Source organism: Paenibacillus sp. Y930 (assembly GCF_056786375.1).
In genome coordinates this window covers 403,700-461,370 of record NZ_JBXCIX010000003.1, presented here as the reverse complement: position 1 = coordinate 461,370, position 57,671 = coordinate 403,700, and the positions used below count along the sequence as shown (strand labels likewise).

The 57,671-nt window shown below is 39.3% G+C and carries 43 protein-coding genes and 1 pseudogene (1 of these 44 cut by a window edge); 27 read left to right on the top strand and 17 right to left on the bottom strand.

The features are described 5' to 3' along the window. The 5 genes from AC1TO5_RS10970 to AC1TO5_RS10950 all read left to right on the top strand — a co-directional run. Window positions 1–1,213, top strand: the 3' portion of a protein-coding gene (locus AC1TO5_RS10970) for an S-layer homology domain-containing protein (protein ID WP_482062840.1). The gene continues 4,325 nt to the left of window position 1, outside the view; 1,213 of the gene's 5,538 nt are visible here — the last part of the coding sequence; its start codon lies beyond the left edge, outside the window; its stop codon occupies window positions 1,211–1,213. Window positions 1,214–1,422: 209 nt separating this feature from the next. Next, window positions 1,423–2,373 (top strand): carbohydrate ABC transporter permease, encoded by a 951-nt coding sequence (locus AC1TO5_RS10965; protein ID WP_482063114.1) that lies wholly within the window; start codon window positions 1,423–1,425, stop codon window positions 2,371–2,373. Next, a complete protein-coding gene (locus AC1TO5_RS10960) occupies window positions 2,370–3,200 on the top strand; it encodes a carbohydrate ABC transporter permease (RefSeq protein ID WP_482062839.1) in 831 nt (276 codons plus the stop codon). The genes AC1TO5_RS10965 and AC1TO5_RS10960 overlap by 4 nt, the downstream gene beginning before the upstream one ends. Before the next feature lie 78 nt (window positions 3,201–3,278). Beyond that, the gene (locus AC1TO5_RS10955) at window positions 3,279–4,685 is read left to right on the top strand and encodes an ABC transporter substrate-binding protein (protein ID WP_482062838.1); all 1,407 of its coding nucleotides are present in this window, start codon (window positions 3,279–3,281) and stop codon (window positions 4,683–4,685) included. 431 nt (window positions 4,686–5,116) lie between these two features. After that, the gene (locus AC1TO5_RS10950) at window positions 5,117–6,079 is read left to right on the top strand and encodes a family 43 glycosylhydrolase (RefSeq protein ID WP_482063113.1); all 963 of its coding nucleotides are present in this window, start codon (window positions 5,117–5,119) and stop codon (window positions 6,077–6,079) included. 105 nt (window positions 6,080–6,184) lie between these two features. Here AC1TO5_RS10950 and AC1TO5_RS10945 read toward each other — a convergent pair whose 3' ends face one another. After that, on the bottom strand, window positions 6,185–10,474 hold the full coding sequence (locus AC1TO5_RS10945; RefSeq protein ID WP_482062837.1) for a LamG-like jellyroll fold domain-containing protein: 4,290 nt from the start codon (window positions 10,472–10,474) through the stop codon (window positions 6,185–6,187). Between the two features lie 428 nt (window positions 10,475–10,902). On the opposite strand from AC1TO5_RS10945, the gene AC1TO5_RS10940 reads away from it, so the two are divergent. Both AC1TO5_RS10940 and AC1TO5_RS10935 read left to right on the top strand, forming a co-directional pair. Beyond that, entirely contained in the window at window positions 10,903–11,880 is a 978-nt protein-coding gene (locus tag AC1TO5_RS10940) for an alpha/beta fold hydrolase (protein WP_482062836.1), read from the top strand. 165 nt (window positions 11,881–12,045) lie between these two features. Next, complete coding sequence (locus tag AC1TO5_RS10935; RefSeq protein WP_482062835.1) at window positions 12,046–13,203, top strand: serine hydrolase domain-containing protein; 1,158 nt, start codon at window positions 12,046–12,048, stop codon at window positions 13,201–13,203. 151 nt (window positions 13,204–13,354) lie between these two features. Here the strand turns inward: AC1TO5_RS10935 and AC1TO5_RS10930 are convergent, their stop codons facing one another. From AC1TO5_RS10930 to AC1TO5_RS10910, 5 genes are all read right to left on the bottom strand, one after another. After that, a complete protein-coding gene (locus AC1TO5_RS10930) occupies window positions 13,355–14,344 on the bottom strand; it encodes an iron-hydroxamate ABC transporter substrate-binding protein (RefSeq protein WP_482062834.1) in 990 nt (329 codons plus the stop codon). A gap of 87 nt (window positions 14,345–14,431) precedes the next feature. Further along, entirely contained in the window at window positions 14,432–15,442 is a 1,011-nt protein-coding gene (locus AC1TO5_RS10925; protein ID WP_482062833.1) for a FecCD family ABC transporter permease, read from the bottom strand. Further along, on the bottom strand, window positions 15,442–16,449 hold the full coding sequence (locus AC1TO5_RS10920) for a FecCD family ABC transporter permease (RefSeq protein ID WP_482062832.1): 1,008 nt from the start codon (window positions 16,447–16,449) through the stop codon (window positions 15,442–15,444). The genes AC1TO5_RS10925 and AC1TO5_RS10920 overlap by 1 nt, the downstream gene beginning before the upstream one ends. A gap of 6 nt (window positions 16,450–16,455) precedes the next feature. Continuing rightward, entirely contained in the window at window positions 16,456–17,430 is a 975-nt protein-coding gene (locus AC1TO5_RS10915; RefSeq protein ID WP_482062831.1) for an iron-hydroxamate ABC transporter substrate-binding protein, read from the bottom strand. A 1-nt stretch (window position 17,431) separates the two neighbouring features. After that, window positions 17,432–18,226 carry an ABC transporter ATP-binding protein gene (locus AC1TO5_RS10910; protein WP_482062830.1) on the bottom strand — a complete coding sequence of 265 codons (795 nt, stop codon included), beginning with the start codon at window positions 18,224–18,226 and terminating at the stop codon, window positions 17,432–17,434. Between the two features lie 165 nt (window positions 18,227–18,391). Between AC1TO5_RS10910 and AC1TO5_RS10905 the strand changes: the two genes are divergently transcribed. Next, a complete protein-coding gene (locus AC1TO5_RS10905) occupies window positions 18,392–19,441 on the top strand; it encodes an NAD(P)/FAD-dependent oxidoreductase (RefSeq protein ID WP_482062829.1) in 1,050 nt (349 codons plus the stop codon). Between the two features lie 162 nt (window positions 19,442–19,603). Here the strand turns inward: AC1TO5_RS10905 and AC1TO5_RS10900 are convergent, their stop codons facing one another. Next, window positions 19,604–20,434, bottom strand: a complete 831-nt coding sequence (locus AC1TO5_RS10900) for an AraC family transcriptional regulator (protein ID WP_482062828.1) — start codon at window positions 20,432–20,434, stop codon at window positions 19,604–19,606. Further along, window positions 20,431–21,420, bottom strand: coding sequence for an L-glyceraldehyde 3-phosphate reductase (gene mgrA, locus AC1TO5_RS10895; RefSeq protein ID WP_482063112.1), 990 nt, complete (start codon window positions 21,418–21,420; stop codon window positions 20,431–20,433). The genes AC1TO5_RS10900 and mgrA overlap by 4 nt, the downstream gene beginning before the upstream one ends. A gap of 279 nt (window positions 21,421–21,699) precedes the next feature. Here mgrA and AC1TO5_RS10890 point away from each other — a divergent pair, with 279 nt between their 5' ends. Next, window positions 21,700–22,914, top strand: a complete 1,215-nt coding sequence (locus AC1TO5_RS10890; RefSeq protein ID WP_482062827.1) for an acyltransferase — start codon at window positions 21,700–21,702, stop codon at window positions 22,912–22,914. A gap of 587 nt (window positions 22,915–23,501) precedes the next feature. Here the strand turns inward: AC1TO5_RS10890 and AC1TO5_RS10885 are convergent. Beyond that, the gene (locus AC1TO5_RS10885; protein ID WP_482062826.1) at window positions 23,502–25,547 is read right to left on the bottom strand and encodes a catalase; all 2,046 of its coding nucleotides are present in this window, start codon (window positions 25,545–25,547) and stop codon (window positions 23,502–23,504) included. Window positions 25,548–25,933: 386 nt separating this feature from the next. On the opposite strand from AC1TO5_RS10885, the pseudogene AC1TO5_RS10880 reads away from it, so the two are divergent. From AC1TO5_RS10880 to AC1TO5_RS10870, 3 genes and pseudogenes are all read left to right on the top strand, one after another. Beyond that, window positions 25,934–26,050 (top strand): annotated as a pseudogene (locus AC1TO5_RS10880) (MerR family transcriptional regulator); the annotation flags it as partial. A 76-nt stretch (window positions 26,051–26,126) separates the two neighbouring features. Beyond that, window positions 26,127–27,293: an RNA-guided endonuclease InsQ/TnpB family protein gene (locus AC1TO5_RS10875; protein ID WP_482062825.1), complete on the top strand. Its 1,167-nt coding sequence runs from the start codon at window positions 26,127–26,129 to the stop codon at window positions 27,291–27,293. Between the two features lie 121 nt (window positions 27,294–27,414). Next, entirely contained in the window at window positions 27,415–29,331 is a 1,917-nt protein-coding gene (locus tag AC1TO5_RS10870) for a patatin-like phospholipase family protein (RefSeq protein ID WP_482062824.1), read from the top strand. Between the two features lie 230 nt (window positions 29,332–29,561). On the opposite strand, the gene AC1TO5_RS10865 is transcribed toward AC1TO5_RS10870, so the two are convergent. Further along, entirely contained in the window at window positions 29,562–30,284 is a 723-nt protein-coding gene (locus AC1TO5_RS10865) for an amino acid ABC transporter ATP-binding protein (protein WP_482062823.1), read from the bottom strand. Further along, on the bottom strand, window positions 30,277–31,746 hold the full coding sequence (locus tag AC1TO5_RS10860) for an ABC transporter substrate-binding protein/permease (protein WP_482062822.1): 1,470 nt from the start codon (window positions 31,744–31,746) through the stop codon (window positions 30,277–30,279). The genes AC1TO5_RS10865 and AC1TO5_RS10860 overlap by 8 nt, the downstream gene beginning before the upstream one ends. A gap of 499 nt (window positions 31,747–32,245) precedes the next feature. Here AC1TO5_RS10860 and AC1TO5_RS10855 point away from each other — a divergent pair, with 499 nt between their 5' ends. The 3 genes from AC1TO5_RS10855 to AC1TO5_RS10845 are packed head-to-tail and all read left to right on the top strand — an operon-like array spanning window position 32,246 to window position 36,277. Next, window positions 32,246–33,976, top strand: a complete 1,731-nt coding sequence (locus AC1TO5_RS10855; protein WP_482062821.1) for an ABC transporter ATP-binding protein — start codon at window positions 32,246–32,248, stop codon at window positions 33,974–33,976. Further along, on the top strand, window positions 33,973–35,877 hold the full coding sequence (locus AC1TO5_RS10850; RefSeq protein WP_482062820.1) for an ABC transporter ATP-binding protein: 1,905 nt from the start codon (window positions 33,973–33,975) through the stop codon (window positions 35,875–35,877). The genes AC1TO5_RS10855 and AC1TO5_RS10850 overlap by 4 nt, the downstream gene beginning before the upstream one ends. Before the next feature lie 52 nt (window positions 35,878–35,929). Continuing rightward, window positions 35,930–36,277 (top strand): hypothetical protein, encoded by a 348-nt coding sequence (locus tag AC1TO5_RS10845; protein WP_482062819.1) that lies wholly within the window; start codon window positions 35,930–35,932, stop codon window positions 36,275–36,277. A gap of 110 nt (window positions 36,278–36,387) precedes the next feature. On the opposite strand, the gene AC1TO5_RS10840 is transcribed toward AC1TO5_RS10845, so the two are convergent. The 4 genes from AC1TO5_RS10840 to AC1TO5_RS10825 all read right to left on the bottom strand — a co-directional run bounded on the left by AC1TO5_RS10840 (window position 36,388) and on the right by AC1TO5_RS10825 (window position 40,725). After that, the gene (locus AC1TO5_RS10840) at window positions 36,388–37,710 is read right to left on the bottom strand and encodes a BaiN/RdsA family NAD(P)/FAD-dependent oxidoreductase (protein WP_482062818.1); all 1,323 of its coding nucleotides are present in this window, start codon (window positions 37,708–37,710) and stop codon (window positions 36,388–36,390) included. A gap of 33 nt (window positions 37,711–37,743) precedes the next feature. After that, complete coding sequence (locus tag AC1TO5_RS10835; protein WP_482062817.1) at window positions 37,744–39,048, bottom strand: aminoacetone oxidase family FAD-binding enzyme; 1,305 nt, start codon at window positions 39,046–39,048, stop codon at window positions 37,744–37,746. 228 nt (window positions 39,049–39,276) lie between these two features. Beyond that, on the bottom strand, window positions 39,277–40,041 hold the full coding sequence (locus tag AC1TO5_RS10830) for an exodeoxyribonuclease III (protein ID WP_482062816.1): 765 nt from the start codon (window positions 40,039–40,041) through the stop codon (window positions 39,277–39,279). 21 nt (window positions 40,042–40,062) lie between these two features. Further along, a complete protein-coding gene (locus tag AC1TO5_RS10825; RefSeq protein ID WP_482062815.1) occupies window positions 40,063–40,725 on the bottom strand; it encodes a DUF4190 domain-containing protein in 663 nt (220 codons plus the stop codon). 210 nt (window positions 40,726–40,935) lie between these two features. Here AC1TO5_RS10825 and AC1TO5_RS10820 point away from each other — a divergent pair, with 210 nt between their 5' ends. The 6 genes from AC1TO5_RS10820 (at window position 40,936) to AC1TO5_RS10795 (ending at window position 51,066) form a co-directional block, all read left to right on the top strand. After that, a complete protein-coding gene (locus tag AC1TO5_RS10820; RefSeq protein ID WP_482062814.1) occupies window positions 40,936–42,819 on the top strand; it encodes an LTA synthase family protein in 1,884 nt (627 codons plus the stop codon). A 26-nt stretch (window positions 42,820–42,845) separates the two neighbouring features. Beyond that, on the top strand, window positions 42,846–44,249 hold the full coding sequence (locus AC1TO5_RS10815; RefSeq protein ID WP_482062813.1) for an aldehyde dehydrogenase: 1,404 nt from the start codon (window positions 42,846–42,848) through the stop codon (window positions 44,247–44,249). 96 nt (window positions 44,250–44,345) lie between these two features. Then, on the top strand, window positions 44,346–45,818 hold the full coding sequence (locus AC1TO5_RS10810) for an ABC transporter substrate-binding protein (RefSeq protein WP_482062812.1): 1,473 nt from the start codon (window positions 44,346–44,348) through the stop codon (window positions 45,816–45,818). Window positions 45,819–46,087: 269 nt separating this feature from the next. Then, on the top strand, window positions 46,088–47,563 hold the full coding sequence (locus AC1TO5_RS10805; RefSeq protein WP_482062811.1) for an extracellular solute-binding protein: 1,476 nt from the start codon (window positions 46,088–46,090) through the stop codon (window positions 47,561–47,563). A 195-nt stretch (window positions 47,564–47,758) separates the two neighbouring features. Next, on the top strand, window positions 47,759–49,306 hold the full coding sequence (locus tag AC1TO5_RS10800; protein ID WP_482062810.1) for an ABC transporter substrate-binding protein: 1,548 nt from the start codon (window positions 47,759–47,761) through the stop codon (window positions 49,304–49,306). 215 nt (window positions 49,307–49,521) lie between these two features. Further along, window positions 49,522–51,066, top strand: coding sequence for an ABC transporter substrate-binding protein (locus AC1TO5_RS10795; RefSeq protein WP_482062809.1), 1,545 nt, complete (start codon window positions 49,522–49,524; stop codon window positions 51,064–51,066). A 225-nt stretch (window positions 51,067–51,291) separates the two neighbouring features. Here AC1TO5_RS10795 and AC1TO5_RS10790 read toward each other — a convergent pair whose 3' ends face one another. Continuing rightward, window positions 51,292–52,260, bottom strand: a complete 969-nt coding sequence (locus tag AC1TO5_RS10790) for an acetylxylan esterase (RefSeq protein WP_482062808.1) — start codon at window positions 52,258–52,260, stop codon at window positions 51,292–51,294. 201 nt (window positions 52,261–52,461) lie between these two features. On the opposite strand from AC1TO5_RS10790, the gene AC1TO5_RS10785 reads away from it, so the two are divergent. The 5 genes from AC1TO5_RS10785 to trhA all read left to right on the top strand — a co-directional run bounded on the left by AC1TO5_RS10785 (window position 52,462) and on the right by trhA (window position 55,598). Then, a complete protein-coding gene (locus AC1TO5_RS10785; RefSeq protein ID WP_482062807.1) occupies window positions 52,462–53,046 on the top strand; it encodes a hypothetical protein in 585 nt (194 codons plus the stop codon). Between the two features lie 228 nt (window positions 53,047–53,274). Continuing rightward, entirely contained in the window at window positions 53,275–53,610 is a 336-nt protein-coding gene (locus tag AC1TO5_RS10780; RefSeq protein ID WP_482062806.1) for a LapA family protein, read from the top strand. 135 nt (window positions 53,611–53,745) lie between these two features. Continuing rightward, entirely contained in the window at window positions 53,746–53,943 is a 198-nt protein-coding gene (locus tag AC1TO5_RS10775) for a hypothetical protein (protein WP_482062805.1), read from the top strand. A 212-nt stretch (window positions 53,944–54,155) separates the two neighbouring features. Then, the gene (locus tag AC1TO5_RS10770) at window positions 54,156–54,851 is read left to right on the top strand and encodes a hypothetical protein (RefSeq protein ID WP_482062804.1); all 696 of its coding nucleotides are present in this window, start codon (window positions 54,156–54,158) and stop codon (window positions 54,849–54,851) included. Between the two features lie 102 nt (window positions 54,852–54,953). After that, a complete protein-coding gene (gene trhA, locus AC1TO5_RS10765) occupies window positions 54,954–55,598 on the top strand; it encodes a PAQR family membrane homeostasis protein TrhA (RefSeq protein WP_482062803.1) in 645 nt (214 codons plus the stop codon). Here the strand turns inward: trhA and AC1TO5_RS10760 are convergent. Then, window positions 55,595–56,413, bottom strand: coding sequence for a lipase family protein (locus AC1TO5_RS10760; RefSeq protein ID WP_482062802.1), 819 nt, complete (start codon window positions 56,411–56,413; stop codon window positions 55,595–55,597). The genes trhA and AC1TO5_RS10760 overlap by 4 nt on opposite strands. A 181-nt stretch (window positions 56,414–56,594) precedes the next feature. Here AC1TO5_RS10760 and AC1TO5_RS10755 point away from each other — a divergent pair, with 181 nt between their 5' ends. After that, a complete protein-coding gene (locus tag AC1TO5_RS10755) occupies window positions 56,595–57,566 on the top strand; it encodes a Gfo/Idh/MocA family protein (RefSeq protein WP_482062801.1) in 972 nt (323 codons plus the stop codon). Window positions 57,567–57,671 lie beyond the last annotated feature (105 nt).

Genomic DNA, 57,671 nt, shown 5'->3' with positions numbered 1-57,671 from the left:
GTATGTTGAAATAACGGACCAATTCTCAGGTAAATTAGTTTCACCAATTTGGAACTTTACAACAGTAGGCGGGTCAACGGGCACAAATCCTTCAACGCCAACTCCAGATGAAACTGAGAACAAACCAGAAGCTTCAAACCATACGATTACGGTCGACATTAAAGATGTTGGTTCTGAAGATTCCAACAACACTTCTATTACTGTTAGTAGTACGAATGGAACGCCAGTCGACATTGTGATAACGAAAGAAGCTATTGCACAATTAGCTCAGAATGAGCATGATCTAAAAATTGTAGTAGGCGGGCAAACGATTACTATTCCATCTTCAACTTGGACTGGATTAGATAGTGACGAGACGTTGAAGATTACTGTAGCGGCTAATGAACAACCAGGAGCAACGGGGAAATTAGCAAAAGAGTACCAACATGCAACTAATATTCTAAACGTTAAGATGGTAGCTACTAAGCAAGACAATCTGTTAGAGGCTAGAGAAATTGATGCTAAGATGACAGTGGCATTCGATATTGCTTCACTAGATGCTGATCTTGTTGGTGTCTATCAGTTGGTCGATGGGCAACCGGTCTATGTCGGCGGTAAAGTAGATGGTCTTACGATTTCAGTTGATGTTACGCAATCGGGACAATTCTTTGTAGCGGAATATGTGAAAGCATTCCAAGATACCGTTGATCATTGGGCAGAGCGCAGCATTTCCATTCTAGCAGCTAACCATATCGTGAATGGAACATCTGCTAGCAATTACAGTCCTCAAGCAAATGTCCAACGTGCTGATTTTGCTACGGCTCTAATAAGATCACTAGGTATTTATGATCCACAAGCTAGTGACCAATTTACAGATGTTAATAGCAATACTTATTATGCTGGATTTGTAACTGTAGCAAGTGGACTAGGTATCGTTCAAGGTAATAATAATGAATTCCGTCCATTGGATAAAGTAACTCGTGAAGAAGCGGTCGTTATGTTAATGAGAGCATATCGTACTCTTAATCCAGACAAAAAAGTAAATCTAGCCGAACAAGCAGAATTTACGGATATGAATCATGTTTCCAAGTGGGCATTGAACGATATTCGTGAAGCTCAAGCGTTGTCCTTAATCCAAGGTAAAAATGGTCATACTGTTGATCCGCAAGGACAATTAACAAGAGCTGAGCTAGCTCAGATGATCATTAACTTTCTTGCAATAACAAATAAGTAAAGTTTTGAAAGTAAAGTTGCTTATCAAGAAGAGGATGTCACTGTGTTTATGCAGTGATGTCTTCTTTTTTTGTTTTTCCTGCTCATGAAATTACATAAATTTAACAATTATGTACACAAAATCTTAATGCTGCAATAACAGTCAATTAACAAATCACCTTTATGATAGATAAAGTAGATAAATATGAAGGTGGTAATAAGGAGATGGAAATGAGAGACGGGGAATTGACGCTACAGAGATTGAAAAGTGGAAACCTTGTTAGAGTGCGCGTAAAGTCTAGTAAGCTAAGAAAAATTAAGGAAAGCTCGCTCGGATATTTGTTTCTAGCACCGTCATTACTGTTGTTTAGCCTATTTTTATTTTATCCATTAGTCAAATCAGTCTACTTAAGCTTTCACTTAACAGATCCAAGAGGCAGAGTTGCTGCATTTGTAGGTTTTGATAACTTTACAACATTGTTTGCTTCCGAGCTATTATGGAACAGTTTGAAAGTAACGGGCCTATTTACATTGTTGACTGTACCTGCAGGCATTGTGTTAGCGATTATAACTGCTGCACTTACTCATATTAAATTACCTGGCATGCGCATATTTCAATTTATGTTTTCTATGCCGCTTGCGATGTCGGTTAGTACGTCTGCGGTAATTTGGCTTATCTTATTCCATCCGACACTAGGGGTATTCAATTATTTATTATCGCTAGTTGGTATCTCACCGATACAATGGCTACCAGATCCGTCAATAGCACTACTATCGATATCAATCATGACAGTATGGATGAACTTTGGCTTCAATTACATCATTGTGCTTAGTGGCTTACAGGGGATTCCAGATGACTTGGTGGAAAGCGCCAAAATAGATGGAGCTGGTCCGCTTACAGCATTTGTACGTATTGTATTACCTCTACTATCACCAACATTATTTTTCCTCTCAGTTATTTCGATCATTGGTGCTTTCCAATCGTTTGGGCAAGTTCATTTGCTTACGAAGGGTGGTCCGGCAGGCTCAACGGAAGTGTTAGTTTACTCCATTTATAAGGAAGCTTTCGTTAATTATCAGTACGGCACAGGAAGTGCATTAGCACTAGTGTTGTTTGCGATAGTGCTGCTGCTTACTATCATTCAATTCGCATTTGTAGAGAAGAAGGTGCACTATCAATGAGAAAAACAACGAATATTATGAATCACTCGCTCGTTTATATTCTGTTAGTCATGTTTGCAGTGATTGTACTTTTTCCACTATTGTATACAGTGCTACAAGCATTTATGAATCCTGCGCAATCAACACTGTATCCACCAAAGCTTATTCCAGAATCATGGTACTTCGGTAATATTGAGAATGTATTTAGCTTAATACCGGTCGGGACGTTTATTAGCAATAGTTTCATTACTGCAACAGCTATTATGGTGGGACAAGTATGTATCGCTTCAATGGCGGCATATGCCTTCGTCTATATCGAATTTCCGTTCAAAAAATTTTGGTTTATTTTGTTTCTGTCTACGATGATGGTTCCGTGGGAGGTAACCATTATCCCTAATTATTTGACGATTAAATCTTGGGATTGGCTTGATTCTTATCAGGGTCTCACAATTCCTTTTCTAGCATCAGCGTTTGGTGTGTTTCTGCTTCGGCAGTTTTTTCTCCAGCTACCTAAGGAATTATTCGAAGCAGCTCGGATAGATGGAGCGGGACATCTACGTCACTATGCCACCATTGTATTACCATTATCTCGTCCAGCAATTGCATCCTTATCTGTCTATGTATTTCTTAATTCATGGAATATGTATCTATGGCCGCTTTTAACGACGAATAGTGAAAAAATGCGTACTGTACAAATTGGGGTTAGTATGTTGCAGTTCGAAGAAATGAGCTCTTGGAACAATTTGCTGGCAGGTGTTATGGTCGTTCTGCTCCCTTCGCTCTTACTGTTAGTGCTTGGCTTGAAGCAGTTGGTTCGAGGAATTACAGCAGGTGCAGTAAAAGGATGAAGTCGTACATAGCCTCAGTGGCAACGCCGTAAGGCGATCCATATAAATTAAAAACGAGATAAAGGGAGAGAAACAAGAATGAGAGCAAAATTGAAATTAAGTTTGACTGTAATTATGGCTGTAATGCTTATCTTTGTTACAGCTTGTGGTGCAAACGGAGGAAATAGCGGAAACAATACGTCTAACAAAACTAGCGACGTAACAGATGCATCCCAAACCAAAGCAACACCAACTCCAGCACCTACATCGAATGATCCAGTTAAAGTGGTATGGTGGCATTCTATGGGTGGTGAGCTTGGTAGTGCAGTCACACAATTAGTGACGGATTTCAATGCCTCTCAATCTAATATTATTGTTGAAGAAATTTATCAAGGCTCTTACGATGAAAGCTTGAATAAAATGAAGGCATCTATGGATTCTAAGACAGGTCCATCACTGATTCAAGTGTATGAAATTGGATCACGCTTTATGATTGATTCTAACTCTACAACGCCGATTCAAAAGTTTGTAGACGCAGAGGGCTTTGATATGTCTCAGCTTGAAGAAAATATTACGAACTATTACACATTTGATGGACAACTGCATTCCATGCCTTTCAATACGTCTAATGCAATTCTTTACTATAACAAAGATTTATTTGAAGCAGCTGGTCTCGATCCAGAGAAAGCACCGGCTACCTTTGAGGAAGTTAAAGAATACGCTGAAAAACTGACAGTGAACGGACAGGCTGGTGCATCCTTCGCAATCTATGGCTGGTTCATGGAACAGTTTTTTGCAAATCAAGGTAGCGACTATTTGAACAATGGTAATGGTCGTTCTGCGGCAGCAACGGAATCATTACTTAATAATGAAGTTGGTCTACAAACACTTACTTGGTGGAAAGAGCTTGTAGACAGCGGAAATGTTTTGAATCTAGGTCGTGCCTCAGCTGATACGAAAAAAGCATTCCTTGCAGGACAAATAGCGATGACGTTGGATTCAACTGCATCACTTCGGGGCATGGTAGATGCGGCAGAGGGCCAGTTTGAGATCGGCACAGGCTTTCTGCCTAAAGCTGAAGGGGCTGCTGACGGCGGGATTATTGTAGGTGGAGCAAGCCTATGGATCATGAACAATAAATCCGATGAGGAACAACAAGCGGCATGGGAATTTATTAAATATTTAGCGAAGCCAGAAACACAAGCTTATTGGAATGTGAATACTGGCTACTTCCCAATTACGAAGAAGGCTTATGATCAACAGCTTATTATTGATAATCTAGCAAAGTATCCGCAATTCCAAACTGCTATCGATCAGCTTCATGCCTCTAAGCCTAGTACAGCATCTAATGGGGCAGTAATGGGTGTATTCCCTGAAGCTCGTCAAATCGTTGAAAGTGCTATTGAAGAAGCATTAACAGGAATTAAAGAACCTCAAGCGGCATTAGATAGTGCAGCAAAAGCTATTACAGATAAAATCTCTACGTACAATCTAACCGTTCAATAATTCAATGGATGAAAAATGCTCGCTATCGTTACTTATAGTGAGAGTAGTTAACGTAATTAATAAGTAAGCCTACTATGTCTATACGTTGTCCAACGTAAATGACATAGTAGGCTTTTTTGAGTCATTATTCTTACTTAAATACCTTTTATCCAGATCAGACGCTAAATGTAGCAGAACAAGCTAACGTTATACAATATACACCTCTATTGGTTGGAGTACTGACTAGATGAGGTTTTATTTGGGTCTTTATGACTATTCTAAATACTTACATTAAATAATAATATTTTCATTAAGGAAAGTGAAATGTTGCTGTTCCTTTTATTTCTTCAAGATATGAAAGCGGTAACAAATGGGTGAACAAAGGGGGATGGTTTATTATTTGGATTGTCGCAATACAAAATCTTGAAGTATGAAGGAGAATTGATGGAATGATGAAGTCTAATTCAAAAAGATCAAAGATTACTATTTCATTATTATCGTTAATGCTACTATTTAGTGTTGTCTTTCCTGTTAACGCTGCAACTTGGAATTTGACAGGGGATACGAATGTACATGATCCTGCTTACATTGTGGAAAACGGTACAGGAACGCGTTGGGTATTCAGTACTGGTGAAGGGATACAAGTGTTGTATTCTACAGATGGTGTTAATTATAAACGCTCAGGGAAGATTTTTAATTCAAGACCTTCATGGTGGAGTAATTATGTGCCGAATCATACAGGTCTAGATGTATGGGCTCCGGATATTTACTACTATAATGGTACGTACTATTTGTATTATTCGATTTCTACGTTTGGCTCCAAAGTATCAGCGATTGGCTTGGTAACTACTACATCAATTTCTGGTGGGGTATGGACAGATAAAGGAATGGTTACCTACTCTAATAACTCAACGAATTACAATGCCATTGATGCGAATATTTCGCAAGCAGCTAATGGTGCACTATGGATGGTGTTTGGTTCCTGGAGTAGCGGTATCTATATCACATCGATTAGTTCTTCTACAATGAAGCCGACAGGAAACTCTTATCGTATTGCCACGAAATCAGGAGGTATTGAAGGTCCGAGCTTAGTGTATAACAGCAATACAGGATATTACTATTTGTTTGTATCGATCGGCGTATGCTGTGCTGGTACGAATAGCACTTACAAAGTTGCTGTCGGTCGTTCGCCTAGTGTATTAGGTCCTTTCTACGACAAGAATGGCGTCGATATGAAGAACGGTGGAGCATCTGTTATCGATAGTGGTAATGGCGCTTGGGTCGGCCCAGGTGGTCAGGATGTATATGGTACTAATGTTATTGCCCGTCATGCGTATAGTGTCGCTGAAAACGGGGCGCCAAAGCTGCTAATAAGTGATCTATATTGGGATTCCAACGGTTGGCCATATTATTGAGCCTCAATGAATATCGTTAATATTTCTCTCTTATAAATAAGAAAGCCTACTATGTCTGCACGTTGTTCAACGTCAATGACATAGTAGGCTTTTTGCTGTGTTAAACTAATTTAAAGCTTTAACGTCAGCATCTGATAGAGCATAATCAAAGATTTTTAGATCATTAACAATTCCTTTAACTGGAGCATCCCAGTAGTTCACACCAAGTCCAACTGCTGTTGTATCGCTAGTAAATATATCAGGGAATGTTACCTCAGGTAATTCTGTAGTTGGGTAAGTTACCACCTCTACACCATCGTAATAAATAGTAACTGTTCCATTGTTAACAGTGATAACTACATGAACGAATGCGGTAGTAGAGAAGAGTTTCCCAGTTAAACCATTAAACCATTTTCCATTATTATTTACCCACAAGTGAGCATTCCCATTGGTTTCTGGAAGTCCTCCAGGAACAAAGCTCAACCATTGATCTGGAGTATTAGCTACAAAAAATAGAGTTTGGAAATGTCCGAATTGCTCCATTTTTACGTTGAGACTAATACTATACGTCTGATCGTTGAAATAATAGTTAGGCAGAAGGAGTCCATGTGCACCATCTAATATAATGCCTTCAGTATATTCTGGTGTATCAAATGTACTTTTGTTGATTCTATCGCCCGTATACGTAGCAGATTGACTACCAAAAACCGCGATATTATCAAGATTATCATCGAAGTTAAAGTGTGCGATGGCCCCTTCAACAACATATAGTTCATAACTAGTGCTAATATTTCCGCCGTCAGTAGATGTTGCTGTAATCGTTGTCGTACCAACACTCACGCTAGTTACTGTTCCAGTTTCTGAATGAACAGTAGCGACAGATGGATTTGCACTTGACCATGATAGTTGCTTATTATTAGCAATGGTAGGTGCTATCGTAATAGTTTGCGGCGTGTAGTGTTGGTTAAGTGAAATGATTTGTTCGCTAATAGCTAATTGAATCTGTTCAACCTTACTATCGCTAGAAAGCATTGCAGTAATTTCCTGCTGTGAAAGTATACCTGTATAAACTTCTAGTTCATCGATATATCCTTTGTAAGGATTATTCCAATAATTAACGGCTAGCGAAAATGCATTATCCCCATCAATGAACAAATCAGGAAGACTTTGTCCGCTATAAAGCAGCACGCCATTAATATATAGTTTGAGATAACCGTTTTCTACAGTAAAGGCAACATGGCTCCAATCATGAATTGGAACTGTTTTATTCGTAAGTGCATCAACCCATATATCATTCGATGTATGGCGATGCCAGATCATCGTGTTTGCAAAAAAGTTTCCTTGCGGAAGTAAACTTATCCAATGATCTGGATCACTAGCAGCGAAGAATGCAGCTGTATACTGCGTTAATTGCTCTGGTTTAAGCCACATAGATACGGAATAAGTATCGCTATCGATAAGATCAGACGGAAGGACAACTCCACTTGTACCGTCGAAATAAGCAGAATTTCCAAACAATCCATTGGTATAGCTGATCGTACCTTTGTCAGTTTCTGTAATAGTAGAACCAACTATTGTTCCTTGCTTACTGTCATCTTGGCTATCGATCAGATTATTCTCAAAGGAATACTTAGCTGCTAGCGATGCTGATTCAATTGGCTTCGCTATCACGTCGATATCTTTAGTGTATGTCACCCCATCTACCATAATAGTAGCTGTTAATGTTACGGGTCCAGCATCTTTAGAATATGGTCGAGTAACAACGCCACTATTGCTAAGTACAGCAATATTAGAAGAAGACCAACTAATTGCAATGTTTCGCGTAGCTTTCGTAGGTAGTTTTAGATTAGTGATAATATTTCTTGAAGGTGTAACTGTAAGATCATACAGAATATCTTGAGCAAGGTTAGTCGATGACTTTAACTTACCACCCCAAATATTTTCACCTTCGTTATTCATTGCTGTAAATGCCAATACGTATGCCTGAGATGCTGAATCCCATTGCTCGATAAATGCACCTGTATATGTGCTACCATTAACTGTGATTTTTGCAATGTAGTCATCAGCTAATTCCCATGCACCAGTAATTGCACCTGATATTGAATGGTCTGCATTCAAAGTAATGTAGGTAGATGTATGAACAGTTTTGGAGCTATCTTGTTCATGGTTAATATATTTATAATCGCCAACTATACCACTCTCAGCAACTGACTCTAGAGATTCACCGGCGTAACGATAAGGTGTGGCGATTAACCAATTATCTTCAGTCATTACAAGCTGATGGATTCTCAATTGGAAACCATCAACTTCTTGTGAGAAGCGAGTGTGAAAGACAACAAATCGTTCACCAGTCTCTTCATCGATATAGACTGAGTTATGACCAGGAGATACATATTGAATGCCAGATCCGCTACCTAGTTCTCCAATATTGCGTTCAAAATGATAATGCCCCATAATTTTATTACCAATTGGATCATGATTGGCATTGGAAGCTAGAACTGCACTATCGCCATTAGCGTCAACGAATGGTCCGTTTGGAGAGTTGGAGCGGAATACACGCATATTATATTCGCCATCAATACCTAGCCAGCCATAAGTGACGAATAAGAAGAAGTATTCTGACTGTGGATCGTATACGACATAAGGTCCTTCGCCAGATTTACCATAACCACCAGCGATTTTGGTGCCAAAGTAGCGATCAACAATTCTACCATCTGCTGTCGTGCTATCCTCTCCAGGATATATTGCGGCTCCTGTAGCAGGATCAATCTCAAGCACAAAGATTCCGCCTGACCATGAGCCATATGACATCCAAAGTTTCCCGTCAGTGCCGCGGTATAGATTGGCATCAATGGCATTCGGGAATGTACCATTGTTATAACTACCATCAGATTTGAACCATCCATCCCTTGCATCTGTAATGACTCCGCCTGCTTTAAGATCAGCGAGATTTGTATTTTCCCAATGTGTATTAATCTTGCTATAGTTATCGACACCTGCTTTCGTATCAAACGAATCTTGGATTGTAAAGCCAGAATAAATAATTGTATCAACATATTGATATGGACCATCAATATGTTGCGAAGCAGCAATGCCGATAGCCGAACGGATATAAGTAGAAGAAACGCTATAGTACATTAAGTATGCGCCGGTTGTTCCATCGCCATTATCATATTCGTCTACCCACATAATGTCTGGTGCCCATACAGAGAAGCCTCCAAGATTATCTCCATCATTTTCTCCTGCCCAAGCAAAAGATTGTTCTAGATTATTTGATAGATCACCGAAAAGTTGATTATTTGTTGTAGCATAACCATTTGTAAATCGATTCCAACTCATTAAGTCAGCAGATTTAGCAGCTTCAATATGAGAACCAAATACATAATATTCGCCTTCTTTTGATTTAATAATAGAAGGATCATGTATACTAACTTCTTGGTAAGTTGGTGGAATTGGTTCTGTTGTCGGTGTTGGTGTAGGTGTTACCGTTGATGTTGGAGTAGGTTTCTTAGTTGGGGTTGGTGTTGATTCTGGTGCAGTCGAAGGAGCAGGTGTTGGTGTCACTTCTGGAACAGAAGGAGCAGTCACCTGTGGTTGTAGAGCTACTTGATTCTTTATCGTTGAAGATATTAGTGTGACAGCTGAATCAGCGATATAGCTGAACAATGTACCTCCAACAGATGTGCCTTCAATTAATATATTACCTTTTGCAGCGGCACCAGTAACATAGATGTTACCAGTAATATCGCTATCAATGATGGTTACATCTGGACTAGCAATAATAATGTTTTTACCTTTAAGGTTAGAATATACACCTGGCTTTGTAATAATGATCGGTGCAATATTATCGAGCATTGTAATAAATTCAGCTAAGGATACAGATTTGTTTGGTTTGAAAGTTTGATCAGGATAACCTTTGACATATTGATCGTGTAATAATGCACCTACAGCAGCAATACTCCAGTTCTGAAGTTTATCTGAATCTTTCAATTTGTCTAATCCATTGGCTTGACCTACTAACTGAAATACTCGCTGTAGAATAACCGCTATTTCTTCTCTTGTAACTGCTCGATCAGGGCGGAAACTACCATCGCCATAACCTTTAATATAACCAGCGGTTGCTGCAAGATTAACCTGGTTTCTTGCATCGGAGCTATTTTCTAGATCAGTGAATAGCATATCGCTTGTTACAGAAAGATTGAATACTTTATTCAAGATCGTAATGATTTCAAGGCGTGTCATAGCTTTATTAGGCTCACTAGTATCGGCTACATAACCCGATTGTTTCCACTTGTTCAATTCAGACGCAGCCCAATGAATATTGCTTGTACTAGATGAAGCTAGTGCACCAGTAGGCAAGCATAGCATAATAGCGAGAATAGTACAGAGTATAGATGAGAACGATTTATACTTCATTTAATGAAACCTCCTTTAATTATGGATATAGCATGACGAAGCATTCCAAAGTAAGGGTGATCACCTCCTAAATAAATAAAGCGTTTTCAATTTACGAATGTTGTAATATACATGTCATTTGATGCGGATAATGAAACTTGTGTTTAAAACGTAATATTTACATTAATGATTAGTAAATACATTAATGTAAATATATAAGATGAACATTTTTTCGTCAAGATCTTTTTTTAGTGGGACATAGTAAGGGAAATACGAATCAGTAGGGATTGGATATGGCGTATGATGAGGATGCAAACCTTCTGATTAGTTGATAGAATAGAAGAGAAACGATATTGCTTACGACATAATTGTAAATTTTCAATCAGCAAGCATAGATGCGCAGCAAATGAAAAGCTGTAGAATTATCTATAGAGTAGAGGAAGTGCAGTATGGTTATTATCGGATGTAGTATAGTAGCGGTCATTCTAGCATTACTATGGACTCAAATGTTAATGAATAGACGTAATCAACATAAATATCATTGTGCAGGTACTTTGCATACTATTGGTCATAGAAAATTGCATATCCATGTAACAGGTCAAAGTGAAGCGCCTACTGTTGTATTTGATCATGGTAGCGAGTATGGTGCTTCCTCACTTACATGGCATATGGTAGCCGAACGAGTGGAGCATTTTTCGAGAGTTGTGACTTATGACCGTGCAGGTTATGGCTTTAGTGATGGAGGCAGTTATCCAAGAACGAGTATGGATCATGTTGATGATCTGCATCAATTGTTATTAGAGGAAAAGATTACAGGTCCTGTTATTATTGTAGGTCATGGTTATGGTGCGCTTAATGCACGTCTGTTCGCATATCGTTATCCTAAGCAGGTAAGCGGTATTATTCTAGTTGATGCATTACATGAAGACGAGCATACTAATAAATTTCCTGAGCAGTATATGAAAGAACAACTGAAAATACAGAAGCGCTATAAACGCTACACGCTGTTAAATTATTTTGGAGTTGCAAAAGGATTACTTAGATTACAGCGTCCTTTGCATCAATTATTCAATCATTATCCGCTGGCAATTCGTCAACAAATATGGACGTTAATCGCGTTGAACAAAACAGTGAAAACAATAGCTAATGAGCAAGCTCATATCGAACAAGCATTTAACCAAGTTCGTAAAGTAAAATCTTATAAAAACATTCCTGTTACCGTTATTATTGGCGGTAAAATGGTTGATGATTCGAATGATTTGAAGCAGGCAAGGTATGCTCTAGCAGCACATATGAAAAAATTATCGGAGGAAGGTTTACTTATAGTAGCACCTAATAGTGATCGACATGTGCCGACTGAGCAGCCGGAAGTAGTAGCCGATGCGATACGACGGATGATTAATCATCTGAAGTCAGAATATGTGTAATATTTTATGTTAAAATATTACAATATCATGATATAATCGATTGAAATAAAGCATTCGATTTGTATATCGAGGAGAAAACTAGGAATCGTTACTAACGGTAATAGATTAGCTAGTTAATGATAGCGATATAACGGAATAATCATGTGGAATGAGGAGTTGTATATATTGAATAGATTACATAATATCGATCGTTTATTACAAGAATTTGTAGATAAGGATATCGTAGGCTGTGGTTGTGTCGTTACGAAAAATGGAGAACTTATGTATGAGGGTTATTATGGTTATGCTGACCGTGAGCAAAAAATAGTGATGAATGATCGAAGTGTTCATCGACTATACTCGACGACGAAGGTAATCGTATGTACAGCGGCAATGCTGCTATTTGAACGTGGTAAGTTTCTGTTGAACGATCCATTACATCTATATTTACCTGAATTCAAAGATATGAAAGTCGTTCATACATCTCCTAACGGGAATGTACATATACAACCTGCTCAAAATCCAATCCTCGTAAAACATATTTTTGCGATGACTTCAGGAATTCCATACGAATGGGGCGAATCGAAAACGCATCAGGAGCTATCTAAGCTAACGGGTAATCTTAGCAAGCAAGGCCCTTATACATTAGAGCAAATGATTAAAGAAATTGCGAAAGCACCATTATTATTTGAGCCGGGAACTCGCTGGGCATATGGGTATTCACATGATATTGTAGCAAGATTAGTGGAGGTTATAAGTGGGCTAACGATTGAGCAGTTTATTCAGAAGGAGCTGCTTGATCCCCTTCATATGAATGATACTGGATATCGTTTCAAAGACGATATACAATCACGTTTAGTACCGCTATATGCTTTGAATGATAACAATGAACTAGCACCTACTTATGCCGCTGGAGATGAGCATTTCGATCAAGCTTCAATCTACAACGCTGGTGGTATAGGAATATATTCTACGGCGAGAGATTATACGAAATTCGCACAGATGCTTGCTAATGGTGGTGTATCAGACAAGCAACAAATTATAAGTAAGAAGACGATTGATCTTATTCGAAGTAATCAACTTAATGAAGTTCAATTACAAGATTTTCATCATCCTTATTCAGCAGGATACGGATATGGTCTAGGAGTAAGAACATTGATTGATCCAGCAGCTTCACATTACGCAGGCTCCTTAGGTGAATTTGGTTGGTCGGGTATGTCGGGCTCGTATGCATTAATCGATCCAGTAGAACAAATATCCATTGTATATATGCATCAACGGACGCCGAGTATGGAATATGAGCATCATTTACGTTTGCGTAATGTCGTATACGGTTGTCTATAACGGAAATCAGGGAAGAACACATTAATGTGTTCTTCCCGTCTACTTTTAAAACAGCTCAAGTTCCTCGGTAGATATCCAAGCAACTTGAGCTGTTTTAATGACACTATAGGGTGGTTCAATAATGCACTAGCTCTTTATTCATATTAACTTTCTATTCTCCAAGAAAACCATTAATAAACAATTGAAGTTGGAACTCTAAAGTAATCGGATCATTAAAGAAGAAATCTGCAGCGTTAGCTTCGATAACATGACCATTACTTACAGCAGGAATGTTTTTGAAAGTATCTGTTTCTTTGAATGAATTATCAGAACCGTCATTACTTAATACGATAAAATCACCAGCATATTCTGGAAGTACTTCTACAGATAATGCATAGTAGCCATCGGCAAGTGCCATCTCAGCTACTTTATCTGTCATACCAAGACCCATTTCTTGATAAAGTACTTCTGTTCCACGTCCCCAGTTATTGCCGAATACAGCCATTTGTTTGGCATAGTGTTCAATAACGGTCACTGTCACATCATCACCGTGCTTAGCTTTCGCATCTTGACCAGCCTGCTTGGCATGAGCTTTGAAGTCATCGACCCAGTCTTGAGCCTCAGCCTCTTTACCTACTAATTTACCAATTTCAACATGTTGTGATAAATAATCTAAAGCATTGTAAGTATAAGTAATCGTCGGAGCAATTTCCTTATACTTCTCTAAATTTGCTGTAGTTGAAGACGCAATAATTAGATCTGGTTCGAGGTTAAGAACGCCCTCAACATCATCTTCTGATATAATTGCGACATCTTTCAACTTATCTGCAAAAAGAGAGCTACCAACTGCCCAGCTATCAACGCCAACAACAGGGACGCCTAATGCTAGTACGTTACCAACATAACCAGATGAAAGCATGACAACACGCTGCGGATGAGCAGGTACTTTAATAGGACCATTCTCAGACTGATAGGTTACCATTTGAGGTTCAGTAGTAGCTGCTTCTTGCTGACTATTATTGGCTGCATTGCTACTGCCGTTAGATGTAGCAGCAATGCTATTATTAGTGTTGCCACTCGGATTGTTCGTTGTGTTATTACTCCCGCAAGCGGCGACGATAAGCATGAATACGATTAATAGTGGCATGAATACTTTTCTCAATATAATTCTCTCCTCTTTGAAAAACCTCTTATAATAACTTATAGGTAAGCAAGTAGATACTTTACTGCAAGCTCTTTCATTATCTAACTAAATTTTTCTCATTAGTAAATAGACGAAGTATGGCGCACCGATAATCGCGACCATAATCCCTGCTGGTAAACTTGTCGGTTGAAATAACAAACGGCTAAGTAGATCAGCAATTAATAATAATAGACCGCCAAGCAACAAACTTACGGGCATAAATAACTGATGTCTTGGACCAACAATCGCTTTAGCGATATGCGGAGCCATTAATCCAACAAAGGCTACACTACCAGCAACAGAAACAGCAGAAGCCGCTAATGCGACAGCAGTTAACATTAATGTGATACGTTCTCTATTCAAAGAGATACCAAGTCCAATTGCTGCTGGTTCACTCATGGTGAGAATATTGAGTCGGTTAGCTTTGTACAACGTATACGGAATTAATAGTAATAACCACGGCAGTAACGACCATATATATGGCCAATCGGCCCCCCATATATTACCCGACATCCATTTCGTAATAAATTCAACCTTGAACGGATCAACAGCGGAGAATATAAAAATCATAATGCCAGACAATGCCATCGAAAAGCCGACACCGATTAATATTAAGCGGATAGGCTGTAGTCCAGTGCCTCTCTCATAAGAGAAAATATAGATAATGATCGCTGTAATTACTGCTCCACCGAATGCTGCAAGTGGTAGTAGAAACGTTAAGCTTAGTACTTGTGTTGGAACATACAAGTAAAATAACGCTACACCAATACCAGCACCTGAATGTATACCAATAATTCCGGGATCAGCGAGATCATTACGCGTTACACTTTGCAAAATTGCTCCGGATAGTGCGAGTGCCATGCCAGCAAGCAATGTAACGATAATTCTGGGCAATCTCACTTCGAATAAAGTAAAGCTTTCTTTAAAACTGCCGTCACCGAACAACGTAGGGAATAGACGATCGAAGCCAAGGGCCGACGATCCTGTCCCTATGCCAACAATAAATGTAGCAAGTAGTAGTATCGTAAGGACAAGCATAGTAAGACGTTGCTTTCTTGTTTGACGAGCGAGTAGCATTAGAAGCTGCGACCTCCTTTGCGAACGATAAGTAAGAAGAAAGGAAGCCCCATAATTGCCACGATGGCAGCTGCGGGCGTTTCGTATGGTGAAGTAACAATTCTACCGAGTAAGTCGGCAAGCACCATAAAGGTTGAACCGGTGAAGATTGACATGGGCAATATATATCGATAATCATTGCCGACAACTGCTCGCACCATATGCGGAATCATTAGTCCAATAAAGGCCATATTACCAACAAGGGCGACGGAGGAACCAGCTAATATAACGACTACGGTGAACAAAATAATTTTCACTCTAGTTACCTTCTGGCCTAATCCAGTAGCCGCTTCTTCATCTAAACTTAATAGCGTTAATGATCTCGAATAGTAAAGTGCAATAACAATACCAATAATGATAAATGGCGTAATGATACTTATTTGTGACCATGTAGTACCAATCAAGCCACCTGAAGTCCACATTGAAACTCGCTTTGTAATCTGAAAGTGCAGTCCAATGCCTTCTGTTATCGCACTAAGGAAAGCGGTAATTGCAGCACCAGCTAATACAATCCGAAGTGGAGAGAAGCTGCCGCGCTTGGCAGAACCAATTGCCAGGACTAGCATAACGCTAATACCTGCACCGATAAAACAAACCCAAACCGTTGTAAACGTACTTATTGTAGGGAGTAGCACAATAGATACAGCGAGAGCTAAGTTAGCTCCCGCAGATAAACCCAATAATCCAGGATCTGCTAATGGATTGCGAGTCGTTCCTTGCATAATAGCACCTGCGATGGCAAGTGCTGCGCCAACGAGCATAGCTGCCACAGCACGAGGAATACGGATTTCTTCAAGCATCGTTATTTTCTCGTTGCTGACAGATGTGAATAGAGCATGATATACATGGCTAAGCGTAGTTTCCGCTGCTCCGAACGTGATCGCAACGAGAAATACAATAATAGTTAAGCAAGCAGCAATAACTAATTGAAGAGCGAAAGGTATTTGCAGCCATGATCGCTTCATCATGACTTCCTATTCTCCAAGAAAACCATCAACAAAAAGTTGAAGTTGGAAATCTAAAGTAATGGGGTCGTTGAAGAAGAAATCTGCAGCATTCGCCTCGATCACATGTCCATTGCTTACAGCTGGAATGTTCTTGTATGTGTCAGTATCTTTGAACGAATTGTCAGCCCCATCATTACTTAATACAATGAAGTCTCCCGTATATTCAGGTAGTACTTCTACAGATAGAGCATAGTAACCATCAGCTAACGCCATATCCGCTACTTTCTGTGTCATGCCAAGACCCATTTCCTGATAGAGGATTTCCGTGCCGCGTCCCCAGTTGTTGCCGAACACGTACATTTGTTTTGCAAAGTTTTCAATGACAGTAACAGTTACATCATCGCCGTGTTTCGCTTTAATATCTTGACCTACTTGCTTTGCACGGGCTTTAAAGTCATCTACCCAAGCTTGAGCCTCAGTCTCTTTACCAACTAATTTACCGATTTCAATATGTTGAGATAAGTAATCTAAAGTACCGTAAGTATAAGTAATCGTTGGAGCGATCTCTTTGAATTTATCAAGGTTTGCTGTAGTTGGGGCAGCAATAATCAAATCTGGTTCAAGATTAAGAATACCTTCAACATCTTCTTCTGAAATAATGGCTACATCTTTTAATTTGTCAGCATAGTTAGAGTTACCAGCTGCCCACTCATCAACGCCAACTACAGGAACCCCTAAAGCTAGAAGGCTACCAGCGTTGAAAGAAGCAAGTACAACGACACGTTGTGGATTAGCTGGCACTTGAATGGGACCAGTCTCAGATTCATAGGTTACGAGTTGAGACTCAGTAGTCGTTGGTTCTTCTTGCTGACTATTATTCGCAGCAGCATTGCTAGAATTGTTAGCTGTGCTATTACTAGTATTATTCGTTGTGTTATTACTACCGCAAGCGGCGATGATAAGCATGAATACGATTAATAATGGCATAAATATTTTTCTCAATTTAATTCTCTCCTTTTAGTAACTCATAGGTAATACATATTGGCTTGCCAGTCCTCGGATCAGTTCCGATCTCAGCATCGATATGATAGACTTCCTTCAAAACCTCATGTGTAATAACTTCTTGTGCACTACCACGCTTCACGATATGACCATCTCGCATAGCAATCACATAATCAGCAAAACGAGCAGCATGATTTAAATCGTGTAAAACCATAATGATTGTTCGCTGCTGATTGACATTAAGCTGTTGCAGCAGTTCAAGCACTTCAAGCTGATGAGCCATATCAAGATAGGTGGTTGGTTCATCAAGGAAGATCATATCTGTCTCTTGCGCTAACGCCATCGCAATCCAGACACGTTGACGCTGACCACCTGATAAGGCATCGACACTACGATGTTTATAATCTTTCGTGCCTGTTACCTCGAGTGCCCAATCAATCACATCATAATCCTGTTTTGAAAGTCTACCAAAGCCTGATTGATAAGGGAATCTTCCGTAAGAAACAAGCTCACCTACCGTTAGACCAGAGGAATGTTCTTGTGTTTGTGGGAGGATGGCGAGCTTCTTCGCTAATATTTTTGTATGCTCTGAAGCGATCGTTTTTCCATCTAACACAATTTGACCAGATTTATGCGCAATAATTCTTGTCATTGCTTTAAGTAATGTAGATTTTCCACAGCCATTAGAGCCAATAATAGCTGTTATTTTTTGATCAGGTATTTCCACAGAAAGCTGATCAATAATAGTATGTTCTCCATATGCGACAGTAAGTTCATTGGTAAGCAGGCGAACCATTATTTTCCCCCTTAGGAAGATAAATTGTGAGAAATAAGAAAATTAACAAAAAAACTAATTGATAACGATTATCATTTTCGTTATAATGATATAGAATTATAGTCGACATTGTCAATGATAAATTTTGGATACGAATATAACCTACTTAAATAAGGAGTTAAAATAATGAATAATATAGAACTATACGATATAACGATAATTGGTGGAGGTCCCTCAGGATTGTATTCTGCTTTTTACAGTGGTTTACGTGAAATGAAGACTAAAATTATTGATTTCCAACCTGAGCTTGGCGGTAAGCTGCATGTATACCCTGAGAAATTAATATGGGATGTTGGAGGGATTCCACCCATTCCGTGTGCGCAGTTAATTGAGCGATTAACGAAGCAAGCGATGGTGTTCAATCCAGAAATTGTGCTGGATACGAAGGTTGAACGTATCGAAAAAGTAGACGATCAATTTATTATTCACACATCTACGGGAATGAAGCATTATTCCAAAACCGTATTTATCGCTACTGGAAGTGGAATTTTAAAACCACAAAAATTAGAAATAGAAGGTGCAGAGCGCTTTGAAATTAGTAATTTACATTATACGATCAAATCATTCAAACCTTTCCATAATAAAACGGTAATGATCTCAGGCGGTGGAAACGCTGCTCTAGATTGGGCAAATGAATTAGTAGGCGTAGCTGCTCAAGTGATACTGACGTATCGCAAAGATCAGATGAAGGGGCATGAAGCTCATGTTACGAAGCTGATGGAAAGTAATGTGCAATGCTGCTTCAATACGACCATTACAAAGCTGATAGCAAATGATCAGAAGTCAGCGATTGAGAGAGTGGAGTTAACGAATGCTGATACGGGAGAAAAACAGATTGTAGAAGTCGATGAAGTAGTTATTAGTCATGGCTACGAGCAGGATGTTTCGTTAATGGAGAATAGTCCGCTTCAATTAGCTATGAAGGATAATTACTACATAGCAGGTAATTCGCATTGTGAAACCTCGGTTGCTGGAGTATATGCGGTAGGAGATATTGTAGCCTATGATGGTAAGCTTAATCTCATTGCAGGTACATTCCAAGATGCGGCTAATGCAGTGAATAAAGCGAAAAGCTACATCGTGCCTGATGCCAAGACTAATGGTATGGTTTCTTCTCATAATGAGCTGTTCAAGGAACGAAATAAAGAAATTGTTCAACATATGCTAGTGAGATAAGGGGATAATCAATCATTGAACCTACATCGATTGGAGCACTGCACTGTTAATGTAGCTATAGTAGTAAGTAAAGAAAGAAAGGGCATCAAAAGGTCATTTTTAATGACCTCTGTGATGCCCTTTGCGACAGTTTATAATATATATAGCCGATAGTTGTAGCATTTAACTATTCAGTAACTGTCTTTCACGATAATGAGTAGGTGAGTATTGCATCGTCTTCTTGAACATTTTGGAGAATAGAAGCGGGTCTTCATATCCAACAGAGCGGGCAATATCACCGATCGTTAGCTGTACATTACTTAATAATTCACAAGCTTTTCGCATTCGAAAAGCAATGAGATAGTCCTGTAAACTACTATTCATAACCTCTTTGAATATCGAACTAAGATAGCTACGTTGCAAGCCGATGAAGCTAGCAATAGATTGGACAGTAATTTTATTAGCATAATTTATTTCAATAAAATGAACGACCTGGGCAATGTAGTGTTCTTTGCTATTTTCTCGAAGCTTATAGGCAAGCTGTGAACCACGACATTCTACTAAGATTGATAGCCATAAATAAAGCAAACCCGTTAGTTTCAATTCACGACCAGCTACTACATGTTTAGACTCCATCATTTGATCAATACTGCAATTGAAAAAATCAACTTTATCACAATCATATATTGGTGCTTCATCTGATAGCTCTGCTTGCTTCAATAATGTTGGAGCCTTTATGCCATGGAATCCGATCCAACAGTATTTCCAGGGGGTATCCTGGTCTGCCTGATAGAATGTAATCGTTCCAGGACTTACTAGAAATCCTTGTCCAGCATGTAGATGATATCTTTTTCCATTAACCTCGAATATTCCTTTGCCTTCAAGGATGTAGTGAAATTTGTAATACTCGCGCATGGCAGGACCGAAGGAGTGACCAGGCGTACATTGTTCACGACCATATTGAATTAAGTACAGATCAAGCTGATGAAGATGCTGTGGTAGAAATTCGATCATCGTGCGATAGCATCGATACGAGCAAGCTCTTCACTTGTAAATTCAAGATTTTGCAGTGCGGCAACATTTTCCTCGATTTGACTAACTCGACTTGCACCGATAAGTGCGGAAGTGACTTTACCGCCTCGTAACACCCAAGCTAATGCCATTTGCGCTAAGCTTTGTCCACGCTCAGTAGCAATCTCATTCAATTGTATAGCAATATTTACTTTCTTTTCAGAAATACTATCCTCATTCAAGAAGACGGAATGGCCAGCTGCACGGGAATCCTCAGGGATACCATTCAAATATTTATTCGTAAGTACACCTTGCGCTAGTGGCACAAAAGCGATTGTACCAATGCCTTCTTCTGCTAATACATCCTGCAAACCGTCCTCAATCCAGCGATCGATAATAGAATAGCTTGGCTGATGAATTAAGCATGGCGTGCCTAATTCTTTCAATACTTTTGAAGCAGCGGCCGTTTGCTCAGCATTGTAGTTAGATAGACCAACATATAATGCTTTACCTTGACGAACAAGCAGGTCTAGCGCTGCCATCGTTTCTTCAATTGGTGTATTTGGATCTGGACGATGATGATAGTAAATATCAACATAATCTAGTCCTAGACGTTTCAAGCTTTGATCCAAGCTCGCAACCATATACTTCTTAGAGCCGAAGTTACCATAAGGACCAGCCCACATGTCATAACCTGCTTTTGTTGAGATAATAAGCTCATCACGATATGGAGCCATATCCAGCTTAAGCAATTTTCCGAAGTTTTCTTCAGCAGAACCAGCTGGAGGTCCGTAGTTGTTCGCAATATCAAAATGCGTAATGCCAAGATCGAAGGCACGACGCACCATAGCTCGTCCATTCTCAAATACATCTTTTCCTCCAAAATTATGCCAAAGCCCTAAAGAAATTGCCGGTAAAAGCAATCCACTATTGCCGCAACGATTGTATTTCATATCTGCATAACGCTGTTCATTAGCTGTATAAGTCATCATAATTCCCCCTAAAACTTTTTGTGAGTCTCTTGCGAACAAAAAGTACTATCATAATAAATAAGTATAGACTACCCATTTATTATGAGCAATTTCCAAGCAAAAACATATAGTTAAACGTCTTATTGATATGGCATAATGCACGATTGTTTCACGCTGGAATATTAATACCATAATCTAAAAATTGATTATTTTCACTGATAGGGTGTATCATGGAGAGTGTAAAAAAATTGATATATTTGAATTGTACAAGTTTTGGAATAACGAAAGGAGCTCATTATGAGTCAGTTATTAAGCGCAAAGCGTGACAATATACCACAGTTATCTATTGTTCGCGCCATGGCAATTCTAGGTGTACTAAGTATTCATTCTACCTCCGTAGCAGTAAGTACGGGAATGATAGATTCCAATTGGTTCTTTCTTTATAATTTTGCGAATATCTTTTTAAAGTTCGGGACAACGACATTTATCTTTTTAAGTAGTTTTGTTTTGTTCTACAATTACTATAATAGACCCTTTACCGCAAAATTAGTTACGAGTTTCTATCAGAAGCGATTAATATATATTATAATTCCTTATATATCCTTTTCTCTTTTTTATTTTGCATTGAAGCTTTATCTATATCCAGGAAGCTATCCATTAATTTTCGGGAATGGTTTCTCATTTGGAGAAATGATGCTTGCTTTAGGTGATCGTCTGATGCATGGTACGGCGCATACACATTTATATTTCGTCTATATAAGTATTCAGTTTTATTTGTTATTTCCGTTGTTTTTATGGTTTTTCAAAAAGTATCCGAAGCTTACCCATTGGTTATTGCTTATCGGGATCGTTGTACAATGGGGCTTCTTCCTAGTGAATAAATACGGTTTGGAAACACCTGTTACAGCGCGCGGTAGCTGGTCGCTAAGTTACTTTACGTACTATTTCTTAGGTGCATACTTAGGAATTTATTATGACAAATGGAAACAGTGGATCATTATCGCCAAAGAAAATGTAACGAAGAAACGAGTGTTAGGCTGGATTGTATTTGCACTAATCTGGTTAAGCTCAGGTCTAGGGCATGTTTATATGTGGTATGAAACTAGATTGAAGCTAGATAGCTATAATTCAACAATGTTTGATTTGGTATGGAACATTCATACGTTAACAACAGCAATTATTTTGATGCAAATAGCTTTCATTATTTATAGAAAATCAGCAAATTCGATAGTAAATGTATTAACACGATTAGGTGAAGTATCGTTTGGCGTATACTTGTTCCATCCATTCTTATTGCTGATCTATCGTGCATATCCACCGCAAACTGGAACTAGTATGATTCATCATGCATGGTATGTTGGTGGCTTCCTATTTGCATTAATAGGTTCTTGGATTGTTGTGGAGCTTGTTGTACGCTTTATTCCGCAAAGCTGGGTTATCTTTGGAAGTATTAAGAAAAAGAAAACATTAAAACCGCAAACGCGCGAAAATACGCGTAATATTCAAATGTAGTTTTCCCTATAGAGAAGCATCCATACAATGTCACACGAATAAGCCGCATCCATACTCTCCCTTCTATATGAAGAGAGAGGTGGGTGCGGCTTTTGTATTAGTAACTCCTCGATGTCGACTACGCTACGTCAGCATAATCATCGTTATCACAAGCAATGAAACGAAACCCAGCAACGTGTACGGCACGAGTACACAAGCGATCAAATGCCCGAAACTTAAAATGAAAGTTCAAAAATCGGGCTTTCAGAATCAAGAAGATGAAACGCTACTTGAGAAAGGCGGAAGCTTACGCTATACTTTCCAAGTTCGTTTCATATTCGCCGTCGACTACGCTACGTCAGCATAGTCATCGTTATCACAAGCAATGAAACGAAACCCAGCAACGTGTACGGCACGAGTACACAAGCGATCAAATGCCCGAAACTTAAAATGAAGGTTCAAAAATCGGGCTTTCAGAACCAAGAAGATGAAACGTTACTTGAGAAAGGCGGAAGCGCAAATGTACGTTATTGGTACATGCGAACCGTACTTTCCAAGTTCGTTTCATATTCGCCGTCGACTACGCTACGTCAGCATAATCATCGTTATCAAAGTCCGATGTTTTGAACTACCTCTCGATCCCAGAAGCGTTGTTGGGCTATCGCCTCAACAAACTGCGCCCCCATCGCCTTTCCAGCTGTAGAAGCTTGGATTACACCTGGTTGTTCAGCAATTTGTAGTTGCGTTAATATCGACTCATAGTCTTGAAGTGAAGCGATTGGTTTATATTGCTGATAAGTATCAAGTATGAATGGTTTGATCAGCCCGGCATGCTCCAACCCTCCAGCAATAATCAATCCATCGAATAGGCAAGGGTCTGTATTGAAAAATGTATCCTGTACCGTCCATTCCCCGTTCTCGTGATCAAGTACATTACCTAGACGCTCTCCAACGAAGCGATATTGAACCATACCCTTGTTCAACGCATCTAATACGGGTTGTAGTTGATCAGCTAGCACAGTATCCGAAATAACGATGGCCACTTTACGAGTGCGGGCTGATTTGGGAGATTGATCGACACTTAGCGCAGGTGAGGCCTTCGTATTAAGCTTCTCGGGAGCTTGTTCTTGCTTGTCCACATAAGTAATGCCAATTCGCTCAGCTACATACTGTACAAGCTCTGAGCTGACATTAGCAAACATATCAACGACCTGCTGCTGAACGGATTTACTTTTCACTTTACTCAATTCAAAGGTGAACGCATCTTTTATATGTTGTTTCTCGATCGTACTCATACTATTCCAGAACATCGTCGCTTGGGAGAAATGGTCTTTGAAGCTATCGGCACGTGCTTTAATAACACGACCTTCAACCTTTTCTTGATAATGCTCAAATCCTCCACTCTCTAAAGTAGCCGGTTTGGGTGTATGGTCAAACAACGAATTGCTATTGTAGCTCACATTGCCAACATTGATTGTTTGTCTGCCAAATCCATCGCGCATATTGTTATGGAACGGGCAAACAGGTCGATTGATCGGTAGTTCATGAAAATTAGGTCCGCCTAGACGGATGAGCTGTGTATCTGTGTATGAGAATAAACGTCCCTGCAGCAGCGGATCATTGGTGAAATCGATACCTGGCACAATATTGCCAACGTGGAAGGCAACCTGTTCAGTTTCAGCAAACACATTATCGACATTACGATCAAGTGTTAATTTACCAACGATTTGAACGGGTACATCTTCTTCAGGCCATATTTTTGTCGGATCGAGAATATCGAAAGGGAATTTGAATTCCTCATCTTCAGTAATGATTTGTAGACCAAGCTCGTATTCCACTACATTGCCCATTCCAATGTTTTCCCAAAGATCACGGCGATGAAAATCTGGATCATAGCCTGCAACCTTCTGATACTCTTTCCATATTTGCGATTGTCTACCTAGTAGCGGCTTCCAGTGGAATTTGACAAAATGCGCTTCACCTTGCTCATTAATAAGTCTAAACGTATGTACGCCGAAACCTTCCATCATCCGAAAACTACGTGGCAGTGCTCGTTCAGACATGACCCACATAATCATATGAGCAGACTCTTGATTATTGGCTACAAAGTCCCAAAATGTATCATGGGCGGAAGATGCTTGTGGCATTTCATTATGTGGCTCGGGTTTTACTGCATGAATAACATCAGGAAATTTGATCGCATCTTGAATGAAAAATACAGGCATATTATTACCTACAAGATCGTAATTCCCTTCCTCAGTATAAAACTTGGTAGCGAACCCACGGACATCACGAACGGTATCTGCAGAGCCTCTAAAGCCTGCGACCGTTGAAAAACGAGTGAACACAGGAGTAGTAATCGAAGGGTCACAAAGAAATTTAGCTTTCGTATAGCGTGCTAATGATTCGTATACTTTGAAATGTCCATGTGCTGCGAAGCCGCGAGCATGAACGACACGTTCAGGAATACGCTCATGATCAAAATGCGTCATTTTCTGCCTAAAGTAGAAATCTTCAATAAGCGTAGGACCACGAACACCTGCTTTGAGGGAGAACTCGTCATCAGTAACTTTAAGACCTTCATTCGTAGTTAATATTTTTCCTTCATCATGAACTCTATAATGCTCTAGTTGTTCGTCTTTACGATTGCTCATCTTAATACCCCTCCATATGAGTTTAATAGCTTTAGGGATATTATGGCTAATATAAAAATTATTATTCTACCAAGAAGTAAAGTAGTTAATATTCAACGACCAATAGTTCAGGCCAATCGTATAAGGGGTAATTTCTAGGGATGAACTTTTCATTATTTACTATTATAAAGCAAGAGTCTATAGTTATAAGAGAGTGTGCATCTTATCATTTGGAAAATATAATAAATGTAATGTTAACTAGTGGAAAATGATAGCGACAAGAGGGTCGAAAAACAGCAGACAATAATGTTTACAAATGTATATAAAAGTAGTGTGTTGTATATATGGAAAATCAAAATTAAAAACCAAAAGAATTTGAGGAGTTAGTTGGAGTCTCCGTAAAAACGTTGCAAAGATAGGATAACGAAGGAATTCTGATTGCAAATCGCACGCCAACAGATCGAAGATACTATACATATGAACAGTATCTATCTTATATGGGTAAAGTTAAGACTAATTTTGATCTCAATCATCCATGTCTTTTCTTGTAGAATATACGGTTTACAAAAATACAAAAAAAGATATAAAGGATGAATTTACATGAGATCATACAAAACAGAGATTCAATTAAGCGAATCGCAAATACAGACATTTAATCAGACGATTGGTGTTTGTAGATTCGTTTACAATTTCTATCTTGGTCACAATCAAAACCGTCATAAAAGTGGCGAAAAATTCATGTCAGGTATTGATTTTTCTAAGTGGTTGAATAACGAATTTATACCAAATCATTCTGAATTTTCTTGGATCAAAGATGTTTACGCCAAAGCAGTTAAACAATCCATCATGAATGCTGAAAAAGCTTACAAGCGATTCTTCAAGGGAGAGAGCAAATTCCCTAGATTCAAAAAGAAGAAAAATCAAGATGTAACGATGTATTTTGTAAAAAATGATGCCAAAATGATGATTCATTGTGAACGACATCGTATTAAAATCCCTACGCTTGGTTGGGTAAGCATCAAAGAAAAAGGTTATCTGCCCACCAAACGCGTGATTAAAAGCGGAACGGTATCTCAAAAAGCAGGAAGATATTATGTTACTGTTCTCGTAGATGAAGATATTCAACTACAGAGTAGCGACTTTAACGAAGGAATAGGGATTGATCTTGGCATTAAAGATTTTGCGATTCTATCCAATCAAGAAAAACCAATAAAAAATATTAACAAAACAAACAGAGTCAAAAAACTTGAAAAATCATTAAGACGTCAACAACGTAACCTTTCGAGAAAATACGAAAGTATAAAAAAATCTAAAAACCAAGGGAGGGAATCTGCTACTAGACAAAATATCCAAAAACAAGTTCTGAAGGTACAGAAACTTCATCAACGAATGTCTAACATTCGAGAAAACCACATGAACCAAACGGTTCATTCCATTGTCAAGCAAAAACCACGCTATATTACAATGGAAGATTTGAATGTGAGAGGCATGATGAAGAATCGGCATTTAGCAAAAGCAGTAGCACAACAATGTTTTCATCAATTCAAGATTAAACTAGAGGTTAAATCTAAGCAAGTAGGAATTGAATGGAGGATTGTTGATCGTTTCTATCCTTCTAGCAAATTATGTTCGTGTTGTGGACAGAAGAAGGTTGATTTGAAATTATCAGATCGAATCTATGTCTGCGATCATTGCGACAATATGATGGACAGGGATATGAACGCTGCTATCAATTTGAAAAACGCTAAAGTGTATAAAGTCGCATAAACAAGCGAATATACACATGTACCGATGGCTAGTCGGGAATTTACGCCTTTGGAGTGTTAAACAAACTGTAGTAGCATGCTATGTGCGAGACAGAACACGATGAAAAAGGAACAATCTCGATATGGATATATTTGTCCATATATTGAGTGGCAGATTAATAACTTACATGATTGATAGATTACAGAAACTTCCCTTATTTCAGCAAATGAGTGAAGAGGAACTGCAGCAACTATTACCTTACATATCAAGTGAGTTTTTTCAGCAGGATGTAACTATTATACAACAAGGGCATATCGGAGCAAGACTGTACATCATTGAAGCAGGAACGGTAGATATATCGTTGGAGCAACCGAGCTATATTCATATTGCATCACTTACTGTTGGAGATTTTTTTGGTGAAATGTCTTGTCTTACAGGAGATCCAATTAGCGCAAAAGTTACCGCTAGCTCAGATCTACAAGCTTTTGCATTAAGTAGAGATGGTATGCTAAGTCTAATGAATAGTAGCGCAGTGTTTCGTCAGCATATGATCGAGGCAATGGTTAAACGTATTCAGCAATCTAATGTAAGAGTAAGTGAAGAATATTCGAAAAGCTTATATTTATTAAAGCGCAATGAACTAGATGACCGAGATCGTTACGGTGAATTGGTCGGTAACAGTGAGCATATAGTGAAAATTCGCTCATTAATTAAGCGGTATAGCAATGAAGCGGGGATTATCGTTGTTACTGGTGAGGTTGGCGTAGGCAAGCAGCATGTAGCTAAGCGGCTACATTATACGTCCAGTCGCCAATCAGAGCCGATGATCGCTGTAGATGCCGCGCAGTTTCAATGGAGTGAATGGGATTCACTCGTAGCAGCAAGTCAAAGAGGGACATTATTGCTTGAACATATCGAACAATTAGATCAAGCGACGATTCAACAATTAGTTGAGCGGAGCGGACAAATGCATCTAATTATGACTTGCTGCGAAGACCGAGTGTTAGCAGGCTGCCATATGATAGCGATTGAGCCATTACGTGAACGAGCGGAAGATATACCGCTTTTGGCAAAGTATTATTTGCAGAAGACACAGCATACAGCAACGAATGAACAGCTGTCAGAGTCGATATCGGAAGAGGCACTTCGAATGCTAGCACTTTTCCCATATCTAACACAAAATATAGCAGAGCTGATTGCAATTGTGGAAGCAGCCTATATTGTAAGTGAAGGTCGAACGATTCAAAGCTCACATCTGAAATTCAATCGTTCGCGAAAGCAAGGCACAAGACCGACCGTCGGCTTAGCACTTGGCAGTGGTGCATTACGCGGAATGTCACATATCGGGGTGATTCGCTCGCTACAGCAAGCAGAAATTCCGATTGATATTATTGCAGGAACAAGTGCAGGTTCATTAGTTGGTGGAGCTTTTGCAGCTGGAATGACGGTCAATGAACTGGAAAAAGCTGTGATGAAGCTGAAATGGAACAATATCGTTAGTCCCACCTTTCCCAAAAAATCAATTGTACATAATGATCCATTAGTAGGGTTTATTGAAAGTTACTTAGGTGATATTCAAATCGAGCAATTGTCGATACCATTTGCCGCAGTTGCATCGGATTCTAATACTGGTGAGGCACATATTATGCGTAAAGGTTCGTTAGCGAGAGCGATCGCATCGAGTACAGCTATTCCAGCAGTAATGCGCCCTGTGCAGTATCAAGGGAAAACACTTGTAGATGGTGCCCTTGTGCATCCCGTTCCTGCGGCATTAACAAGAAGTATGGGCGCTGATATTGTCATTGCAGTCGATGTATGCTCACAAGACTTTACGAAAGGTCCGCCTACGAATTTTGTGAAATCCTTGCTCAATACGATTGATATTATGAGTGCGAAGATAGTGAAGGAAGAACTTCAAATGGCTGATGTCGTTATTCGACCTGAATTAGATCATATTCAAAATGGCTTCAAAGATTTCAAACAATATATTGATGCAGGCGAGCAAATTACGAGGGAGTATACCGAAATTATTAAACAGAAAATCCAGCTACTCTTGTAGGGGAAGGTTGAACCTTTATTAGAATAGCATAAGCTTCCGATGTATGCGAAACGAGCGGACCGTACAGACCTTATTTCTGCGATTTTAGCTTACATCTCAAAGTGTTTATAATAAGCAAATTAGCGTACTGTATGTCCGCTCGCTCACGTAATTAAGAAGGGGTTGTCCAGCAGTCAGTTTTCACCGACTTTCTGGGCAACCCCTTTTATTTCTGCGAAATATAGCGACGATTACAGTACTTGCTCTAGGAAACGGATAGCACGGTCGCTTTTTGGTTCATTGAAAAATTGCCCTGGTGTAGCTTTTTCAATGAGCATACCTTGATCTAGGAAGTAGATCGTATCGGCAGCTTCACGTGCAAATTTCATCTCATGCGTCACGATTAGCATCGTCATCCCACTGTCTGCTAAGTCTTTAATAACATTAAGTACTTCTTTGACCATTTCTGGGTCAAGTGCCGAGGTAGGTTCATCGAATAGCATAATTTCAGGCTCCATAGCTAGCGAACGAGCAATAGCTACACGTTGCTTTTGACCTCCAGACAGCTTCGAAGGATAGCTATCTGCTTTATCAGACAAGCCTACTTTGGCAAGCAACTCCATTGCTTTTGCTTGAGCAGCCGCAAGTGAAATGCCTTTCACTTGCATTGGTGCAAACGTAATGTTTTGCAGTACCGTCATATGTGGGAAGAGATGAAAATGCTGAAATACCATCCCAATATTTTGTCTAATTGCAGCTACATTAGCTTTCGGAGCAGTTAGTTCATCTCCGGAAATGGTAATAACGCCACTAGTAGGAACCTCTAACAAGTTAAGACAACGCAGAAAAGTCGATTTACCGGATCCTGATGGACCGATAATAGCAACAACTTCGCCTTTTGCGATCGAGGTTGTAATTCCGTTAATTACTTTATTTTTACCAAATGATTTGGTTAAATTGTCTACATTAATCACTACGACGTAATCTCCTTTCGAGCATACGAGCTAGCGAGGTCAATATTAGTACTAGCACATAGTAGATCGCTGCCACGAGCAATAATGCCTCGAATGAGCGGAACGTAGTAGCACGAACAACATCAGCACGACGCAACAGATCGGCAACACCAATGACCGATACGAGCGATGATTCTTTAATTAGTGCAACACATTCATTCACTAGTGCAGGTAAAATATTACGCAGCGCTTGTGGGAAAATAATCGAGATCATCATTTTACGATAAGGAATGCCAAGTGCAATCGCTGCTTCGCGTTGTCCTTTATCAACGGCCATAATTCCTGCACGAATCGTCTCTGATAGATAAGCTGCAGAGTTTAATCCAAAGGCAAGACCCGCCGCCAATAAAGCTGGAATTTTAAATCCAGTTAGCTGAGGCGTAGCATAATAGATTAGCAGTAATTGGACAAGCAGTGGTGTGCCACGGAAAATTGATGTATAGGCAGTAGCAAACCACTCCAATGGCTTAATACCTGAAATTTTGAAAAGTGATAGTATACTACCAAGAATAAGTCCAAGGACAGCAGACACTAGCGTGAACAATAATGTAACGCCGACACCTTTTACAATATAAGGAACATAGCCTTGTAATGTACTAAAGTCGATAAGTTTATCATTACGAGCTGACTTTGCATTAGCGTCAGGGAACCATTTCAATAGTAGCTCATCAAGCTTACCGCTTTCTTGCATTTGCGCAATAACAGTGTTGAACTCAACAACATAAGGTGATCCTTTCGGAAATGCTATCGCATAGCCGTTTTCGTTGTTATCAGCGGGCAGGAAGTGCATGACTAGCTTTGCATTCGCATTAGTCATTTCAACGGCTACCGCATCTTCTACGATTGCAGCATCAACACGATTAGAATTGAGTTCTTGTATTAGATCTGGTACTTTGTTCAGCTTACGAACTTCGGCAGCACCTTCTATGCTGTTAGCGATAGCTTCTTGAACAGAACCAAGCTGCGCACCGATAATTTTTCCATGTAGTGATTCAATGGAATCAAAGATGTTATCTTCTTTGGAGACGATCGTATTACGTGCGAAGTAATATGGATCAGAGAAATCAACATTTTGCTTTCTTTCCTCCGTTGCAGACATGCCAGACATGATGAAATCAACTCGACCTGATTGCATCGCAGCAATTAGTCCAGAAAAGTCCATGCTAGCGATTTTCAATTCATAGCCAAGCTCGTTCAAAATATGTTTGGCTATATCGATATCTAATCCGATGATTTCACCGTTATTTTTGGCATCAACGCTTTCATAAGGGGGAAAATCTGGTGATGTACCCATAACTATTACTTTTTTCGGTTGCGAAGTAGCCTCTTCAGCAAAAGCAGAAAATGCAGGACCGAAAGAAACAATGAGAAGTACCATTGTTAGTAGAGATACATATAATGTGTGTAGCCTATGCTTGTTCATATTGTCCTCTCTTCTTATGAATTTCAATTATACAATTATAGAGGTATTAGTATACGATGTAAATGGATTTACAAACTGGTATCCTTTTTGTGAAAAAAATGTAATTCCTAGTATGTTTCACAGCATATTATTTATGTGCGATCTAGCAGAATAGTTAGTTGAAGCTTGATAGGATGGAGAAAAAACATTAGGAGGGGATGACAACTATGCAACAAGACAAAATCATGACGAGACTATCTCTTATAGTAGTTATCGCTACAATTTTAAAAATAGAATGCGAGTTTAAATTACTTTGACCTCAATGTAAAGGGGGCGAAGTATTTTTTTGTTTTAGAGGTAGTTCCCTTGAACTTATATAAAGGTAGTTCAAAAAAGTTGAAGTTACTATGCAACAATTGATATAATTTTACTATTAGAATAAATTTCACTACTAAAAGAAATTAAAGGTCGGTAAGCCATCATCGAAAGTACCAATTGATAAGAAAGAAGGAGTGTTTAATTGCTAAAATTATTTCGAGTCTTAAAGCCTTATACGTTTACAATTATCTGCATTTTAATATTGATTCTATTGCAGGCATTATCGGATCTGTATTTGCCCACATTGATGTCAGATATTGTGGATCTAGGTATCAATAAAGGTGATCTCAATTATATTTGGAGCATGGGTGGAGTGATGCTGCTCGTTTCCATCGGGGGTACAATTGTAGCCATATTTGCAAGCTTCTTTGCTGCTAAAGTTTCATCAGTGTTCGGGAAAATTGTACGGAAAAAGGTATTTACTAAAGTAGAAGAATTTTCGTTGCAAGAGTTTGATCAAGTAGGAACAGCCTCGCTTATTACGCGGACGACGAATGATATTAATCAAGTTCAACAAGTATTATTAATGATGTTAAGAATGATGGTCATGGCACCGATGATGTGTATCGGTGGTCTGATTATGGCATTTTCCAAAGATAGTCAACTTTCAATGGTACTATTAATATCAATTCCGGTGTTAGTAGTAACGATTCTGCTAATCATTAGAAAAGGTATGCCGTTCTTCAAAATTATGCAGAAGAAACTAGATCGTATTAATTTAGTGCTTCGTGAAAGCTTAACGGGTATTCGTGTTATTCGCGCATTTAACCGTACGGGCTATGAGCAAACACGATTTACAGATTCCAATGCTGATCTTATGAATACGGCTGTGAAAGTCAATCAAATTATGGCATTTATGATGCCGCTAATGATGCTTATTATGAATCTATCTACAATTGGTATTATATGGTTTGGTAGTCAGCGGATTGATATGGGAGAAATGCTGGTAGGTGATCTGATGGCGTTCATCCAATATGCGATGCAAATTATGTTCTCGCTTGTGATGATGTCGATGATGATTGTGATGTTGCCTCGTGCGCAAGTATCGGCTGCTCGTATTAATGAGGTATTAGATATAGAGCCAACGATTACAGATCATCATGCACAAGCGGTGAGTACTAAGCAAGCATTAGGTACAGTTAACTTTAATAATGTTTCATTTACATATCCGGGGGCTGAAAAACCAGCTATTGCAAATATTAACTTTGAATGCAGACCTGGAGAAGTAACGGCAATTATAGGTGGGACGGGTTCAGGTAAGACGACGATTATTAATCTTATTGAGCGTTTCTTTGATTGTAATGAAGGCTCAATTGACTTTTCAGGCGTGAATGTTAAAAAATGGTCAGTCGAACAATTAAGAGGAAATATTTCACTTGTACCGCAAAAAACGACCATTTTTAGTGGAACGATTGCTGAAAATATTCGTCAAGGAAAGCAAGATGCCACAGATGAGGAACTTCGAGAAGCGGCAACGATTGCCCAGGCGGTTGGCTTTATTGAGAAAATGGAACAAGGCTTTGATACAGTGCTAGCACAAGGCGGAACGAATATATCGGGAGGACAGAAGCAACGCTTGTCCATTGCTCGTGCACTCGTTCGACGTCCAAGCTTATATCTTTTCGACGACAGCTTCTCAGCGTTAGATTATAAGACAGATTCAACACTTAGAGATGCGCTCAAGGATCAAGTATCTGATGCAGCAATGATTATCGTTGCGCAACGGATTAGTACCGTTATGAACGCCGATCAAATTATCGTGATGGATGAAGGCGAGCTTGTTGGCAAAGGGACTCATGCGGAGCTCTTAGAGTCATCAGACGTTTATCGTGAAATTGTGCAATCCCAGTTAACAGAGGAGGAGAGCGCATGAGTAAGAGTGAAAGAGCAACTCACACAGATAATAAACATAGTGCAGGCGGACCTCGTGGTGGCCCAGGTGGTGGCCCTCCGGGCATGATGATGCCAGGAGCGAAGGCGAAAAACTTTAAAGGTACACTCAAGCGATTATTGCAATATTTGAAGCCATATCAAGTACGGCTGCTTGTTGTGTTTCTAACGGCGATCTTAAGCACGATTTTTGCCATTGTAAGTCCTAAAATATTAGGTGAGGCTGTTAATGTTATTTTTGAGGGTTGGCTTGTCAAACAACAGGGCATTGCCGATGGTGGTATCGATTTTAAGATGATTACTTTTCTTCTTGCGATACTAGCCCTTTTATACGTTATTAGTGCGGTATTTGGTTTTATCCAACAGTTTCTTATGGCTAAAGTAGCACAGCGCGTCGTCTATCAGCTTCGAGAAGATGTGAATCATAAATTAGGTAGATTACCACTTAAGTTTTTCGATTCTCGTTCCAATGGAGATATTCTTAGCCGTGTTGTCAATGATGTAGATAATGTGGCGAACACATTACAACAGAGCTTAACGCAAATGATTACTTCCGTTGTAACCATTATCGGGATTATCATTATGATGCTAACGATTAGCCCGTTATTGACGCTAATTATTATTCTTACCTTACCATTAAGCTTTGTCGTGATTGCCTTTATCGCGAAGAAATCACAACGCCATTTCAAAAATCAACAGAAAGAATTAGGCGAATTGAATGGTCATGTAGAAGAAATGTTTACAGGTCATATCATTGTGAAGGCATTCGGTCGTGAGCAGGAATCGATTGAGCACTTTGAGGAAATGAACGATAAGCTTTATCAATCGAGCTGGCGCGCCCAGTTTATGTCGGGGATTATGATGCCGCTAATGGGCTTTATCGGTAATATCGGCTACGTACTTATTTGCGTAGTCGGCGGTATTCAAGTGACGAAAGGCAGCATTAACGTCGGTGGTATACTAGCCTTTATTCAATATGCTAGACAATTTACAATGCCAATTACACAGACGGCTAATATTGCCAACATAATTCAATCAACGATTGCTTCAGCAGAGCGTGTATTCGAATTATTGGATGAGGCAGAAGAACAAAAAGATGTGAATACCAATGTGAAAATTGCAAATCCGCAGGGCGATGTATCATTCCAGCATGTTAAGTTTGGTTATAAAGATGATGCAGTACTGATGGAAGATTTGAATCTTGATGTGAAAAGTGGTCAGATGATTGCGATTGTTGGACCGACAGGTGCTGGGAAAACAACACTCGTTAATCTATTGATGCGCTTCTACAACATTCAAGCTGGTACAATTACGATTGATGGTAAGCCGATTGATCAATTGGAGCGTTCGTACGTCCGTTCATTGTTCGGTATGGTGCTACAAGACACATGGCTATTCAACGGTACAATTCGCGATAATATTGCTTATGGTCGTGCTGGCGCTACTGAAGCAGAAATTATTGCAGCAGCGAAGGCAGCACATGCGGATCACTTTATTCGTACGCTTCCAGAAGGCTATGATACCGTGTTGAATGAAGAAGCATCTAATATTTCCTCGGGTCAGAAGCAATTACTTACGATCGCTAGAGCTATTCTTGCGGACCCAGCGATGCTTATTCTTGATGAAGCAACGAGTAGTGTTGATACACGTACAGAACTTCATATTCAGCAAGCGATGAACAACTTGATGGAAGGTAGGACGAGCTTCGTGATTGCGCATCGTCTATCGACAATTAAAGATGCTGATCTTATACTAGTAATGAATCAAGGTTCGGTAATCGAGCAAGGTACTCATGATCAATTGCTAGCTAGTGGTGGATTCTATGCGGAGCTATACATGAGTCAGTTTGCGAATGGCGGTTCAGGCGAAGTAGAACTCGATTAAAATTTTCGCTTGTGATCACGAACTTATATGACAGATTGGAGCATAAAAACATATGTATGAGATTGAAATGGATCTAGTAGCGGATTGGATCAGTATTGTGAAGGAAGTATTTCGTGGTGGTGGGATTGTTCTTGAGGATGGCTTGACTACAGAGGACGTTGCACAAATCTATTTTTTGCAGAGCTTCCCGGAAGAAGAGGCTAACGCTTTAGCTCAGGAAACGTTGCAGAAGCTGCAAGATATGGAGCAAGTGATCCAGACTCATTTGGAAACGACGATTGTGCCTGATATTCGTCAGCGTACTAGTTATGAAGGGAATCAATTTCACTTCAGCTGGATATTCGATCAAGGGGAACATATTGTTGAAACTCATTCAGAATATCGGATTCCATTAGCATAATTGCACCACTAATCTTTAGGTTCCCATGATAAATGCCCTTGTCAGTAGGAGGTGAATTCCTACTGACAAGGGCATTTTGTATAGTTACATATTAGTTTTGGTTATTCTATTCACTTACGTGGTTGCCTTGTACGTCGATCAGCAAGCGCCATAGCAGAGGCATATCCGGAGCTCCAGGCCCATTGCAGGTTATAGCCACCGCAATCTCCATCCACATCCATCACTTCGCCTGCCAAGTAGAGCCCAGGTACTAGCTTAGATTCCAACGTTCCTTCGATTAGCTCAGTCGTATCGATACCACCTGCTGTTGTTTGCGCATTCGTGAAGCTATTGGTATCGGTCACTTTAAACTCCCAACGCTTCATGATTCGATAAAATATTTCCTTGGTTTTCCACGATAGATCCTGACAAAGCAGGTGAAGCTGTTGATCAATTCCAGCCTCCTTCAGCAGGACGGGAATCAACTTTTTGTTGATGATGCCGATAAGGGAATCCGCAACAGTCCGGTGTCCGAAGATGCCCCAGTGCATTTCTAGAAATTGAACTACCTCTTCCTCCGTACGGTCCGACATCAAATCAACCGACAAAGTCACAGATTCTCCTCTTCCGAGATTATACGCAGCCTTCCTGCTTAGCTGGAGTATTGGTGGGCCGGAGACGCCATAGTCCGTAAAAAGAATTTCGCCATATTCGCTGCGGATGACTTCACTGTTTACGATAATATGGGCATGTCCCTCGAATTTGACGCCGGATAGTTCCTTCAAATGCGGATAATCTAGCTTCAATTGCACAATGCCCGGCACTGGTTCGACTACAGTGTGCCCTAGACGTTGGACAAGCGTGTAACCCGATCCATCTGTTCCGGTCTTCGGAGCGGTAAGACCACCCGCACATAAAAATAGGTATTTGCTGGTATAAATGACCTGCTCCTCTGTCTCCGTTTGACATTTAATCGTGAAGCGCGGATGTTCCGTCGAGACGGTAATATCCAACACTTTATTCTTGAAATATAACGGAACATTTCGATCCTCGAGAGCAAGTCGAAAAACACCCGGCACAGACGCAGCTTGCAACGACATCGGATACATCCGACCATCCTCCAGGCTTACAAGAGGCAGCCCGAGCGAAGCGAAAAAGTCGATCGTTTGGCGGACACCAAATTGCTGCAGCACATGCAGTGGAAATCCAGCTTGATTGCTGTGATACTTGTGCGATAAAGCGACTGCTTCATCCGTACCCGTCGCAGTGGATTCGTTCGTAATGTTACAGCGCCCATTGCCCGTCGTTAATATCTTCTTTCCAATCCGGTCATTGCTATCAATAATTGCGGTATCAATACCTTGATCCCGCGCAGTAACGGCAGCCATTATACCAGCAGCACCTGCACCGATAATTAATAGCTCATGGTGCTTAGCATTCTGATTCTTATACATAGTGATCGATGCATCCCTTTTCCTATAAATTCATTACATTTGCTTAGCGAGCGCCATCGCGGCTACATAACCAGAACTCCAGGCCCACTGCAGGTTATAGCCGCCGAAATCCCCGTCCACATCGATCACCTCGCCAGCCAAATAAAGCCCAGGTACTAGCTTAGATTCCAGCGTTCCTTCGATTAGCTCAGTCGTATCGATGCCGCCTGCTGTCACTTGCGCATTCGCGAAGCCATTGGTATCAGTCACTTTAAATTCCCAATGCTTCAAGATTCGATAAAGTTTCACCTTGGCTTTTCGCGGTAGATCCTGGCAAAGCAGGTCTGGCTGCTGGTCGATGCCTGCCTCCTTCAGCAGGGCGGGAACCAACTTCTTGTTGAAGATGCCGACGAGGGAATCAACAACAGTCCGGTGTCCGAAGTCCACCCAGTGCATTTCCAAAAACTCAACTAGCTCTTCATCGGTCCGACCCGGCATCAAATCAACCGATACGGTTACAGAGTCTCCTTGTGCAAGATGATACGCTGCCTTCCTGCTTAGCTGGAGAATTGGCGGGCCTGAGATTCCATAGTTCGTGAAGGCAATTTCACCATATGCGCTGCTGATGACTTTACCGTTTACGATGATATGGGCTTGTCCCTGAAATTTGATAGTGGCCAGTGCCTTCATATGTGGATGTTCTAGCTTCAATTGCACAATAGCCGGCATAGGCTCGACCAAGGTGTGTCCCAGACGCTCGGCAAGCGTATAACTAGGGCTATCTTTTTCCGTATTCGGACCAGTAAGGCCACCCGCACATAAAAACAGATATTCGCTAGTATAAACAATCTGCTCGCCAGTTTCCGTTTGGCATATAATCGTGAAGCGGGGATGATCCTTCGAAACGGTAACATCCAACACTTTGTTATTGAGGTATACTGGAACATTCCGATCCTTCAGCGCTAGCTCAAAAATATCCAGCACCGATGCAGCCTGCAGCGACATCGGATACATCAAGCCTTCCTTCAATCTTGTAAGCGGAAGCCCGAGGGAGTAGAAAAAGTCAATGGTTTGACGGATGCCGAATTGCTGCAATACCGTCAATGGAAATCCAGTCTGATTACTGTAATACTTGCGCGATAAAGCGGCCGCTTCATCCGTACCCGTCGCAGTGGATTCATTCGTAATGTTGCAGCGGCCATCACCTGTCGTTAATATCTTCTTGCCAATCCGGTCGTTACTCTCCAGAATGGCAGTATCGATACCCAGATCCCGCGCAGTAACAGCGGCTATTAGTCCTGCAGCACCTGCGCCGATAATAAACAGCTTGTGGTGCATAGAAGTCTGATTCTCATACATGGTTGGTCAATGCATCCTTTATCCAATTTTTCGTAAAAGCACAGAAGTGCTTTATTAAATTATAGCATAAGTGTAAGCACCACTGAATTCTGGTTAGAATTCCTGATTTCGCCCCATTACATTAATAATCCTCTACTGCGCTACAATTTATAGAAACTTTATCCGTTCCAAGATTAGCAAAAATCCACAACCTCATTTGGTTGTGGATTTACTAATGGAGCCGGGGAGTTAAACTACCTCTACGGTGAGTGTTACTGGACAATGATCACTGCCTAGTATACGATCCTCAATCGTTGCCTCGATAATCTGATCTTTTAACTGCGAAGAGACAAGGAAGTAGTCAATTCTCCAGCCGATATTACGTTCGCGAACTTTCGGCATAAAGGACCACCATGAAAATTTATCCTCAACCAGTGGATGTAGATGTCGGAAAGTATCTGTGAAGCCATCTCGTAGTAGATTGCTCATACAAGCACGTTCTTCAAAGGTAAAACCAGAATTACCGAGGTTAGCCTTCGCATTTTTCACATCATGATCAAGATGGGCGACATTGAGATCACCGCAAATAATAACAGCCTTATTGGCAGCTAGCTTCGTCACATAATCCTTGAACCGTTGCTCCCACTCTAGGCGATAAGGTAAGCGAGTAAGGTCGCGTTTCGCATTAGGTGTATAGACAGTCAATATATAATAGCTCTCATATTCTAGTGTAATGATCCGACCTTCATCTTCACTATTATCTTCTAGTCCATACCAGACGGATAATGGTTTATGCTTCGTAAAGATTGCTGTACCGGAGTACCCTTTTTTTACAGCATAATTCCAGTATTGCTCGTATGAATCACCTAGATCCAGCTCAATTTGTCCAGCTTGTAGCTTAATTTCTTGCAAACAGAAAAAATCTGCCTGTTGCTCATGAAAAATATCGAGAAATCCTTTAGTAACAGCGGCACGCAAGCCGTTCACGTTCCAAGATACACATTTTAGTTTCATTCTTGCTGCTCCTCAAAGGCTTTAATAATATATATTTGAACTTGAATCCATTGCAAATATTAACACGCCAACAACAAAGATTAACAAAATACCGTATAGTAGTGTACCTAAGATGCTTGTAACTAAACCGCCGATAGCTAAGCCTCTACCATCCTCCTGCTTGCGAGGAATTTCTTTCAATGCCATCGCACTTAATATAATTCCAGCAATCCCGATGAAAAAACCTATATATGGAATACTAATAGAAGCGATACCGAGAATTAACGCAATAATTGATTTTGTATTCGTTTTGGTAGTGCGATATACGATAGGCGGTTGCTGATATGGATTGTTCTGATAATTGGGGTAGTTACCATTTTGCGGTTGCCCATAATATTGATCTTGCCCATTGTACGGCTGCTGATTATTATAGTTAGGTGGCTGTTGTTGATATTGCTGTTGCTGTTGTTGTTGTTGTTGTTGCTGATATTGCTGTTGATATTGTGGTTGTTGGAAATTTTGTTGGTCAGGCTGTTGGAATTGATTATTATAAGGCACTTGTTGATTTTGTTCGTTATTAGCATTATTCGAATATTGTTGATTCGTTTGTTGGTCTGATTGTTGGCTCTCGGAATTGGTCAAGTCGTTATTACTTGTTGGATTTCCGTAAGGGAAATCTTTTTGATTGGATTGATCGCTCATCATTCGCCCTCCTCAAATGGGTCAGAAATTTCTAATATCTATCATAGCAAATATTAATGATGTCAACAATGAATTCATATAGATTAATCGTTAAGCTTTCATCGATCACTCAGTTGCGATAAGATTATACTATTGTTGCTCATAGAAAATGACAATAATCGAAAGAACACAAGTAATGAAGTAAGCTACATGCGTAGCCAAGGAGTGGACAGTATGAAAAAGTTTGTACAATGGTATACCAAATTTCCAGGGGTCTTATTAGCAATTATGTTATTGTTGAAAATAGTTATGTTTCGACAATTCGCCATTCATGATCTATCGCTTTGGGGTGTAGTATCTGATATAGCAGCAATGATCTGTCTGATGGCATTGCCAGCGATCTTTATGCGTGGTAAAGCGAGAACTGCACTACAATATATTATCGCAATGCTGTTATCACTAATATGGTTTGCTACCTCAATATACTATAGCTACTATGGAAGTATTCCTACCTATTTAACATTGACTCATTTGGGGCAAGTCGGTCAAATTAGTGAAAGTATCACGTCAGCGATTGAGCCGTATATGAGTCTGTATTTTGTAGACTTTATTGTACTAGCGATAATGAAGATTATTTGGGGCAGTCGATCAGAAGTTAGAACTCTTTATTGGACGGCAGCAACTAGGAAAAAACGTCCAAAATTTAGAGCATTAATTATTTTTACACTTAGCTTTATTGTTAGCGGTACAATTGTTTTCACTTCGACAAGTATTGAAAATGAGCATGCGCTTGCTAATCGCTTAGGCGTAATTACGTATCAATTTGCGGTGTTAGGACAAGGAAAGACGGATTCAGTAGATAAAATGAGCGAGGAAGAGCGCGCTCAATATTTAGCGCAGATTCAGCAATGGTTTGCAAAGCAGGATAAGCCTGATCAATCCATGTATCATGGTGTAGCAGAAGGTCGAAATCTTATCGTAGTGCAATTGGAATCATTTCAAAACTTTGTGATCGGATTGAAGGTCGGAGATCAAGAGGTTACTCCGAATTTGAACGCATTAATTCAAGATAGCTTCTATTTCCCACGTATGTATCAGCAGATTGGTGAAGGAAATACGTCAGATGCAGAATTTTTACTGAATACGGGAGTATATCCGCTTGGGGCTCCTAATATGAGTAGCTTTGTGGAAGGAAAGATCGTTCCAAGTTTACCACGAACATTGGCTACACAGGGATATGACTCCTATACGTTCCATGTTAATGATGTAACTTTCTGGAGTCGTGATAAAATGTATCCTGCGCTAGGTTTCAACAAGTACTTCGATACAAAAAGCTTTGAAAATGATCATTTCAATAGTTTTGGCGCTTCGGACGAACAATTTTATAAAGTGGTGCTGCAGCAATTTAAGCAATTTCACAAAGATGAGCAATCTTTTTATGCGCAACTACTGACGACATCGAGTCATCATCCCTTTGTTATTCCAAAGGAAAAGCAGCAATTAATATTACCAAGCACATATGCTGAAACACAGCTAGGTAATTATTTGCAGGCTGCACGCTATACAGATGAGCAACTAGGTATTTTCATTCAGCAATTGAAGGATGCTGGTATTTGGGAGCAATCGATTATGGCCATATATGGTGATCACGCTGGCTTGCAAACCAAAGAAAATGATCCAGCTTGGGTTACCGAGCAATTGGGAATTCCTTATCACGGCACAATTAGTCGGATGAATATTCCATTTATTTTATCAATCCCTGGTGTGGAAGGCGAAGTCATTGAGACGGTAGCTGGACAAGTTGATATGCTACCAACGATCTACAATGTTCTTGGTATCGATATGGATGCTCATCAGCAAGCGTTATTCGGTACTGATCTACTGAATGCAGAAACGAATATTATTGGTGTAAGATATTATTTGCCAACGGGTACATTTTATAATGATGATGTATTATTTGTACCAGGTCTGGGCTTCACCGATGGTATAGCGACTGATCTGAATACATTGGAACAGGTTGATATTGGAAATGATTTGCGAGCCGACTATGATTATATATTAGAATTAATGAAAATGTCAGATCTCTATTCAGCGCAGTTGCCTATGAGCAATCCATAATAATAGCATATGAGGGGGAGAATAGTATGGGCAAAGTAACGGAGACAATGATTACGCAATGGGTAGAGCAGCAGCAGGCCTATTATGAGAGTGGAGAAACACGTTCGCTTCAATTTCGCATTCAACAATTGAAGAAATTAAAGCAAGCGATTGTAAAGCACGAGCATCATATTTTAGAGGCACTATATCTCGATTTGCGAAAAAGTAAAACAGAAGGCTATGCTTCGGAACTTGGCTTAGTGCTGTACAGTATTTCTCATATGATCAAAAACTTACATCGCTTTGCAAAGCCGAAGCGTGTGAAGACACCGTTACCACTAATCGGAACTTCAAGCTATATTGTATCGGAGCCTTATGGCTCCGTACTCATTATTGGCCCGTTCAACTATCCTGCATCTCTTATATTAGAGCCATTAGTAGCGGCAATAGCGTCAGGAAATTGTGCAATTGTAAAGCCATCAGAACATACACCCAATGTATCAGCCGCACTTCGCGATCTTATTGCAGAAACATTTGATGCTCAATATATCCGATTAGTAGAAGGTGCCCAAGAAGAGACAAGCTGGTTAATTCATGCGCCATTTGACTATATGTTCTTTACAGGAAGTACGAAGGTTGGGAAAATTGTGGCGAAGGCTGCCGCTGAAAGATTAATACCGGTAACTCTAGAGCTTGGGGGCAAAAGTCCTGTTATTGTGGACCAGACAGCCAAGCTTGAAATCGCTGCGCAGCGAGTGGTCTGGGGCAAATTGTTGAACAACGGTCAGACCTGCATTGCACCAGATTACATACTTGTAGAGCAATCAATCTATGAGCCGTTTATGAAATTAGTGGGAGCGGCTATTCACAAGTTCTATAGTAGTAATCCGCTAGAAAGCGAAGATTATGGGCGAATTGTGAGCGATACTCATTTCTTAAGATTGAAGTCGATGTTAGAAAATGTGGAGCAGCATTACATATACGGTGGTCAGTACGATGAACAGCAACGTTATATTGCACCAACATTTCTCAGTGGAGGGACTTGTAAGCAGCCTACATCGCTGAAGGCGATGCAAGAAGAAGTGTTTGGACCAATCTGTACAGTCATTCAATATGATACATTGGATGAAGCGATCGCATTTATCAAGCAATATGATAAGCCGCTCGCTTTATATGCATTTACAGAAGATGCTGCGGTTGAACAACGAATCATTGCTTCGATCTCATTCGGTGGTGGTTGTATTAATGATACATTGAGTCATTACATTAATTATGAACTTCCATTTGGTGGTGTTGGACCGTCTGGTCTTGGTGCTTATCATGGCAAACATAGCTTTGATCAATTTTCTCATCGTAAAAGTATGTTGAAGCGTACGACGCTGTTAGAGCCTGGTATTTTATTCCCGCCATATAAGGATAAATTGAAATTGCTAAAAAAAGTATTGAAATAGCGGAACGTTATCGGTATATGCAACTTTTTCCTTTGTTGCACGTTATATAGATGTAAGTATTGTGTAAGTAGATCAACTAAGGAGTGTAACTAAGAGATGAGAAAATGGATGACGAGTGGAATTGCACTATGCTTGACTATAGTTATGTTAACAGGATGCAGCTTTGGAAAAGATGGTACAGGCAAAGAAAATGAAGCACGTACATTAAAGGTTATGTATTACGACGAAAGCAGTTTCTTCCAAGAGTATGGAATGCTTTATAGCGCACTTTATCCTAATGTTGAAATTCAAGTTGTAGAATCAAATCAAATTCACAATACACTGATGGAAGAGAATGAGAATGATTATGATAAAGCACTAGCTGCATTTATCGAAAAAGAGCAGCCAGATATTCTGATGCTTGAGCCAACACAGGTAGAAAAATTAGCTACTGAAGGTAAGCTATATGATATAGAAAGCTATGTAACAGATAGTAAATATGATGTAGATGGACTAGCTCCAGGTGTTATTGATTCTATGAAAGGTTATGGCGGCGGTAATTTATACTCGATACCAACAAACTTCTCTACGCAAGTACTTTTCTATAACAAGGATCTATTCGATGAACATAACGTACCATATCCTACAGATCAAATGACGTGGCCGGAAGTTATTAATCTTGCGAATATGTTCCCTAAGGATGGAGAACCATTAGAGCGTGTATTCGGTCTGAAAATGGGCTGGGGTAAAGAGTTGAGCGAAATGGTTAATATCCTTGCTGGTACAGAAGGCTTGAAGGCTTTTGATGAAAATACATTGCAAATGACTGTTGATACACCAGCTTGGGCATCTATTGTAGAGCAAGCGCAATCCGTATTGAATTCAGATGTATTGTTCTATGATGAAATGCTTTATGGTGGCGGCGAAGGCGGAGTAGTATATTTCGAGCAAGACGGAGATTATTATAGCAATAATCCTTTCTTCTCAGGCAGACTTGCAATGAGCGTAGATGGTAACTATTTTGTGAGTCAAATTGAAGATGCAAAAACATATGCTCAAAATCCAGAAGATATTGTAGAAAACTGGGACATTGTAACTGCTCCAGTAGGTTCACAAAATCCTGATGCTTCTGTCTATACAAGATACTATAATTTATTTGCTATTAATGCAGCTTCAACAAATGTTGAGGAAGCATGGAACTTACTTTCATATATTACTGGCGATGAGTATGCACGTGTAAAATCAAAAGTATCCTATGGTAATCTACCACTAAGAACTAAATATATGGAATTAGGTACAGATCGTAACTATGCTGCATTCTACAAGCTTAAACCATTGGATGTAGATATTGATTATAATAAGACTCCTGAAATGTATCAATATGAGTACTACAATGTTTCTACTGAAACATTTAATAAAGTAAATAACGGTGAAATTACAGTTGCGGAAGCGTTGGCAGAATTGCAATTACGTGGTAATGAATTGCTAGCGACAGGCAAGATGACGAAAGAAGAGCAAGAGAAATATTGGGAAGAGCAGAATCAAATGTATATGGAAAGCAATAGTGGAAGTGTAGAAATGGCTCGTTAAGCAACTTTAGAAGAGGGTATTTCTGATGTTGTAACGATAAATAGAGCTTATGGAATAGAAAGCAATAGAATAACGGAAAAGGCTAGCAGATAATAGTATCTGCTAGTCTTTTTTTCGTGATTTGAGTACCTTTTTAAGATGTTAATTTACTAAAATAATTCAATATTACTTAAAAAGTAATTAAAGGAAAAAAAGTAAAAATGAAACATATCAATTGGATATAACGTTATATTAATGTAAGTAATTTAATAGAGGGGTGTAACCAAGAAATGAGAAAATGGCTTAAAAGTGGCGTTGCTCTATGCTTGACTGTAGCAATGTTAACAGGATGCAGCTTAGGATTTGGACAAGGCGGTTCCGATAATGAAAATGAAGCACGTACATTGAAGGTTATGTATTATGACGAAAACAGCTTCTTCCAACAGTATGGCATGCTGTATAGCGCACTTTATCCTAATATTGAAATTCAAGTTGTTAACACGAATGAGATACATAATACACTGATGGAAGAAAACGATAACGATTATAACAAAGCACTAGCTGCGTTTATAGAAAAAGAGCAGCCAGATGTTCTGATGCTTGATCCAATACAATTAGAAAAAATGGGTTCAGAAGGTAAACTATATAATATCGAAAGCTATGTAATAGATAGCAAATATAATGTAGATGGACTTGTACCTGGTGTTATTGATGCGATGAAAGGATATGGCGGTGGTAATTTGTATGCTATACCAAAGAACTTCGCTACGCAAGCGCTTTTTTATAACAAGGATCTATTTGATGAATATAACGTACCGTATCCAACAGATCAAATGACTTGGACGGAAGTTATTAATCTTGCGAAGATGTTCCCTGCTGATGGTGATCCATTAGAACGCATATTTGGCCTGAAAATGGCTCGGAGTAGAGATTTGAATAATATAGTTACTACACTTGCAAGTACGGAAGGCTTGAAGGCTTTTGATGGAAATACATTGCAAATGACGATCGATACACCAGCTTGGGCAAGCATTGTGGAGCAAGCGCAATCTGTGCTGAAGTCAGATGTATTATTTTACGATGATATGCTGCGTGGTGGTAGTGACGGAGTAGTATACTTTAATCAAGATGGTAATTATTATAACAAGGATCCATTTTTCTCAGGTAGACTAGCGATGAGAGTAGATAGCAATTATTTTGTAAATCGAATTGATAATGCAAAATCTCATTCTCAAAATGCAGAAGATATTATTGAAAATTGGGATCTTGTTACTGCACCAGTAGGAGCACAAACTCCGGATATTTCGTATTACGCAAGCTACAATGAACTGTTTGCGATTAATGTAGCTTCAACAAATGTCGAGGAAGCTTGGAATTTCATCTCATATATTACGGGTGACGAGTATGCACGTATACAATCAAAATTTACTTATGGAGAATTAACGCTACGTACTAAATATCTTGAATTAGATACAGAGCGTAATTATGCGGCATTCTATAAGCTCAAACCGTTCGATCAAAATATAGATTATACAAATGTTCCTGAAAGGTATCAATATGAGTACTCCAATGTTGCTACTGAAACATTTAATAAAGTAAATAACGGCGAAATTACAGTTGCGGAGGCATTAGCACAATTGCAATTACGCGGTAATGAATTGTTAGCAACAGAGAAAATGACAAAAGAAGAGCAAGAAAAATATTGGGAAGAACAAAATCAGATGTTTATGGAAAGCTCTAGTGGAGCTGTACAAATGGTCCGTTAAGTAGCTTGGAAAGAGGATGTTTCTGAGATTGTAACGAAAGAGCTAATGAAATAGAAAGCAATAGAATAACGGAAAAGGCTAGCAGATAATAGTATCTGCTAGTTTTTTGATTAAATATTGGAAAAAATGAAACTTTTTACATTAATATAACGTTATATTAATGTAAGTAATTTAATAGAGGGGTGTAATTAAGAAATGAGAAAATGGCTTAAAGGTGGCGTTGCTCTATGCTTGACTGTAGCAATGTTAACAGGATGTAGCTTAGGATTTGGCAAAGAGGGTTCAGATAATGAAAATCAAGAACGTACATTGAAAGTCATGTATCATAACGAAGACAGTTTCTTCCAAGAATATGGAATGTTGTATAGTGCACTTTATCCTAATGTTGAAATTCAAGTAGTTAGCACAAATGAGATACATAATACACTAATGGAAGAAAACGATAACGATTATAACAAAGCACTAGCTGCATTTATAGAAAAAGAGCAGCCGGATGTCCTTATGGTTGATCCAACACAATTAGAAAAAATGGGTTCTGAAGGTAAACTATACGATATCGAAAGCTATGTAACTGATGGGAAATATGATGTAGATGGACTTATTCCAGGTGTTATTGATGCTATGAAAGGATATGGTGGCGGTAATTTGTATGCTCTGCCTACTAACTTCCATACGCAAGTACTTTACTATAACAAAGATCTATTCGATGAATATAACGTACCTTATCCAACAGATCAAATGACGTGGACCGAAGTTATTAATCTAGCCAATATGTTCCCGGCGGACGGTGACCCATTAGAACGTATATTTGGTCTGAAAATGAGTTGGAGCAAAGAGTTGAGTGACATGGTTAATACACTTTCAAGCACTGAGGGCCTGAAAGTATATGATGAAAATACATTACAAATGACGATAGATACACCAGCTTGGGCAAGCATTGTAGAGGAAGCGCAATCCGTATTGAAATCTGAAGTATTATTTTTTGATGATATGCTTTGGGGTGGTGGCGAAGACGGAATAGTTTACTTTGAGCAAGAAGGAGATTATTATAGCAGAGACCCGTTTTTCTCTGGTAGACTCGCGATGCGATTAGATGGCAACAACGTTTTGAATGAAATTAAAAATGCAAAATCGTATTCTCAAAATCCAGAAGATATTATTGAAAATTGGGATATGGTTACTGCACCAGTAGGATCACAAAATCCGGATACTTCCTATTCAACAAATTACTATAATCTGTTTGCAATTAATGCAGCCTCAACAAATGTGGAAGAGGCATGGAAACTCATCGCTTACATTACAGGTGATGAGTATGCACGTGTGAAGTCGAAATCATCTTACGGTAACTTACCAATGAGAACTAAATATATGGAATTAGATTCGGAAAGAAATTATGCTGCATTTTATAAGTTAAAACCGGTCATTCAAAATATAGACTATACAAAGATTCCAGAAAGATTCCAATATGAGTACTACAATATTGCCACTCAAACCTTTAGTAAAGTAACTAATGATGAAATTAACATTTCAGAGGCGTTGGCAGAATTGCAATTACGCGGTAATGAATTACTGGCAACAGAGAAGATGACTCCAGAAGAGCAGGAGAAATATTGGGAAGAGCAGAATCTGAACTATATGAGAAGCTCCAGTGAAGAAATAATGATTCCTTTTGAAGAGGATGAATCGGTAGCGACTGAAGAAGGAACTACTGAGGATGTAACAATAGAGGAAGTTGATGAATAGAAAGCAATAAATTAACCAAGAGGGCTAGCAGATAATAATATCTGCTAGTTCTTTTTGTGGTTTGAGCGATACATGACGTAATAATTTCACTAGCGCCTCATTGAAACTATCATCAAAGTTTCTAACGGTCGGAAAATTTGGCTTTTCTGCAACCTTTTACCTTACTGGTACGTTATGTTAATATAACTATTTCAATTGAGGGGTGTAACCAAGAGATGAAAAAATGGCTTAGAGGTGGAATTGCTCTATGTTTGACTGTAGCTATGTTAACGGGATGTAGCTTTGGATTTGGAAAAGATAATTCTGGAAAAGAAAATGAAGCGCGTACATTGAAGGTTATGTATTATGACGAGAACAGTTTCTTCCAAGATTATGGAATGCTGTATAGTGCACTTTATCCTAATATTGAAATTGAAGTTGTAAACACGAATGAGATTTATAACACACTGATGGAAGAAAACGATAATGACTATGACAAAGCATTAGCTGCATTTATAGAAAAAGAGCAGCCAGATGTTTTGATACTTGAGCAGACACAATTAGAAAAACTAGGAACTGAAGGAAAGCTATATGATATCGAAAGCCATGTAACGGATAGCAAATATAATGTAGAGGGACTTGTTCCTGGTGTTATTGATGCTATGAAAGGATATGGCGGCGGTAATTTGTATGCTATACCTACGAATTTCTCTACGCAAGCACTTTTCTATAACAAAGATCTATTCGATGAATATAGCATACCATATCCAACGGATCAGATGACTTGGACTGAAATTATTAATCTTGCGAATATGTTCCCTAAAGATGGAGATCCGTTAGAACGTGTATTCGGTTTGAAAATGGGTTGGAGTAAAGATTTAAGCGAAATGGTTAATATGCTTGCTAGTACGGAAGGTTTGAAAACATTTGATGAAAATACATTGCAAATGACGATCGATACACCAGCTTGGGCAAGTATTGTTGAACAAGCGCAATCGGTGTTGAAATCCGATGTATTGTTCTATGACGATATGCTTTATGGTGGCAATACTGACGGATTAGTATACTTTCAGCAAGATGGTGATCATTATAGTAATGATCCATTCTTCTCAGGTAGACTTGCGATGCGCGTAGAAGGTAACTATTATGTAAATCAAATTAAAGATGCAAAAACGTACGCTGAAAATCCAGAAGATATTATTGAAAACTGGGATATTGTCACTACTCCGGTAGGTTCACAAAATCCTGATGCTTCAGCCTACACAAACTATTATAATTTATTTGCGATTAATGCCGCTTCAACAAATGTTGAAGAAGCATGGAACTTTATTGCCTATATTACTGGCGATGAGTATGCACGTGTAAAATCAAAATCATCGTGGGGTAACTTGACGCTAAGAACGAAATATTTGGAATTAGATACTGACCGTAATTATGCGGCATTCTACAAGCTAAAACCGTTGAATGTAAACATAGATTATAATAAGGTCCCTGAAAGATACCAATATGAGTATTATCAAATTTCATATGAGGCATTCAATAAATTAAATACTGGGGATATAACTGTTACAGAAGCGTTAGCAGAATTACAATTACGAGGTAATGAATTGCTAGCAACTGAGAAGATGACAAAAGAAGAGCAAGAGAAATATTGGGAAGAGCAGAATCAAAAATATATGAACATGAGCGAGGAGGAAATGCTGCGTGAAGCATCTGGCGAAGCGATAACTACTGAAGATGTGGCTACCGAAGATGTAGCAACTGAGGAAGTTGTTGAATAGAAAGCAATAGGTAACGAAAAAAATCTAGCAGATACATAATCTGTTAGATTTTTTTCGTACTTCGCATAGTACAAAAATGAAATCTAAATGATTAGAGATGAACTAAAGGAATACATTAAGAAGTGAGTGATCATTATTACATTACATGATATGATATTATATTAGAAGGGCATTGCTTAATAAAAAAGCTAGCAACTGACAAAAATAAGCTACTAGCACGAAGGTTTATGTGGTTTGTAAGTAATCCATAAAGATTTGTAATCTTACTGGGATTGAAGCTGGAACTTGATCATGCCCATAGTAACGATATACAGCAATATCTTTTTTACATTGCAAATGATTATATGCTGCGAAAACAGTGGACGGCGGGGTAATATCATCTATAAGTCCAATGGTGATCCATGTGTAACAAGTGATTCTAGGAGCGAGATTCATCATGTCAAAATAACTTAATGTCTTCTTGGCATTCTCTTCTAAGTCAGGTCTACCACTATATCTACGGAAATATTCATTGAGTTCGTAGTAAGGACCAGTAGGTGTCGTATCAATTGCACGCTCAAAATGAGACAAGTAAGGATGATCAGCTACTGCGACAATCGGAACGCTAGAAAGAGCTGCCGCTGCCAATGTGATAGCACCTCCTTGACTACCACCTGTAACAGCGATATGTGAAGCATCAACTTCAGGCATAGCTGCAAGAATATCGATAGCTCGTACAGCATCCATATAGACAGCACGATAATAATATTCATATTTATTTTGGATACCTTTTGTCATCCAACCTGCGACATGACCGTTACTGGAAATGACATTGTCAATGGAACCTGCATATTGTCCTCGACAGAACATGCGCATAACTGCATACCCTTTTAATGCAAGATTAACGACATCATGTGTATCACGGTCACTTACCCAGTTATATCCGTGAAATTCAATTATTCCGGGTAGCGGCGTATCTGTGATAGGCATAGCAAGCACCGCTTCAATCTGTGCATTATTGAATCCTTTGAAAAACACTTGGTATACTTTCATATTTTTTACAGGATATGAAATTTCATGACGCTCATAAGTAAGAGGCACTGTATGGAGCTCTTGAAGCGTCTCTTCCCAGAAGTCATCAAAGTCTACAGCTGCTGTTGCAGCTGGTTTATATTGCTGTAGCTGTTCTAGAGGCATATCATATGGTTGTGGCATTAATCAAAACATCCCTTCTTAAATTTTTTTGTTGTTTCAAAAGGTGAAATGAAGTAAAATTCTAATGTATTGTAAATATCTGGTTCATTATTAAGAGTCAATAAGACTTAAGTCTAGTATACGCTATTACTTTAGAAGGTTACAGTATTTCCCACTACAAGTTAGACTATTAATACGAGCTTACATGTCAGGGAGGTAACTATGGCGAAGGAAAGAGAAGTATATATTGTTCTAACGAATACTGGCACTGTTCTAGCCAATGTTATTTCATATTGTACGAAAGAGCATCTTAGTCACGTATCTATTGCATTTGATAGTGATCTAAGAGAGGTATATAGTTTTGGACGTAAGTACCAGCGCAACCCTTTCATTGGAGGATTTATTCAAGAGGATGTGACAGGACCAGTCTTTTTACGTTCGCAATGTGTGATATACCGGATGAAGGTTTCGCAGCAATCATATGATACGTTAAGAACACAAATCGATCATTTTATCCATTATGCCAATCATTATCATTATAACTTTCTCGGGATGATCGCAGTTTATTTTAATATCCCATGGGATCGTCGGAATCATTATTTTTGTTCACAATTTGTTTCAACCATACTTTTTAATGCGGAGCTAGAATTATTCAATAAAGAAACAACACTCGTTACTCCTGGTGATTTTCTTGATGCACAACTAGAACTTCACTATCGTGGCAGATTAAGAAGTTATCTAGGCGCATTACAGCATCGTATAGGAGATAGCTATCAACCAGCATATAAGCTAGTTCAAAAGTTATGAAAATAACGTTGAACTAGCTTTTTTTATGTACATTTGTTACAAGATACGCTAACATCGTATTGTAAGTAATGAATTGTTAAATATGATGCTTAATTGGACAAGCTATTAGTTATGGATGATCGTATGTATACTATTTTTTCGTACATAAAAAAATGCTTTATGCTTCCGATGCTACTTTTCATTACAAAGTAGTATTTCGGGAAGCAGATGAAAAGTTTTAGGAGGAATATGATGAAAAGTCAATGGATGTTGTTGTTAGCTTTTGTATTTGCACTAGTGATAGCTGTATTTGCTGTTATTAACATCACGCCTACTGATGTTAATTTCTTTTTTGGAAAAACGACGGCTCCACTTATTCTTGTTATCCTATTCTCTACATTATTCGGTGGATTAACTGTAGGTGCATTAGGGCTAGTGCGAGTATATGTTCTTCAACGTAAAGTAAAGCAGTATGAGAAACAATTATCCGGTTCTACTGTTGATGAACATGTAGAGCATGTAGAGCAAGAGGAAGTTATTGTGGAAGAAGTAGAGCAAACGGAAACAGAGCAACAAAAAGGTTAGAAATAGTTTGCCTTATTTTGCATATACTAAACGAGTGTGTTATGCTTCTGCGATAGTTGAAGGATATGCTATCATTAAGGTGCCAATCTGTAGTAAAATATAATTAAATGTAACTCTAAAGGTAGGTGGACATATATGTCTAATGAAAACTCACAACAGCCAGAAGTTGAAGCAAAACAGCTTTCGCAAGCTGATCGTGCAAAACAGCTTCTTGCAGCTCGTAAGCAACAGCAAGGTGGGCCTGGCAAACTAGATTTGTCAACTGGTACGAAAAAATTAACTAGCCAAAATACAAAAAAAGTTAACAATCAACGAAAAAAAATGGGAGTTTAATGTTTGCTATCCATTTTCAATGTATTTTGTAAGGTTTAATGATTACGGGATGCCACAAAAAGTCATGATCTTAGATCATGGCTTTTTGTGTTTCGATATCCGCTCTAATTAATGATGAAATTGCTAACAAATGGTTGAATGAAAAACTTGCTCTCCTAGCATAATGTAAGGAAGAGAATGAATTGATGAGCATACTAACGGAGGGTTTACTTATGCAAGCTAGTCAGTCACTTAAAATTTTTTTACTAGCTGGTGTCAAGACAACACCGTCTGCCTTTCATGCACTTGAACAAGCATTAGTTCACCATTTGCATCAGAAGGGCATTACACCAGATATTGAATTGTTGTTTCCATATGGTGAGGCAGAGCGCAGTTTAATGCGTCAGTTGTATGAAGTACGTGCTGATCTTTCAAGAAGGGCAAAGCTTGCGGGTTATGGGGGGAGGAAGGTATGGGAGCGTATTAGCTCATACGGTACGGTTCCAAAGCTATTGTTCATCGGTCATAGTGGCGGTGGAGTCGCCGCATATCAGATCGCAAGAAAGCTTCATGAGGATCAACTGCCGATTAATGCTAAAGTTGTACAAATAGGATCGCCGAAAACGAAAATTATTCCGCAGCTGAAGGAGCGGGTTGGTTATATACATTCCATTGATAATAATGGAAAAGTGAAAGATCCGATAAGCCGTCTAGGAAGCTGGGGCGGTTGGAGTTCCTTTACTCCAAAGCGACCGTTACTACATTGGGATTCGCAAAAATATGCTCCTGGATTTATTGAAGGTATTCATACGATAGGTGGACATGCGGATTATTTTCGGAAAAGTGAACAGTTTAGTGATGAACAGCGTGCGTGTAATTTAGATAAGACCATGACTAGCCTTGATGCTTACTTGAAGGAATGGCTGTAATCCGATACACTTAATAAGTATTGGATACTAGCTCATGATTTCCGTTATCCATCTCATTATTGAGAAAAATAACGAAAACTATGACGCGTTAGGGGTGGGAAATTGGCTAACACGCATACCTATTCAAAAGGTGAGGAAATTGCTAATGCAATAACTCACGGAATTGGTGCTTTATTAAGTATTGCAGCATTAGTGTTACTCATTGTTTTTGCTACTTTGAAGGGAACGGCTTTACATGTAGTCAGCTTTACGATTTACGGTTCATCGATGCTGTTATTATATGTCGCATCAACGTTAGTACACAGCTTTCCTGAAGGAAAAGCAAAAAGAGTGTTTGAATCATTAGATCATTCATGCATATATATTTTCATTGCGGGTACGTATACTCCGATCTTATTTCATACTGTTCAAGGTACGTTAGGTTGGGTTCTCTTTGGGATTGTATGGGGAATTACGGTTATAGGTATCGTGTTCAAATCAATGTTCGCTAATCGATTCTTATTCACATCGACTATTCTTTATATAGTAATGGGTTGGTGTATCGTATTTGCTTGGAAGCCGCTAACTACAAATTTATCAGCTGAAGGGGTAACATTACTAGTCGTAGGTGGTATTTTATACACGGTAGGTACTGTATTTTACATGTGGCGTAGCTTCCCTTATCATCACGCAGTATGGCATCTATTTGTTCTTGCGGGTTCGATCTTCCTTTTCTTTGCCATCTTCCTCTACATTTTACCTGCTTAAGTTACTTCGACATTAGGACAGAAACCTAATGGTGAGGCACAAATAGCTGAAGCGATTTGTGGCATATCCTCTGATAGGTTATGGAAATAACTGGATAGTATATGATTGGATGAAACAGAGCCATGTCGGAATGAGCGTTGTACTTCACCTTTCACATGCAGATAGAAATAAGTTTCATCGGTTTGAGGTGAATGGTAAACTAATGTTGGTAAATGTGGGACGATATCGAATTTGTTCTGTATTCTCCAATGAGTAGGGACGGTAGCGTTGTAGGCTTTCACAAAGGTAGGATCACCTACACGCGGCGCACCAAAGGTGTATACAATTGGAGCATTGAAGCCAGAGTTGGTAGCAATATCGATGGCTGCTAAAGTGGCTAGCGCTCCTCCTAGGCTATGCCCAGTAATGAACAAAGGTAAGTCAGGCTGAAGTAATGATAAAAAATGGAATATTTGCTCGCGTAGAGCTAAGTAAATGTCGGTAAATCCTTTATGGGTATTACCGACATTTTTTGTTGGGGTAAACTCCATTTGCTGAGCTTTAAAATCATGAACCCAGTCAACGGAAGTACTCGTACCACGAAATGCTAAGATGGAGTACCGATTAGAGTTAATAATAAAACCATAGCGATCATTATCAATTCCCATAGTAGACGTAGTAATTGCTCCAACGAGCTTATAATCATCTGGTATAATAAACAGTCCTGTTTCTTTATTGGTAAATTGTACATGTGTTTGTCCGCAAATTGCTGCAAGAAATAAAGCACTAGGTAGATCAGGTTCTTGTACTTGCGCTTGTAGCTGTAGATTAGTCATAGTTATTACCTCCGTCTCTAATGGAGTAAGTATTCTCTATACTATGTCAGCAGATAGCGATGGGTAACTGCACTGTTTAACATTTGCACAACATTCAAATACAGTTATAATGAAAGCGTAGACAGTCATTATAATCTCGTCATAAAAGGTCGTTCAAAAAAATATTCAGGGGGAATGGGATATGTCATTAAAAGTTGGTCTGATCGGCACTGGTTGGTTTGCTGATACACATGCGAAATTAATAGCTGCACAGGAAGATGTACAGCTAACAGCAATAGTGGGTAGTTCGCAACAGAAAGCGGATGAATTTGCTAGTCGCTTTAACGGTGCGAAAGGATTTCAAAATGTTGATGATATGCTTGACGCTGAAAAATTAGATGCAGTATACATATGCACACCACCTTTTGCACACGGACATATCGAAGAAGCATTAATTGAGCGATCCATTCCATTTCTAATAGAGAAGCCACTCTCCAGCGAAGCAGATCTTCCTGCACAATTACTACAGAAGATTGAAGCCAAGCAATTAATTACATCAGTTGGCTATCACTTTAGATATATGGATAGCGCAGACAAAGCGCGGCAATTACTTGCTGATCGTAATATTGCAATGTCGCTAGGCTATTGGATGGGTGGAGCACCAGGTGGCACATGGTGGCGTAGACAAGAGCGTTCAGGCGGTCAATTCGTCGAACAAACAACGCATATTGTTGACTTGCTTCGCTATCTAGTTGGTGAAGTGACGGAAGTATATGCAGCATATAGCGAGGGAATATTAACTAAGCAAGACGCGAACGCGAATGTAGCCGATGCCGGCACAGTAACGTTGAAGCTAGACAATGGTAACATTGCGACGATTAGTAATACATGTGTTATTCCTACTGGCTATGCTAGTGGGCTTCATATTTATACAGATGCGGGTAAATTAGAGATTGGACATGGTGGCTTAAAGGACATAACGACCGCTTCAACGATCGATTACCACAACCAAAGTAATGCTTATGAGAATGAAACAAAAGCATTTTTACATGCTGTACGAACAGGTGATACATCGCTTATTCGATCTACGTATGAGGATGCACATCGTACTCATCTAGTAACAATGGCTGCCAATGAATCTGCGGCTACTGGTCAAGTGATCAAATTACTCTAGGTTATGCTAGTGCTTTTCCACGAACGATTCGTCCTTAGCGTGTAGCGTTGCTGAAATTCAAAATAAGGGAGGTTCACGTCATTATGATGGCGTAAACTTCCCTTA

What these genes read in the sequence shown, in the direction of transcription:
- AC1TO5_RS10830 (WP_482062816.1), bottom strand. Translation starts at nt 40,041, where the DNA reads ATGAAACTAAAATGTGTATCTTGGAACGTGAACGGCTTGCGTGCCGCT.
- AC1TO5_RS10785 (WP_482062807.1), top strand. Translation starts at nt 52,462, where the DNA reads ATGGCGAAGGAAAGAGAAGTATATATTGTTCTAACGAATACTGGCACT.
- AC1TO5_RS10835 (WP_482062817.1), bottom strand. Translation starts at nt 39,048, where the DNA reads ATGTATGAGAATCAGACTTCTATGCACCACAAGCTGTTTATTATCGGC.
- AC1TO5_RS10925 (WP_482062833.1), bottom strand. Translation starts at nt 15,442, where the DNA reads ATGCTACTCGCTCGTCAAACAAGAAAGCAACGTCTTACTATGCTTGTC.
- AC1TO5_RS10965 (WP_482063114.1), top strand. Translation starts at nt 1,423, where the DNA reads ATGAGAGACGGGGAATTGACGCTACAGAGATTGAAAAGTGGAAACCTT.
- AC1TO5_RS10860 (WP_482062822.1), bottom strand. Translation starts at nt 31,746, where the DNA reads ATGAACAAGCATAGGCTACACACATTATATGTATCTCTACTAACAATG.
- AC1TO5_RS10800 (WP_482062810.1), top strand. Translation starts at nt 47,759, where the DNA reads ATGAGAAAATGGCTTAAAGGTGGCGTTGCTCTATGCTTGACTGTAGCA.
- AC1TO5_RS10905 (WP_482062829.1), top strand. Translation starts at nt 18,392, where the DNA reads ATGAATAATATAGAACTATACGATATAACGATAATTGGTGGAGGTCCC.
- AC1TO5_RS10900 (WP_482062828.1), bottom strand. Translation starts at nt 20,434, where the DNA reads ATGATCGAATTTCTACCACAGCATCTTCATCAGCTTGATCTGTACTTA.
- AC1TO5_RS10820 (WP_482062814.1), top strand. Translation starts at nt 40,936, where the DNA reads ATGAAAAAGTTTGTACAATGGTATACCAAATTTCCAGGGGTCTTATTA.
- AC1TO5_RS10775 (WP_482062805.1), top strand. Translation starts at nt 53,746, where the DNA reads ATGTCTAATGAAAACTCACAACAGCCAGAAGTTGAAGCAAAACAGCTT.
- AC1TO5_RS10940 (WP_482062836.1), top strand. Translation starts at nt 10,903, where the DNA reads ATGGTTATTATCGGATGTAGTATAGTAGCGGTCATTCTAGCATTACTA.
- AC1TO5_RS10760 (WP_482062802.1), bottom strand. Translation starts at nt 56,413, where the DNA reads ATGACTAATCTACAGCTACAAGCGCAAGTACAAGAACCTGATCTACCT.
- AC1TO5_RS10920 (WP_482062832.1), bottom strand. Translation starts at nt 16,449, where the DNA reads ATGATGAAGCGATCATGGCTGCAAATACCTTTCGCTCTTCAATTAGTT.
- AC1TO5_RS10805 (WP_482062811.1), top strand. Translation starts at nt 46,088, where the DNA reads ATGAGAAAATGGCTTAAAAGTGGCGTTGCTCTATGCTTGACTGTAGCA.
- AC1TO5_RS10890 (WP_482062827.1), top strand. Translation starts at nt 21,700, where the DNA reads ATGAGTCAGTTATTAAGCGCAAAGCGTGACAATATACCACAGTTATCT.
- AC1TO5_RS10885 (WP_482062826.1), bottom strand. Translation starts at nt 25,547, where the DNA reads ATGAGCAATCGTAAAGACGAACAACTAGAGCATTATAGAGTTCATGAT.
- AC1TO5_RS10810 (WP_482062812.1), top strand. Translation starts at nt 44,346, where the DNA reads ATGAGAAAATGGATGACGAGTGGAATTGCACTATGCTTGACTATAGTT.
- AC1TO5_RS10850 (WP_482062820.1), top strand. Translation starts at nt 33,973, where the DNA reads ATGAGTAAGAGTGAAAGAGCAACTCACACAGATAATAAACATAGTGCA.
- AC1TO5_RS10955 (WP_482062838.1), top strand. Translation starts at nt 3,279, where the DNA reads ATGAGAGCAAAATTGAAATTAAGTTTGACTGTAATTATGGCTGTAATG.
- AC1TO5_RS10910 (WP_482062830.1), bottom strand. Translation starts at nt 18,226, where the DNA reads ATGGTTCGCCTGCTTACCAATGAACTTACTGTCGCATATGGAGAACAT.
- AC1TO5_RS10945 (WP_482062837.1), bottom strand. Translation starts at nt 10,474, where the DNA reads ATGAAGTATAAATCGTTCTCATCTATACTCTGTACTATTCTCGCTATT.
- AC1TO5_RS10795 (WP_482062809.1), top strand. Translation starts at nt 49,522, where the DNA reads ATGAAAAAATGGCTTAGAGGTGGAATTGCTCTATGTTTGACTGTAGCT.
- AC1TO5_RS10790 (WP_482062808.1), bottom strand. Translation starts at nt 52,260, where the DNA reads ATGCCACAACCATATGATATGCCTCTAGAACAGCTACAGCAATATAAA.
- AC1TO5_RS10845 (WP_482062819.1), top strand. Translation starts at nt 35,930, where the DNA reads ATGTATGAGATTGAAATGGATCTAGTAGCGGATTGGATCAGTATTGTG.
- AC1TO5_RS10875 (WP_482062825.1), top strand. Translation starts at nt 26,127, where the DNA reads ATGAGATCATACAAAACAGAGATTCAATTAAGCGAATCGCAAATACAG.
- AC1TO5_RS10825 (WP_482062815.1), bottom strand. Translation starts at nt 40,725, where the DNA reads ATGATGAGCGATCAATCCAATCAAAAAGATTTCCCTTACGGAAATCCA.
- AC1TO5_RS10755 (WP_482062801.1), top strand. Translation starts at nt 56,595, where the DNA reads ATGTCATTAAAAGTTGGTCTGATCGGCACTGGTTGGTTTGCTGATACA.
- AC1TO5_RS10960 (WP_482062839.1), top strand. Translation starts at nt 2,370, where the DNA reads ATGAGAAAAACAACGAATATTATGAATCACTCGCTCGTTTATATTCTG.
- AC1TO5_RS10780 (WP_482062806.1), top strand. Translation starts at nt 53,275, where the DNA reads ATGATGAAAAGTCAATGGATGTTGTTGTTAGCTTTTGTATTTGCACTA.
- mgrA (WP_482063112.1), bottom strand. Translation starts at nt 21,420, where the DNA reads ATGACTTATACAGCTAATGAACAGCGTTATGCAGATATGAAATACAAT.
- AC1TO5_RS10870 (WP_482062824.1), top strand. Translation starts at nt 27,415, where the DNA reads ATGGATATATTTGTCCATATATTGAGTGGCAGATTAATAACTTACATG.
- AC1TO5_RS10840 (WP_482062818.1), bottom strand. Translation starts at nt 37,710, where the DNA reads ATGTATAAGAATCAGAATGCTAAGCACCATGAGCTATTAATTATCGGT.
- AC1TO5_RS10815 (WP_482062813.1), top strand. Translation starts at nt 42,846, where the DNA reads ATGGGCAAAGTAACGGAGACAATGATTACGCAATGGGTAGAGCAGCAG.
- AC1TO5_RS10950 (WP_482063113.1), top strand. Translation starts at nt 5,117, where the DNA reads ATGAAGTCTAATTCAAAAAGATCAAAGATTACTATTTCATTATTATCG.
- AC1TO5_RS10770 (WP_482062804.1), top strand. Translation starts at nt 54,156, where the DNA reads ATGCAAGCTAGTCAGTCACTTAAAATTTTTTTACTAGCTGGTGTCAAG.